47 protein-coding genes and 1 tRNA gene (2 of these 48 only partly in view) are annotated in these 57,403 nt (G+C 72.0%); 32 read left to right on the top strand and 16 right to left on the bottom strand.

Features of this window, described 5'->3' with window-relative positions:
- Both ABZ887_RS11390 and ABZ887_RS11395 read left to right on the top strand, forming a co-directional pair.
- Window positions 1–276: the 3' end of an ArsA-related P-loop ATPase gene (locus ABZ887_RS11390; RefSeq protein WP_361286224.1), read on the top strand. Its footprint begins 702 nt before the window's first position; only the last 276 of its 978 coding nucleotides appear in the window; the start codon falls outside the window, past its left edge; its stop codon occupies window positions 274–276.
- Window positions 273–1,802, top strand: a complete 1,530-nt coding sequence (locus tag ABZ887_RS11395) for an ArsA-related P-loop ATPase (RefSeq protein ID WP_361286227.1) — start codon at window positions 273–275, stop codon at window positions 1,800–1,802. The genes ABZ887_RS11390 and ABZ887_RS11395 overlap by 4 nt, the downstream gene beginning before the upstream one ends.
- 70 nt (window positions 1,803–1,872) lie before the next feature.
- On the opposite strand, the gene wblA is transcribed toward ABZ887_RS11395, so the two are convergent.
- Entirely contained in the window at window positions 1,873–2,211 is a 339-nt protein-coding gene (wblA, locus tag ABZ887_RS11400) for a transcriptional regulator WblA (RefSeq protein WP_132856581.1), read from the bottom strand.
- A 608-nt stretch (window positions 2,212–2,819) separates the two neighbouring features.
- Between wblA and ABZ887_RS11405 the strand changes: the two genes are divergently transcribed.
- Window positions 2,820–5,090, top strand: coding sequence for a transglycosylase domain-containing protein (locus ABZ887_RS11405; protein ID WP_361286230.1), 2,271 nt, complete (start codon window positions 2,820–2,822; stop codon window positions 5,088–5,090).
- 186 nt (window positions 5,091–5,276) lie between these two features.
- On the opposite strand, the gene ABZ887_RS11410 is transcribed toward ABZ887_RS11405, so the two are convergent.
- The gene (locus tag ABZ887_RS11410) at window positions 5,277–5,744 is read right to left on the bottom strand and encodes a GatB/YqeY domain-containing protein (protein ID WP_361286233.1); all 468 of its coding nucleotides are present in this window, start codon (window positions 5,742–5,744) and stop codon (window positions 5,277–5,279) included.
- Between the two features lie 115 nt (window positions 5,745–5,859).
- Here ABZ887_RS11410 and ABZ887_RS11415 point away from each other — a divergent pair, with 115 nt between their 5' ends.
- The 4 genes from ABZ887_RS11415 (at window position 5,860) to ABZ887_RS11430 (ending at window position 8,060) form a co-directional block, all read left to right on the top strand.
- Window positions 5,860–6,786: a metallophosphoesterase gene (locus ABZ887_RS11415; protein WP_361286236.1), complete on the top strand. Its 927-nt coding sequence runs from the start codon at window positions 5,860–5,862 to the stop codon at window positions 6,784–6,786.
- 96 nt (window positions 6,787–6,882) lie between these two features.
- Entirely contained in the window at window positions 6,883–7,647 is a 765-nt protein-coding gene (locus ABZ887_RS11420; protein ID WP_361286241.1) for a Pr6Pr family membrane protein, read from the top strand.
- Window positions 7,648–7,721: 74 nt separating this feature from the next.
- Window positions 7,722–7,795 (top strand) — tRNA-Pro (locus ABZ887_RS11425).
- Window positions 7,796–7,856: 61 nt separating this feature from the next.
- A complete protein-coding gene (locus tag ABZ887_RS11430; protein ID WP_361286244.1) occupies window positions 7,857–8,060 on the top strand; it encodes a hypothetical protein in 204 nt (67 codons plus the stop codon).
- 67 nt (window positions 8,061–8,127) lie between these two features.
- On the opposite strand, the gene ABZ887_RS11435 is transcribed toward ABZ887_RS11430, so the two are convergent.
- Window positions 8,128–9,036, bottom strand: a complete 909-nt coding sequence (locus ABZ887_RS11435) for a helix-turn-helix transcriptional regulator (protein WP_361286247.1) — start codon at window positions 9,034–9,036, stop codon at window positions 8,128–8,130.
- Window positions 9,037–9,155: 119 nt separating this feature from the next.
- Between ABZ887_RS11435 and ABZ887_RS11440 the strand changes: the two genes are divergently transcribed.
- The 7 genes from ABZ887_RS11440 to ABZ887_RS11470 all read left to right on the top strand — a co-directional run bounded on the left by ABZ887_RS11440 (window position 9,156) and on the right by ABZ887_RS11470 (window position 16,780).
- On the top strand, window positions 9,156–9,434 hold the full coding sequence (locus ABZ887_RS11440) for a hypothetical protein (RefSeq protein ID WP_361286250.1): 279 nt from the start codon (window positions 9,156–9,158) through the stop codon (window positions 9,432–9,434).
- A 33-nt stretch (window positions 9,435–9,467) separates the two neighbouring features.
- Complete coding sequence (locus tag ABZ887_RS11445) at window positions 9,468–10,502, top strand: alcohol dehydrogenase catalytic domain-containing protein (RefSeq protein ID WP_361286253.1); 1,035 nt, start codon at window positions 9,468–9,470, stop codon at window positions 10,500–10,502.
- A gap of 50 nt (window positions 10,503–10,552) precedes the next feature.
- Window positions 10,553–11,476 carry an alpha/beta hydrolase gene (locus tag ABZ887_RS11450; RefSeq protein ID WP_361286257.1) on the top strand — a complete coding sequence of 308 codons (924 nt, stop codon included), beginning with the start codon at window positions 10,553–10,555 and terminating at the stop codon, window positions 11,474–11,476.
- Window positions 11,477–12,111: 635 nt separating this feature from the next.
- Window positions 12,112–14,187: an N-6 DNA methylase gene (locus ABZ887_RS11455; RefSeq protein WP_361286710.1), complete on the top strand. Its 2,076-nt coding sequence runs from the start codon at window positions 12,112–12,114 to the stop codon at window positions 14,185–14,187.
- Between the two features lie 103 nt (window positions 14,188–14,290).
- Window positions 14,291–14,884, top strand: coding sequence for a hypothetical protein (locus ABZ887_RS11460; RefSeq protein WP_361286260.1), 594 nt, complete (start codon window positions 14,291–14,293; stop codon window positions 14,882–14,884).
- Window positions 14,881–15,564 (top strand): hypothetical protein, encoded by a 684-nt coding sequence (locus ABZ887_RS11465; RefSeq protein ID WP_361286263.1) that lies wholly within the window; start codon window positions 14,881–14,883, stop codon window positions 15,562–15,564. Before ABZ887_RS11460 ends, ABZ887_RS11465 begins: the two co-directional genes overlap by 4 nt.
- Before the next feature lie 130 nt (window positions 15,565–15,694).
- Entirely contained in the window at window positions 15,695–16,780 is a 1,086-nt protein-coding gene (locus ABZ887_RS11470; protein ID WP_361286266.1) for a helix-turn-helix domain-containing protein, read from the top strand.
- Here ABZ887_RS11470 and ABZ887_RS11475 read toward each other — a convergent pair.
- The 3 genes from ABZ887_RS11475 to ABZ887_RS11485 form a co-directional block, all read right to left on the bottom strand.
- Window positions 16,747–21,579, bottom strand: coding sequence for a DNA repair ATPase (locus ABZ887_RS11475; protein ID WP_361286269.1), 4,833 nt, complete (start codon window positions 21,577–21,579; stop codon window positions 16,747–16,749). The two genes, ABZ887_RS11470 and ABZ887_RS11475, sit on opposite strands and share 34 nt — an antisense overlap.
- A gap of 136 nt (window positions 21,580–21,715) precedes the next feature.
- Window positions 21,716–23,743 carry an SPFH domain-containing protein gene (locus ABZ887_RS11480; RefSeq protein ID WP_361286272.1) on the bottom strand — a complete coding sequence of 676 codons (2,028 nt, stop codon included), beginning with the start codon at window positions 23,741–23,743 and terminating at the stop codon, window positions 21,716–21,718.
- Window positions 23,744–23,842: 99 nt separating this feature from the next.
- The gene (locus ABZ887_RS11485) at window positions 23,843–24,514 is read right to left on the bottom strand and encodes a hypothetical protein (protein ID WP_361286275.1); all 672 of its coding nucleotides are present in this window, start codon (window positions 24,512–24,514) and stop codon (window positions 23,843–23,845) included.
- Window positions 24,515–24,918: 404 nt separating this feature from the next.
- Between ABZ887_RS11485 and ABZ887_RS11490 the strand changes: the two genes are divergently transcribed.
- Together ABZ887_RS11490 and ABZ887_RS11495 are read left to right on the top strand one after the other, a co-directional pair.
- Entirely contained in the window at window positions 24,919–26,235 is a 1,317-nt protein-coding gene (locus ABZ887_RS11490) for a protein kinase (protein WP_361286277.1), read from the top strand.
- A gap of 281 nt (window positions 26,236–26,516) precedes the next feature.
- The gene (locus ABZ887_RS11495) at window positions 26,517–27,872 is read left to right on the top strand and encodes a beta-1,3-glucanase family protein (protein ID WP_361286279.1); all 1,356 of its coding nucleotides are present in this window, start codon (window positions 26,517–26,519) and stop codon (window positions 27,870–27,872) included.
- Window positions 27,873–27,927: 55 nt separating this feature from the next.
- Here the strand turns inward: ABZ887_RS11495 and ABZ887_RS11500 are convergent, their stop codons facing one another.
- Window positions 27,928–28,344 carry a metalloregulator ArsR/SmtB family transcription factor gene (locus ABZ887_RS11500; protein WP_361286282.1) on the bottom strand — a complete coding sequence of 139 codons (417 nt, stop codon included), beginning with the start codon at window positions 28,342–28,344 and terminating at the stop codon, window positions 27,928–27,930.
- A gap of 69 nt (window positions 28,345–28,413) precedes the next feature.
- On the opposite strand from ABZ887_RS11500, the gene ABZ887_RS11505 reads away from it, so the two are divergent.
- Both ABZ887_RS11505 and ABZ887_RS11510 read left to right on the top strand, forming a co-directional pair.
- On the top strand, window positions 28,414–30,384 hold the full coding sequence (locus ABZ887_RS11505) for a heavy metal translocating P-type ATPase (protein WP_361286285.1): 1,971 nt from the start codon (window positions 28,414–28,416) through the stop codon (window positions 30,382–30,384).
- Window positions 30,385–30,539: 155 nt separating this feature from the next.
- Window positions 30,540–31,199 (top strand): zinc ribbon domain-containing protein, encoded by a 660-nt coding sequence (locus ABZ887_RS11510; protein WP_361286288.1) that lies wholly within the window; start codon window positions 30,540–30,542, stop codon window positions 31,197–31,199.
- Here the strand turns inward: ABZ887_RS11510 and ABZ887_RS11515 are convergent.
- A complete protein-coding gene (locus tag ABZ887_RS11515) occupies window positions 31,188–31,877 on the bottom strand; it encodes a GNAT family protein (protein WP_361286291.1) in 690 nt (229 codons plus the stop codon). The genes ABZ887_RS11510 and ABZ887_RS11515 overlap by 12 nt on opposite strands.
- A 196-nt stretch (window positions 31,878–32,073) precedes the next feature.
- On the opposite strand from ABZ887_RS11515, the gene ABZ887_RS11520 reads away from it, so the two are divergent.
- From ABZ887_RS11520 to ABZ887_RS11530, 3 genes are all read left to right on the top strand, one after another.
- Window positions 32,074–33,264: a permease gene (locus ABZ887_RS11520; RefSeq protein ID WP_361286294.1), complete on the top strand. Its 1,191-nt coding sequence runs from the start codon at window positions 32,074–32,076 to the stop codon at window positions 33,262–33,264.
- 308 nt (window positions 33,265–33,572) lie between these two features.
- Entirely contained in the window at window positions 33,573–35,186 is a 1,614-nt protein-coding gene (locus ABZ887_RS11525; protein ID WP_361286713.1) for an adenosine deaminase, read from the top strand.
- A 131-nt stretch (window positions 35,187–35,317) separates the two neighbouring features.
- Window positions 35,318–38,539 (top strand): BTAD domain-containing putative transcriptional regulator, encoded by a 3,222-nt coding sequence (locus tag ABZ887_RS11530; RefSeq protein WP_361286297.1) that lies wholly within the window; start codon window positions 35,318–35,320, stop codon window positions 38,537–38,539.
- Here the strand turns inward: ABZ887_RS11530 and ABZ887_RS11535 are convergent.
- Together ABZ887_RS11535 and ABZ887_RS11540 are read right to left on the bottom strand one after the other, a co-directional pair.
- A complete protein-coding gene (locus tag ABZ887_RS11535) occupies window positions 38,517–39,311 on the bottom strand; it encodes an ABC transporter permease (protein WP_361286300.1) in 795 nt (264 codons plus the stop codon). The genes ABZ887_RS11530 and ABZ887_RS11535 overlap by 23 nt on opposite strands.
- Entirely contained in the window at window positions 39,308–40,303 is a 996-nt protein-coding gene (locus tag ABZ887_RS11540; RefSeq protein ID WP_361286303.1) for an ATP-binding cassette domain-containing protein, read from the bottom strand. Before ABZ887_RS11540 ends, ABZ887_RS11535 begins: the two co-directional genes overlap by 4 nt.
- Window positions 40,304–40,447: 144 nt before the next feature.
- Between ABZ887_RS11540 and ABZ887_RS11545 the strand changes: the two genes are divergently transcribed.
- The 9 genes from ABZ887_RS11545 (at window position 40,448) to ABZ887_RS11585 (ending at window position 46,968) form a co-directional block, all read left to right on the top strand.
- The gene (locus ABZ887_RS11545; protein WP_361286306.1) at window positions 40,448–41,404 is read left to right on the top strand and encodes a sulfite exporter TauE/SafE family protein; all 957 of its coding nucleotides are present in this window, start codon (window positions 40,448–40,450) and stop codon (window positions 41,402–41,404) included.
- Window positions 41,405–41,502: 98 nt separating this feature from the next.
- Window positions 41,503–41,880 carry a peptidoglycan-binding domain-containing protein gene (locus ABZ887_RS11550; protein WP_361286309.1) on the top strand — a complete coding sequence of 126 codons (378 nt, stop codon included), beginning with the start codon at window positions 41,503–41,505 and terminating at the stop codon, window positions 41,878–41,880.
- Between the two features lie 96 nt (window positions 41,881–41,976).
- The gene (locus ABZ887_RS11555; RefSeq protein WP_361286312.1) at window positions 41,977–42,462 is read left to right on the top strand and encodes a TrkA C-terminal domain-containing protein; all 486 of its coding nucleotides are present in this window, start codon (window positions 41,977–41,979) and stop codon (window positions 42,460–42,462) included.
- Between the two features lie 6 nt (window positions 42,463–42,468).
- Window positions 42,469–43,704 carry a cation:proton antiporter gene (locus tag ABZ887_RS11560; RefSeq protein WP_361286315.1) on the top strand — a complete coding sequence of 412 codons (1,236 nt, stop codon included), beginning with the start codon at window positions 42,469–42,471 and terminating at the stop codon, window positions 43,702–43,704.
- Between the two features lie 13 nt (window positions 43,705–43,717).
- Window positions 43,718–43,846, top strand: a complete 129-nt coding sequence (locus ABZ887_RS11565) for a DUF397 domain-containing protein (protein ID WP_361286318.1) — start codon at window positions 43,718–43,720, stop codon at window positions 43,844–43,846.
- 282 nt (window positions 43,847–44,128) lie between these two features.
- Window positions 44,129–45,004: a hypothetical protein gene (locus ABZ887_RS11570; protein WP_361286321.1), complete on the top strand. Its 876-nt coding sequence runs from the start codon at window positions 44,129–44,131 to the stop codon at window positions 45,002–45,004.
- Window positions 45,005–45,089: 85 nt separating this feature from the next.
- Window positions 45,090–45,746 (top strand): DUF433 domain-containing protein, encoded by a 657-nt coding sequence (locus tag ABZ887_RS11575; protein ID WP_361286324.1) that lies wholly within the window; start codon window positions 45,090–45,092, stop codon window positions 45,744–45,746.
- 31 nt (window positions 45,747–45,777) lie between these two features.
- Window positions 45,778–46,122 carry a toxin-antitoxin system, toxin component, PIN family protein gene (locus ABZ887_RS11580; protein ID WP_361286327.1) on the top strand — a complete coding sequence of 115 codons (345 nt, stop codon included), beginning with the start codon at window positions 45,778–45,780 and terminating at the stop codon, window positions 46,120–46,122.
- 84 nt (window positions 46,123–46,206) lie between these two features.
- Window positions 46,207–46,968: a metallophosphoesterase family protein gene (locus ABZ887_RS11585; RefSeq protein ID WP_361286330.1), complete on the top strand. Its 762-nt coding sequence runs from the start codon at window positions 46,207–46,209 to the stop codon at window positions 46,966–46,968.
- Window positions 46,969–47,005: 37 nt separating this feature from the next.
- On the opposite strand, the gene ABZ887_RS11590 is transcribed toward ABZ887_RS11585, so the two are convergent.
- On the bottom strand, window positions 47,006–47,785 hold the full coding sequence (locus ABZ887_RS11590) for a TIGR03943 family protein (protein WP_361286333.1): 780 nt from the start codon (window positions 47,783–47,785) through the stop codon (window positions 47,006–47,008).
- Window positions 47,782–48,825: a permease gene (locus ABZ887_RS11595; protein ID WP_361286336.1), complete on the bottom strand. Its 1,044-nt coding sequence runs from the start codon at window positions 48,823–48,825 to the stop codon at window positions 47,782–47,784. The genes ABZ887_RS11590 and ABZ887_RS11595 overlap by 4 nt, the downstream gene beginning before the upstream one ends.
- A 171-nt stretch (window positions 48,826–48,996) precedes the next feature.
- Here ABZ887_RS11595 and ABZ887_RS11600 point away from each other — a divergent pair, with 171 nt between their 5' ends.
- Window positions 48,997–50,922 carry an NAD-binding protein gene (locus ABZ887_RS11600; protein WP_361286716.1) on the top strand — a complete coding sequence of 642 codons (1,926 nt, stop codon included), beginning with the start codon at window positions 48,997–48,999 and terminating at the stop codon, window positions 50,920–50,922.
- Between the two features lie 271 nt (window positions 50,923–51,193).
- Here the strand turns inward: ABZ887_RS11600 and ABZ887_RS11605 are convergent, their stop codons facing one another.
- Window positions 51,194–53,002, bottom strand: coding sequence for a prolyl oligopeptidase family serine peptidase (locus tag ABZ887_RS11605; protein WP_361286339.1), 1,809 nt, complete (start codon window positions 53,000–53,002; stop codon window positions 51,194–51,196).
- A 230-nt stretch (window positions 53,003–53,232) separates the two neighbouring features.
- On the opposite strand from ABZ887_RS11605, the gene ABZ887_RS11610 reads away from it, so the two are divergent.
- On the top strand, window positions 53,233–54,027 hold the full coding sequence (locus ABZ887_RS11610) for an SURF1 family protein (RefSeq protein WP_361286719.1): 795 nt from the start codon (window positions 53,233–53,235) through the stop codon (window positions 54,025–54,027).
- 55 nt (window positions 54,028–54,082) lie between these two features.
- Here ABZ887_RS11610 and ABZ887_RS11615 read toward each other — a convergent pair whose 3' ends face one another.
- The 3 genes from ABZ887_RS11615 to ABZ887_RS11625 all read right to left on the bottom strand — a co-directional run.
- Window positions 54,083–55,228, bottom strand: coding sequence for a hypothetical protein (locus tag ABZ887_RS11615; RefSeq protein ID WP_361286342.1), 1,146 nt, complete (start codon window positions 55,226–55,228; stop codon window positions 54,083–54,085).
- A gap of 173 nt (window positions 55,229–55,401) precedes the next feature.
- Window positions 55,402–56,079 (bottom strand): SigE family RNA polymerase sigma factor, encoded by a 678-nt coding sequence (locus ABZ887_RS11620; RefSeq protein WP_361286345.1) that lies wholly within the window; start codon window positions 56,077–56,079, stop codon window positions 55,402–55,404.
- Window positions 56,080–56,591: 512 nt separating this feature from the next.
- Window positions 56,592–57,403 carry the 3' portion of an aspartate-semialdehyde dehydrogenase gene (locus ABZ887_RS11625; RefSeq protein WP_361286348.1) on the bottom strand. 268 nt of this gene lie beyond the right edge of the window, so only the last 812 of its 1,080 coding nucleotides appear in the window; the start codon falls outside the window, past its right edge — the gene reads right to left on this strand; it ends in the stop codon at window positions 56,592–56,594.

The following is a 57,403-nucleotide window of genomic DNA, read 5'->3' on the forward strand; positions in this document are numbered from 1 at the left end:
CTCGTACGGACGGTGCCGCGCACCGCCGTGGCGCAGGCGCTGTCGGCGGCCGGGCTCGGCGGGGCGCGGCGCGGCGGGAAGGCCGGGCAGCTGGTGGACCCGTTGCTCGCGCAGGCCGGCGAGTACGCCGAGCGGTACGCGCTGGAGCACGAGCAGCGCGCGGTCCTCGCCGAGCTGGACCTGGAGCGGCACGAACTGCCGCTGCTCGCTGAGGGGATGGACCTGGCGGGCCTGTACGAACTCGCCACCGAGCTGCGGGAACAGGGGATGTCATGACTCCGGATCCGGACCCGGCCCAGGACCCGGCGCAGGACGGCGCGCGCCGGCTGGCCCACGCGCCCGCGCTCGACGTCGACGCGCTGCTCGACGACCCGAACACCCGGATCGTGGTGTGCTGCGGCTCGGGCGGCGTCGGGAAGACCACCACCGCGGCGGCCCTGGGCCTGCGGGCGGCGGAACGCGGCCGCAAGGTGGTGGTGCTGACCATCGACCCGGCAAAGCGGCTGGCGCAGTCCATGGGCATCGACTCGCTGGACAACGTGCCGCGGAAGGTGAAGGGCACCGAGGACCGGGGAGCGGCGACGCGCGGCGGCTCGGCCGCGGGTGACGGCGAGCGCAGGACGGGCGGCGAGCGCAGGGGGGACGGCGAGCGCCGGACGGGCAGCGAGCGCAGGGCGGGTGGCGAACTGCACGCCATGATGCTCGACATGAAGCGCACCTTCGACGAGGTTGTGGAGGCGCACGCGGACGCCGAGCGGGCGGCCGCCATCCTGGCCAACCCGTTCTACCAGTCGCTCTCGGCGGGCTTCGCGGGCACGCAGGAGTACATGGCGATGGAGAAGCTGGGCCAGCTGCGGGCCCGGGACGAGTGGGACCTGATCGTGGTGGACACCCCGCCCTCCCGCTCCGCCCTGGACTTCCTCGATGCGCCGAAGCGTCTTGGTTCCTTCCTGGACGGCCGCCTGATCCGCCTGCTCACGGCGCCGGCAAAGCTCGGCGGCCGGGCCGGCATGGCCTTCCTGAACGTCGGCATGTCGATGATGACCGGCACGCTCGGCAAGCTGCTCGGCGGGCAGTTGCTGAAGGACGTGCAGACGTTCGTGGCCGCGATGGACACGACGTTCGGCGGGTTTCGCACCCGCGCGGACGCGACGTACAAGCTGCTTCAGGCGCCCGGTACGGCGTTCCTGGTGGTGGCGGCTCCGGAGCGGGACGCGCTGCGGGAGGCCGCGTACTTCGTGGAGCGGCTGGCCGCGGAGGACATGCCGCTGGTCGGTCTCGTCCTCAACAGGGTCCACGGCAGCGGCGCCGACCGGTTGTCGGCCGAGCGTGCGCTCGCCGCCGCGGAAAATCTTGAGGCCTCGGAGAATCCTGAGGCCGCGGAAAATGCCGAAGCCGCGGAAAATCTTGAAGAGCCCCGCATTGTCGATCAGGGTGGCGGGAAAGCTGGACTTCGTAACTCTCCCGACACGTACGGCAGTTCCGAATCACCCGCGCCCGTGCCGTCCGCGTCCCGGCCCGACGAATCCCCCTCGTCAGGGCCTGAGGACATGACTGACGAAGCCCCCTCGTCAGAGGCGCCGGACCGCACCGTCGACCAGCTCACTGCAGGCCTGCTGAGGCTGCACGCCGAACGTATGCAGCTGCTCTCCCGTGAGCAGCGCACGCGTGACCGCTTCACCGCGCGCCACCCCGAAGTGGCCGTGGTCGAAGTGGCCGCGCTGCCCGGCGATGTGCACGACCTCGCGGGACTGCGGGACATCGGCGACCGGCTCGCGGCCGGCCGGCCGGAGCTGCCGTAGACCTTTGCGGCGCGGACCGTTGCGGTCTGGGACCGTTGCGGTCTGGCTCGCCGTAGACGGCCTGTGGGGCCTAGCTCACGGCCGCGTAGTTCTCGTACACCTCGTCGCTGTCGAGGGGGACGATCCCGGTCCCCCGCTCGTACTCCGAGCGCGCTGTCTCCAGGAGCCTGCGCCAGGAGGTCACGGTGGGCCGCCTGCGCAGCAGTGCGCGGCGCTCCCGCTCCGTCATGCCTCCCCACACGCCGAACTCGACGCGATTGTCCAGCGCATCGGCCAGGCATTCAGTGCGTACCGGACATCCGGTGCACACCGCCTTGGCCCTGTTCTGCGCTGCTCCTTGAACGAACAGTTCATCCGGATCGGTAGTGCGGCAGGCAGCCTGCGCACTCCAGTCGGTTACCCAGCCCATACCGGCGCCGTCCTCTCCCGAATCGAGGCTCCCCCACGGCGGCAGCGGCATATTCACCGCCGCCAGTTGAGGACGTTACGGAAGGCGGGCACAGCGCAACACCCCCTTCGGGCCCAATCTTGAATGGCCCGAACGGACTATGGGTAAGCGGCAGATCACCCGCGGGAGTGAGCTGGCGACATGCGTGATCATCACGGCAAACCGGGACAGCTGCGGCGCGTCACAACGGACGCCAGGTGACACACGAGGCGGATTCGGACACGCGACCAACACATCACCCGAAAAAAAGTGGGCTGGTTCCGGAACGATTCGGGGTCGCCGGACGTATTGATACGTGGCCGCACTGCTGTGACAGTTGAGAGCAGCTTAGGCCAAGGCCTGTACGCGTGTCCGGCGAATGGCAAGGTAGACCGTTCATGTCGTCGTGCCGTGCGCCGTGCCATGCGTGGTTCCGTGCATGGTTCCGGGCGTGGCGCCATGCGTGGTTCTGTGCGCCGAGTCATGCCTGCCGCACGCGCCTGGTCCCGTATGTCACGATCCGGCACTCGAACATCCCGAGAGCCACCCGCTCCCCCGGAACGCCCAGGACTACGGATTAGGCTGCCCCCATGCCAAAGAAGCGCTCGGGCGGTGGTCTGTCGACCACGCAGCAGGCCGCCAAGTTCCTCGGTGTCAGTGTGCTCGCGGGAGCCGTGATGGCGGGCATCGCGCTGCCCGCGGCCGGGGCCCTGGGCCTCGCGGCCAAAGGTTCGGTACAGGGTTTCGACGAGATCCCGGCCAACCTGAAGAGCCCGCAGCTCAGCCAGCGCACCACGATCCTCGACAGCAAGGGCAACCAGATCGCCCAGGTCTACTCCCGTGACCGCACGGTGGTGGACCTCAAGGACATCTCGCCCTACATGCAGAAGGCGATCGTCGCGATCGAGGACTCGCGCTACTACCAGCACGGGGCCATCGACCTGAAGGGCGTGCTGCGCGCGCTGAACAAGAACGCGCAGAGCGGCGGGGTGTCCCAGGGCGCCTCGACGCTCACCCAGCAGCTGGTGAAGAACTACTTCATCGAGGAGGCCGGCGACGACCCGACCAAGGTCGCCCAGGCCACCCAGCAGACCCTCGGCCGCAAGGTCAAGGAGCTGAAGTACGCGATCCAGCTGGAGGAGAAGCTCGGCAAGAAGAAGATCCTCGAGAACTACCTGAACATCACCTTCTTCGGCGAGCAGGCCTACGGCGTCGAGGCCGCCTCCCAGCGCTACTTCTCCAAGCACGCCAAGGACCTGAACCTGCAGCAGTCGGCCCTGCTGGCCGGCATCGTCCAGTCGCCCAGCCGCTACGACCCGGTCAACGACGAGGCCGAGGCCACCAAGCGCCGCAACGTGGTGCTGGAGCGCATGGCCCAACTGGGCGACATCTCCCAGGCGGAGGCCGACAAGGCCAAGGAGACCCCGCTCGGGCTGCACGTCACCCAGCCGAAGAACGGCTGCATCACCGCCGTCAAGGGCGCCGGGTTCTTCTGCAAGTACGTCGAGAACGTCTTCCTCAACGACCCGACCTTCGGCAAGACCTCCACGGCGCGCGCCAGGCTCTGGAATCAGGGCGGCCTGACCATCCGTACGACGCTGGACCCGCAGGCCCAGGACTCGGTGCAGTCCTCGATCAAGGACCACGTCTACAAGTCCGACTCGGTCGCCGCGGCCGCCACCCTGGTGGAGCCCGGCTCCGGCAAGATCCTGGCGATGGGCCAGTCGAAGCCGTACGGCTACAACAAGAACGAGACCGAGTACAACTTCTCTGTCGACCGGGACTACGGCGGCTCCAACTACGGCTTCCCGACGGGTTCGACGTTCAAGCCGTTCGTGGCCGCGGCCGCCATCGAGGGCGGCAAGTCGGCGACGCAGGAGTACTCGTCGCCGTACAAGATGAACTACCCGAGCCCCGTCCAGCAGTGCAACGGCAAGCAGTGGGTCAACACGGACGGCGAGCAGGTCCAGAACGAGAACGAGTCCGAGGTCGGGCCGTACCAGATGAAGAAGGCGATGGCGAAGTCCATCAACACCTACTTCGTCCAGCTGATCTCCGACATCGGCCTGTGCCCGGTGGTCAAGATGACCGACTCGCTGAACGTCCACCAGGGCGACGGCTCGAAGCTTCCGGAGACCCCGTCCATCGCCCTCGGCGCGATCGGCCTCTCCCCGCTGACCATGGCGAGCGCATACGCCGCCTTCGCCGACCGCGGCATGTACTGCACGCCGGTCGCCATCGAGTCGATCACCCAGAAGGTCGGCAACGAGCAGAAGTCCCTGGCCGTCCCCAAGTCGACCTGCTCGCGTGCGATGAGCGAGAAGACCGCCGACACGATCAACACCCTGCTGCGCGGCGTGATCGACTCCGGTACCGGTCAGCAGGCCGGTCTGGACGACCGGGAGAGCGCCGGCAAGACGGGTACGACGGACTCCCGCAAGAACGCCTGGTTCGTCGGCTACACGCCCAACATGGCCGGCGCGGTCTGGGTCGGCAGCGCCAAGCAGAACATCGAGATGACCAACATCACCATCGGCGGCGTCTACCACTCCGAGGTCTACGGCGCCGACACCCCGGGCCCGATCTGGAAGGACGCCATGACGGGCGCCCTGGAGGGCAAGTCGTCCGAGTCCTTCAACCTCGTCGACATCCCGGACGAGAACGACAAGGGCAACGGGAACGGCAACGGAAACGGAAACAGCAACGGGGGCGACGACACGGGCGGCCTGATCGGCGGTCTCATCGGCGGCACGACGGACGGCGGCACCTCCACCCCGACCCCGACCTACTCCTTCCCCGACGGCTTCATCCAGGGGAACGGAAACGGCGGCAACAACGGGACCGGCGGGAACCGAGGCTGACCTCGGGGTCCTCCGAGCTCCCCCGCCGAGTCCCCCGAGTCCCCCGGATCCTCCGTTACGACGGTGGGGCCGCACCTCTTCTCCAGAGGTGCGGCCCCACCGTCGTACTGCCGGACCTGCCGGACCTGCCGGACCTGCCGGACACCTGCCGGCCCCGCCGGACACCTGCCGGACCTGCCGGGCAGGTCAGCCCTGGAGGCGCTTCTTCACCGCGGCGGCGACGCGGCCGCCCTCGGCCAGGCCGGCCACCTTCGGGTTCACGATCTTCATCACGGCGCCCATGGCCCGCGGCCCCTCGGCGCCCGCCGCCTTCGCCTCCTCGACGGCCTGGGCGACGACCGTGTCCAGCTCCTCGTCGCTGAGCTGCTTCGGCAGGTACTCGGCGAGGACCCCGCCCTCCGCCTTCTCCCGCTCGGCGCTCGCGGCACGGCCGCCGTTCGCGAAGGCCTCCGCCGCCTCCCGGCGCTTCTTCGCCTCCTTGGCGATCACCTTGAGCACCTCGTCGTCGGAGAGCTCGCGCTTCTCCTTGCCCGCGACCTCTTCGTTGGTGATCGCAGCGAGCGTCATCCGGAGCGTGGCCGAGCGGAGCTCGTCGCGTCCCTTGATCGCGGCGTTGAGGTCGTCCTGCAGCTTCGACTTGAGCGTGGTGGTCATGGCACCGATTGTCGCAGGTGCCACCGGCCCGACGCCCGCCGATTTACCCGCTTCACGCATCGCCTCACGTACCGCCCGGTCTCTGAGCGCTCGCTCGGTCTGACACGATGGCTGTATGCGCGCTCGATACGGAGTACCCCTGGGAGTCGCGGCGTTCGGCGCCGCGGGTGTGTTGTACGCGGCCGGTTTCGAGGCCCGTTCCTTCCGCCTGCGCCGGGTGACGGTCCCGGTCCTCCCGCCGGGGATGCGCCCGCTGCGGGTGCTCCAGGTCTCCGACATCCACATGGTCGGCGGCCAGCGCAAGAAGCAGCGGTGGCTGCAGTCGCTGGCGGGTCTGCGCCCGGACTTCGTGATCAACACGGGCGACAACCTGTCCGACCCGGAAGCCATCCCGGAGGTACTGGACGCGCTGGGTCCGCTGATGGAGTTCCCGGGCGCGTACGTCTTCGGCTCCAACGACTACTACGGCCCCAAGCCCCGCAACCCCGCCCGCTACCTGCTGGAGAAGGTGAACGGCAAGCACGGCCTGAACGGCAACCCGCCGGTCGTCGGGGCGATCCACCTCGACTGGGAGGAGCTGCGGGACGGCTTCGACGGGGCGGGCTGGCTGAACCTCACGAACACGAGGGGCACCCTGAAGATCGAGGGCGTCTCGGTGGAGCTGACGGGACTGGACGACCCGCACATCAAGCGCGACCGCTATCCGCAGGTGGCGGGCGGCCCGTCCGGTACGGCGGACTTCTCGATGGGCGTCGTACACGCCCCGTACCTGCGCGTCCTGGACTCCTTCACGGCGGACAACTACCCCCTGGTCCTGGCCGGCCACACCCACGGCGGCCAGATCTGCGTCCCGTTCTACGGCGCCCTGGTCACCAACTGCGACCTGGACGCGGACCGCGTGAAAGGCCTGTCCACGCATACGGCGGAGGGCCGTACGTCCTACCTCCACGTCTCCGCGGGCTGCGGCACCAACCGCTACACCCCGGTCCGCTTCGCCTGCCCACCGGAGGCGACGCTGCTGACGCTGGTGGGGCGGGAGTAGGAAGCACCTGCCCCCCCCTCACCCCATTCACCCCTTTTAATCCATTCGGCGTAGACCAACGCGCCAGAAATGCCCTCTTCTCCCTACTTTGAGGGCATGACGACGACTCCTCCGATACCCAGGGACATACCCGACCTCCCCGCGGTTCCGGGCACGCCCGTACTGCTGCCCGGATACGTTCCCGCGACGGCGGTGGTCGCCCCCGTCCGCCGCCCCGTGACCGCGGTGTTCCGCCTCGTGACGGCCGCACTGGCGGCGGCCGGCGTGGCCCTGGAGCTGCTGCTGGGCAACCCGGACCGGATCATGAGCTACTTCGGAGTCCAGGCGGCGGTGCTCCTGACCCTGGTCAGCCTCGCCTCGGCCCGCCGTGCCTGGCAGGCGGGCCGCCCCCTGCCCTCGTCCCTGACCGGCGCGGCGCTCCTGTACGTGGTGATCTCGTCCCTGGTCTACCACCTGCTCCTGGGCCATACGACGCCCCCGTTCTCGATGACGGGCTCGACACACCTTCCGGTGGCCTGGCACGGCCAGTGGCTGGCCCTGCAGCTCCTCTACACGGCGGCTCCCGCGGCGGCCCTCCTGGACTGGCTGATCCTCACGCCCCCGGCCCGCCTCCACCTCCGCCAGACGCCGGCGTGGATGCTGTACCCCCTGGCCTACCTGACCTTCACCTTCGTCCGGGCGGAGATGCTCCTCCCCGGCACGCCGGGCCGCTACCTCTATCCCTTCCTGGACGCCGAACAGCACAGCTACCGCGCCACCCTCGCCAACGCCCTCCTCCTGGGCCTCTCCGTCTACGCCCTGGCAGTCCTCCTGGTAGCCCTGGACCACACCCGCCCGAACCCGGTCGGACGCCGCCCCTAAACCGGATTTCGTCTCCAGCCACCAGTGGGCTAAAGTAAACGACGTCGCCGCGACAAGCAGCAAAGCAGCGACACCGGGGTGTAGCGCAGCTTGGCAGCGCGCTTCGTTCGGGACGAAGAGGTCGTGGGTTCAAATCCCGCCACCCCGACAGTGAAATACCAGGCAAGGGCCTGACTCTCGGTGAGGGTCAGGCCCTTTCTGCGTCTCCGGTGACCGTTTGGGAGAATTCTGGGAGGGGCAGGGCCCTCACCGACGATGTCTGGGTCCACTACGGCTTCGCCGGCACCGGCATGTGGATCTCGCCTCGTCAGCAGGGTCGGGCCGTGCTTCTGGCCGACAAGCTCTGCTGTACCCGTGACCGTCAGCCCCTCACGGAGATCCGCAACGCCTTCCGCGAGGTGCCCTTCGGCTGACGGCCGCTGCGCAGCCGGCACACGCCCTCGTCGCTGCTTTCCTGACGACGCTCCGGGATGGCCCTGTCTAGGCGCGGGCCTTACCGGCGGCGGGATGTGCGCCGGCGTGGGGTGCGGTCATGTCGAGCAGCATCATGGCGTCGTGGTCGGGGGTGCCGGGTTCGGCGACGTAGATGCCCAGGCGGTGGCCGGGGGTACCTTCGAGTTGCATGCCCTGGAAGGCAAGGGTGATCTCGCCGACCTGGGGGTGGTGGAAGGTCTTCGGCTTCTGGGCGTGTCCGACTCGGGCGACGTCGTAGCGGTCCCAGAGTTTGGCGAAGTCGGGGCTTTTCAGGAGGAGTTCGCCGATGAGGTTGGCCAGGTCGGGGGCGTCCGGGTCGGTGCCCGCCAGGGCGCGAAGGCGGGCGACGCAGCCGCGGATCTGGGTGCTCCAGTCGGCGTAGAGGTCACGTGACTGGGGGTGGAGGAAGAGGTAGCGGGCGAGATTGCGCTGCCGGACCGGCCACTTCTCGATACCGGCGTACAGCGCGAGCGCGCCCGGGTTGGCGGCGAGCAGGTCCAGGGTGCGGCTGGTGACGTAGGCCGGACTCGGCCGCAGGTTGTCCAGCAGTAGCTTGACCTTGGGGCTGACAGTGCGGCTGGGGGCGGCCGGGGGTACCGACGGGTGGTGGGCGGCGCGGACGGCGAGGTCGCGCAGATGGCCCTGTTCGTCGTCGTCCAGCTTCAGGGCACGGCCGAGAGCCTCGACGACGGCCAGGCTGGGACGGGTCTCCCGGCCGCGTTCCAGCCTGGTGTAGTAGTCGATGCTCACCCCGGCCAGCGCGGCGACCTCCTCGCGGCGCAGCCCGGGGGTGCGGCGCACACCGGTCCCGGAGGTGAAGCCGACCTCGGCCGGGGTGATCCGGGTGCGCCGGGCTCGCAGGAACCGCCCCAGTTCCGTACCGCCGCCGTTCTGCTGCTGACGTTCGGGTGCCATGGCACCAGTGTGGCCCGCGCGCAGCGTGCCTGCCGCAGGCGAGGGGGGCCGCGCCACACCCCCCTTCGCGCTCCCCGGAACAGCTCGCCCTGCCGCGTGGCCGCCGCACCGGGCACGGTGTGGACAGGGAGCAGATCACCGACACGCTCCATCGCCCGGAACGCCCGAAGACGACCCCTTCGACGGCCGTCACCATTGAGACGAAGGCATCGCCCCATGGCCGGTCAGGGGAAGACCACCGCCGGGGCCAGACCCTGCACATCGTCGAGGGCATCGCCCTGCTGGGGAGCCGCGACGGCACGGTCATAGAGGCCCACGCCGGCGACACCCCGCAGACCTACCGGGCCGAGCAGGTCACCGACGACACCTGCCGGGCGCCCCGCACCCCCACCCGCTGATCACCCCGAAAGCACCGAAGGACAGGCACCCCCATGCGCGCAGCATTGCTTTACCAGGCCGGCGACGTCCGCGTCGAGGACGTCGCCGACCCCAGGATCCAGCAGCCCACCGACGCGGTCATCCGCATCGTGGCCGGCTGCGTCTGCGGCAGCGACCTGTGGCCCTACAAGTCCCAGCCGCTGACCGACCGGCCCCGCCAGATGGGCCACGAGTTCATCGGTGTGGTCGAGGAGACCGGCACGGAGGCGAAGAGCTTCAAGTCAGGCGACTTGGTGGTGGTCCCGTTCACCTACTCGGACGGCACCTGTGAGAACTGCCGCCGGGGCCTGACAACCTCCTGCGTCCACGGCGGCCCCTGGGGGGTCGGCGGTGTCGACGGCGGTCAGGGCGAGGCCGCCCGGATCCCCTTCGCCGACAGCACCCTGGTCAAGCTCCCGGTCGGCGCGGACTCCGAACTGCTGCCCGACCTGTTGACCCTCTCCGACGTGCTGTGCACCGGCTACCACGCCGCCCGCACCGCCCGGGTGAAGGCCGGCGACAGCGTCACCGTCATCGGCGACGGCGCGGTCGGCCTGTCCGCGGTCATCTCCGCGAAGCTGCTCGGTGCCGAGCGGATCATCCTCATGGGCCGCCACACCCAGCGCACCGACCTCGGGCGCGAGTTCGGCGCCACCGACGTGGTCGCCGGGCGCGGCCAGGACGGCGTCGCCGCCGTGCGCGAGCTGACCGGCGGCACCGGCACCGACCGGGTGCTGGAATGCGTCGGCCTCAGGGACGCCCTCGTGCAGGCCACGGGCGTGGTCCGCGACGGGGGCGTGATCAGCCGTGTCGGCGCCCCGCAGTATCCCGAAGTGCCGTTCGGCTTCCCCGAGTTCCTGCGCAACATCACCCTCACCGGCGGCGTCGCCCCCGCCCGCGCCTACATCGAGGAACTCATGCCGCACATCCTGAACGGCGACATCCGGCCCGGCCGCGTCTTCGACCGCACCGTGGCCCTGGACGACGTCGCCGAGGGCTACCGCCTGATGAACGACCGCGAGGCCCTCAAGGTCCTCATCCGCCCCTGACCAGGGTGCCTCCGCACCGCACCACCACTCCGCACAGCAAGGACACGGCCATGGAACGAGTGACTTTCCAGAACAAGGGCAACACGGTGGTCGGCAACCTGTTCAAGCCCGCCGGCTTCACGCAGGACACCACGTACCCCGCGATCGTGGTGACCCACCCCTTCGGCGCCGTCAAGGAGCAGGTCTCCACCACCTACGCCGAACTGTTGGCCGCGCAGGGCTTCATCGCCCTGGTCTTCGACGCCTCCTACCAGGGCGAGAGCGGCGGTGAGCCGCACTTCTCCGAGTTTCCCTCGGCGCGCGTCGAGGACATCCGCCGCGCGGTGGACTTCCTGAGCGTCCACCCCGACGTGGACGAGGACCGCATCGGCGCCCTGGGCATCTGCGCGGGCGGCGGCTACACGGTCAACGTGTCGCAGACCGAGATGCGGATCAAGGCGGTCGCGGGCGTGAGCACCTTCGACATCGGCTCCGCGCGCCGCGACGGCGTCGGCCACCTCGGCAAGCAGTCGGCGGTGTACCGCACCGATCTGCTCAAGCGGTCGGGCCAGGCCCGCACACGCGAGACGGGCGGCGGGGAGGTCGAGATGTTCTCCCTGATCGCCGACAACCCCAAGTTCGACATGAACGACCTGTCCACCATCCCCGTGATGTACCAGGAGGGGTACAAGTACTACTCCGAGATCGACCCCAACCCCCGGTTCATGGGCACGTTCGCCCTCTCCAGCCTCAGCCGGCAGATGGCGTTCTTCCCGTTCGAGGGGATCGAGCTGATCTCCCCGCGCCCGTTGCTGCTGATCGCCGGCTCCGAGGCCGACACGCTCTACATGAGCCAGGACGCCATCGAGAGGGCGAAGGAGCCCAAGGAGCTCCTCGTCCTCGACGGTGCCAGTCACATCGACCTGTACTGGAATCCCGAGTACGTCCCGCAGGTCGCCGACAAGCTCACCGAGTTCTTCGCCAAGAACCTCTGAGCGGCCGAGCGGATGCCGACCCGGCCACAACCAGGCGCGGCCCCGCCACCCGGACAGTGAAGCACCAGGAAGACCATCCCCGGACATCCGGGGATGGTCTTCCTGTTTGGTCTGCGTGACATCGGCGGCATCGAGCGGGTACCGAGCCCGACCACGACCCCAGCGCGCACGGAATCCCATGAGATGAGATCTGCGTCACATCTCACTACGCTCCCCGTCGCCGGCCGCCGAGCGCCACACCCTCTCCACGCGTCGATGAACAGCGATCTTCCTTCCCGAGTTATGCGCAGCATCACTGCGCATCCATGCCCGTGCGGTTGGGCGGGCAACCTGAGGACATACGACCACCGCTGGTTGCCGCTAAATTCTTCTTCATCGAACCTCTGGATGACAGACCCGTCCCACGAGGTCGCCAAACAGAGACTCTGCGCACTGGCACTGCGCAGTCATTACTCAGGATCGAAGACAGGGGGCGCGGCAGAGTGAAGTCGTTCTTCGAACTGCTTGGGAAAGCGATGCAGAGCACGGGCATGACGCTGCGCCTGTGTCTGCTGATGCTTGTTGCCGCAACGGCGTATGCGATCAGCCAACTCAAGTAAGCCGGTCTGGAGCGAGGAGACCCATACGTGGAGACCATGGAGACGCACAGCCAAGCTGCGAACGTCGTTGACCGGCTCTGGCGAGCGTACGCGCCCTACCAGCGGGGCCGGAACACGTTCGGTGACCTTACGTCCATGCTCGCAATCCTGTTGCTTGCAGGATTCGTCGAGTCTGCGGGCGACCCCGAGGACGACTTCGTCAGGCGGTGGACCCGTGCGGTCGCGGAGGCCCGTATCGGTCTCTCGCCACTGGTGGACCTGCGCGCCGCGTTGGCCGGTGCCGGAAGGCACAGGGGCTTTCCGGTACTCGACCTCCGCAACCTTGAAGTCGGACTTCTCAACGATGACGAAGAGTCGGGCGACGTACCGTGGGCGGCCGCCTTCCTCACCGCGCTGAACCAGCGCCCGTCTTTGGCCGAGGCCGGATTGGCGGAGGCCTGTGAGCTGCTCATGGAACGCCACGTGCAGGAGAGCACCTTTTCTGCTGGGGAGTTCTACACACCGCGCGCGGTCGCGCGCCTGCTCATCGAGTCTGCGTCTCCTCAGCCCGGAGATCGGATTCTTGACCCGGCCTGCGGGTCCGGCGGTCTTCTCGCGGCCGCGGCACAGTGGATCGCCGAGTCCGGCCGCGTGGATGGAGCAACTTTCGAGGCGTATGCCACGGACCGCAGCAATCCGCGGCTGGCGATGATGAACCTGGCCATCCATGGAGTGGATCAGCCAGTCGTAGGCGCCTCCGACCCGGTGTCGCTGCTCCAGAGCCGAGGCAACGGCCTTGCCGACCGGGTGGTGAGCAATCCGCCGTTCAACCAGCGCATCGAGGACATCGGCAACGCCGACTGGCCCTTCGGCCGGCCGCCCGAGGCCAATGCGAACTTCGCCTGGCTCCAGCTCGCGTGGAGTCGGCTGAGCGAGAACGGGACCGCTGCGATGATCATGCCGCAGGGTGCCGCTTGGTCCAACGGCCGCCAGGCGGAGATCCGCAGGAGGATGATCGCCGGCGGCGCACTTCTCGCCGTCATCGCGTTGCCGCCCAATCTCTTCTATGACACCTCCATTCCCGTGCACATCTGGATACTCGCCCGCGACAAGGCCCGCCAGTTGCCGCCCGGCAATGCGAATGACGTCCTCTTCATCGACGCCAGTCCGCTCGGCACACAAGTGCCGAGGCGGCCACGCTTCTTGACCGCGGAGGACGTAGCACGCATCAGCAGTCGGTTCCACTCGTGGCAGCGGTCTCCTCGTGCGACACCCGACGAACCGGGATTCTCCCGTTCGGTCGTGCACGAGGAGATCCTTGAGAACGACGGCAGTCTCGACCCCCGGCTGTACGTCGAAGCCGAGCAGGAACGACCGTCGACAGCGCTGGAGCTGAGTCCCGTGCTCGACGAGCTGGATCGGCACGACGAGGCGACGTCCGGTTCGAGAACCGGCCTGCGGAAGAGCTTCAGCACATGCGAACGCCTGACCCGCAACGGGATCCGGCCGCCGCACGTATCTCTCCGGACCATCGTGGCCGGCACCGCGGAGGGAATGTTCGAGAACTCGACGCCAGGTGTGCTGCTCGCCGGCCCTTCCGGAAGCCTCATCCGCGCCGACGACTATGTCGAGGACGGTGGCGTTCCCGTGGTCATGCCCAAGGACCTGACAGGCAGCGGTTTCAGTGTGGCGAGCATCAGATACATCACCGAGCAGCAAGCCGAAGGCCTGGAACGCTTCTGCCTCCATCGCGGCGACGTCGTACTCGCACGCCGTGGAGAGCTGGGGCGATGTGCTGTCGTCCGCGAGGAGCAACAGGGTTGGATCTGTGGAACGGGCTGCTTCGTGCTTCGGCCTCCAGCCGACCTCGACGCGGACTACTTCGCGGCGTACCTCCGCAGTCCTGAGGCGCGCAAGTGGCTCGAAGCCCACTCCACGGGGAGTATGACCATGAAGACCATTTCTCTCGACGTATTGGGCGATCTGCCGGTCGCATTGCCTGATCTCGGGATACAGCAGGCGATTGCCGGCGCGATGGCGCGACTGGAGGAGTACGAGCGACTGTTGCGAGAGCAGCTCGCGCTCACGCAGAAGATCCACAGTGCTGCACTGAACGGGATCCTGGCGAGCTAGGGCTTGATCACGTATCCAGGCAGAGCCCGGGCGTCCACCCCGAGTACCCTGCGCAGCGATAAGCGTTGGCTCGCGCCCCGCCTCGTGCCTCAGGATTCTCGGCGTGACAGATACGGGACCCGTCGAAGAAGAGGTGCCGGACGGGCTGCTGGGCTGGTGTCTCGTGGCCAATGTGGCGCGGGAGACCGCGCACGGTGAGGGCGGGCTCGAGATCCAGCACGGCACGAAGCACTTCCGTGCGGGCACCCTGCTGTGGCTTCCGCCCGTCCGCTGGGACCCGGGCCACTGGCGTTGGCCTGCGGTGGGCCGGCACCGGGGCAACGGCCGCCGGTACGTCCACATGGTCGTACGCGCTCACGACCTGGAGAACTTCCGGGTCAAGGGTGTCTACAGCGAAGCCCTGGTGCGCAGCCTCAACGGATACATCCATGACCCGGCCGCCCCGCGGACCCTGCAGAACCCGTGGACCCGCGAGCGGGCCCAGAGCTGGGCGGACGGCTGGAACCACCACCGGGAGCCGCTCTTCATCGAAGGCCACCCCTACGCCCACCCGCGGATGTCCGTTCCCAACCCTCCGCCGGCAGAGATCCAGATCGACGGTGAGACCCTCCACCTCGCCCACTACGGCACCAGGGGAGCCCGCTACAGCCGCATGTCTCCTCCCGCGGAGAGGGCTCCCGAGGATCGGCTGCCATGACCGTTCTGGTCACTGTGTGGGGAGCGTCTCCCGGAGTGGGCAAGTCGACGCTGTGCGGCGGGCTGTCCCAGGGGCTCGCTGACACGGGGCTGCGGGTGGATCACTTCCGTGAGGAGGAGGTCCTGACCCGGCCGCAGTTCGCCGCGGTGGCCGCGGAGTTCACGGCGACGGGGACGGTCGGGCCGGGGACACTGATCGCGGCGACGGCGGATTTCGTCGATGCGGCCGTGGCGAGCGGCGACGACGTGGTGATCGCGGACGCGCTGATGCCGTTCGTGCCGACGCTGCTCGCCATGGGGCACGGCGAAGAGGCCGTCGACGCCTTCGTCGACGACCTCACGGAGATCCTCGCACCGGTCCGGCCGGTCATGGTCTTTCTCGACGGGAACGCCGAGTCCGCGTTGTCCCGAGCCGCGGCGAGGGAAGGCGCGCAGTGGCTGGACCGGTACATCGGGAAACTCGCCGACTATGAGGTGAGTCCTCCGGTGGCCGACCTGGCTTCGGCGGTGAGGTACCTGCTGCGGGAGCGTGCGGTGACACTTGGCGCGATCCGCCGGCGGGAGAAGGACTGGGGTCTCGTCGTGGTCGAACGAGCTGACGAGCTGCCCCGGAGTGAGGTGTTGCGGGAAGTGCTGCGGGGTCTGAGGCCGTGGCTCGGGGAGGTCGTCACACGCGGATAGGCCGGCGCCGCCCGTGCCGACACGGAGAACCGGGTGCCGCACGTGAGAACGCCACCTCAGGTGTTGTGTTTCTGCCGTGCGGCGTACTCTGGCAGGTCGCTGTCGCAGGGTGCGGGGGAGGAAGCGGGAGTTGGCTACGGGCAGAGCGGCGGACTCGGGTGGGGGCGATGTATCCGAGGACGGTTCGTGGGCGCGGGTGCTGGAGGACGTGGCCAGGAGTGGACGGCGGCTGCGGCGTGCGGAGTTGGAGTCGTTGCGCGAGTACGGCGACCGGGCTGCCGAGGAGGGGCGGGGGCTCGCCGAGCTGGTCGACGAGCGGCTGGCCGTGACCGGCACGGTGTGGGAGGGGCTGCCGGTGGACGCGGCGTCGATGGCGGTGCTGCGGGCGGCGGTGGCCGCGCTCGCCGCGGGGCACGGCCGGGCCTACCGGGAGCGGCTTCGCCGGGAGGAGGCCGGGCGGCGGGAGTTCGTGGCGGACCTGCTGAGCAGCCGCAGTGATCTGGGGCGGCTGGCCGAGCATGCCGAGCGGTTCGGGCTGAATCTGGCGTGTGCGCATGTCGTGGCGGTCGCCGAGGGGGACGGCTACGACCTGGAGGATCCCCAGGTGCGGGCGCTGGAGCGGCAGTTGCTCGGCCGGTTCGGGGAGGAAGAGGTCCTGTTGGCGGTGAAGCACGGGCGGCTGGTGTGCATCGTGCCCGCCGGGCCGGGTGAGGCCCCGGCGGTCAGGGCGTTCGCGGAGCTGACGCAGGGGCGGCGGGTCGTGGTGGGCCGGCCGCACAGCGGGCCCGGCGGTGTCGTGCACTCCTACGAGGAGGCGCGGAACGCGTTGGAGCAGGCCGCCCAGCTTGGGCTGGACGGGAAGTTGCTGAACGCGGCCGATCTGCTGGTCCTGCCGGTCCTGCTGCGGGACCGCGAGGCCCTGGAGGAGCTGGTGCGCGGGGTACTGGGTCCGTTGCGGACGGCCCGTGGCGGGGCTCAGCTGCTGCTGGAGACCCTGACCGCCTACGCGGAGTCGCGCTACGTCTCGGCGGAGGCGGCCCGGCGGCTGGGACTGAGTGTGCGCGCCCTGTCGTACCGCCTCGCGCACATCGTACGGCTCACGGGGCTGGACCCGGACGACGCGCTGCAGCGCTACACGCTGGAGACGGCGGTGTTCGGTGCGCGGCTGCTGGGGTGGCCGGGTCAGTCGGCGGACCGGCGGACCGGGGGCGGGTAGGCGGCGCACAGCTCGTGCCAGCGGGCCGTCTGTTCGGGGGTGGAACGGCCGCGGAGCCGGGCGAGTTTGAGGAGGTTGGCCTCGGCCGCGCTGCCCAGGGTCCGGGCCTCGGCCAGGTAGTGGTCGTCGAGCAGGGCCTCGACCTCGGTGTCGCTCTGGACGGGGTCGATCCGGGCGGCGAGCTGGGCCATGGTGCGGTAGGAGCCCTGCAGCAGGAACGGCGGTTCCAGGCGGTCGGTGTCCTCCTGGGCGGCGGAGGCGATATAGGCGCTGTTGACGGCCAGGACGGTCCGCTGGGCTCGGCGCAGGTGCGTGAGGGTGGCCAGTACGCGGTCCAGGTCCGGTACCGGGTGGGCGAGTTGGTCGGCCTGTGCCGCCGGGTCGCCGTCGGCGAGGGCGGTCAGCAGGGCGAGGTCGGCCGGGTCGGATCCGGCGAGGGGGGCCAGCACCGGGTTGGCGGCGAGGGCGTTCTCCAGGAAGGACAGGGCGAACAGGTCCTGGTGGCCGGTGAGGACCTCGCCGAGGTTCCAGACGTCGGCGCGGTTGGCGAGCATGTCGGGGATCTGGAAGCGGTGCCCGTTCGCGGTGTGGGGGTTGCCGGCGAGGCAGACGGCGAACCGGCGCCCGCGCAGGTCGAAGCTGCGGGCCACGCCGTCGCTGACGGCCTCGACGCGGCGCTGCGCGTCGCACAGCGGGATGAACTTCTGCAGCAGTTCGGCCGAGACGTGCTGGATGTCGTCGAGGTGGAGGAGGACGTTGCTGCCCGCCTCCAGCGCGAAGACGATCTTCTCGACCTCGCGGCGGGCCGCCGCGTCGGGGGCGCGGTCCGGGTCGAGCGAGGTGGTGCCGGCGCCGAGCGCCGGGCCGTCGACGCGGACCATGAGCAGGCCGAGGCGATCGGCGACGTACTCCAGCAGGGTGGTCTTGCCGTAACCGGGCGGGGAGAGGAGCAGGAGCAGGCCGCTGCGGTCGGTCGGGGCGGTGGGGGCGGTGGCGGCGGTCGCGGCGGTGGGGCCTGTGGTGGTGAGCGTGCCGAGCTGCTTGGCGAGGTTGTCGCCGATGAGCGGGAGGTACACCCGGTCGATGAGCTGGTTGCGGACGAAGCCGGCGAGCGGACGGGGGCGGTGGTCGTCCAGGCGCAGCCGGGTCCGCTCGGCGGCCAGGACGGCCGCGCGCCGACGCTGGAAGGACCGGAATGCCGGGGCGCGTTCCTCCCGGAACACCCGGGCCCGGTGCGGGAGTTCGTCGATGCGTACGGTCAGCCGGCCCTCGTGGATGCGGGGGTGGGCGCCGAGGAGGCCGTCGACGGTCTCGCCGACGGGCGCGGTGATCTCGTAGCGCGGCAGGTCGGGTGCGCACAGGTGTGCCACGGCCTCCGGTACGCCCTCGCTGTCGGTGCCTTCCGTGTGGGTGGCCGCGTACGAGTCCAGCCAGGCGGCGGCTAGTTGGTGTCGTGCGGGCAGGTCGGTGGCGAGCGCGTCCAGGTCCGCGGCGAGGGCGGGGGCGGCGGCGGTGTGGCCGAAGCCGTCCAGGAGGGTGCGCGCGGCGACGCCGGTGGCGAATCCCTCGTGCGGGTCGGCGAGTTCCTCCTGGAGGTAGTCGCCCGCCCGGGGCGCCGGGGGCAGACCGGTGACGGCGGTGAACTCGGCTACCGCGTACGTCAGTTCGGCCGCCAGGTCGGAGGAGGCGGTTGCCGCGGCGTCGGAGCCGAAGTGGGCGCGGGCCTGCGCCAGGGAGCGGGCGCGGCGCTGCCAGGCGGCCCGGTGGGGGCCGGTCGTGCCGTGGGCCCAGAACAGCTGGGCGGTGGCGCGTACTTCGGCGGGGTGCCGCAACAGACCGGCACCGGCTCGCAGTCGCAGCAGCGCGCCGAGGATGGCGGCGGCGTCGTGGTCGTGGACGCCGCGTTCGTACCCCTCGTCGTAGCCCCGCTCGGCCGCGCGGCGGACCTGGTCGAGCAGCCATTCACCCGGACCACCCGGACCACCGGTGGCCGTGGGCAGCAGCGAGGCGGCCAGGTACTCGGCGCGGTAGAGCGTCGGTGACTCGCTGACCAGGGGCTGTGTCCAGAACTCGCGGCCGGTCAGCAGCTCGGGGAGGTCGGCGGGTCGGCGGTAGCCGGTTCCGGTGACGACGAAGGCCAGTCCGTCGTCACCGTCCGGCTGGAGGGTGAGTTCCACCGGCTCGCGACGGACGGCGAAGCGGTGGCGGCCGAGGCGGACGGTGGCGCCGCCGTCCTCGGACAGGTCGGCGCGGTCGCGCAGCTCGCGCAGGGCGGTGCGGACGGCGCCGAGCAGGCCGTCCTCCAGTTCCTGGGCGCGTACCCGGTCGTCGAGGTCGCGCAGTTCCCCGGCGGCGGCGCGGATGCGCAGCGCCATCGGGTCGGCGGCCTGCGCGGCATGGATGTCGGCCGCCGAGCCGAGCCCGGCGAGCCTGCGGCGCAGCGCCTCCAGGGCCCGCCGGGCGGAGGCGGCGGCCCGGTCGGCGCGGGCGACGGCCTCGTCCAGCAGGGTCTGGCGGCGGGCGGCGAACGCCTGCCGGATCTCCTCCCGGCGCAGCGCCAGGTCGGCGGCGAGGTCCTCCGCCTCGGCGAAGCGGGCCTCCAGCGCGTCCACCCGCAGCAGCAGGCGGGCGAGCTGGTCGTCACAGGCGGCGGGGCTGTCGGCGGCGGACAGGGCGGCGGTCGTCGCCTGGGCGAGCAGCGCCGACTCGGCGGCGTGCGCGGCGCGGTGCTCGGCGTCGAGCAGGGCACGGCGGCGGGTCGTCAGGATCGCCCGGGCACGGTTGACGGCTGCCAGGACCTCGCCGATGGCCAGCAGTACGGCCGTTCCCGCGCCCGGGTCGGCGTCGGCCGCGCCGGTGACCAGGTCGGTGACGGTGGCCAGGGCGTCCGCCTGCTCGGTGAGGCGGTCGGCCAGCCGCGCGGCCTCGCCGGCGGTGGCGATCGAGGCGGCCTCCTCGGCGGCGAGCCGGGCGGCGGCGAGGGGGGCGGCGAAGGCGTCGGGTCCGGCGAAGAAGGCGAAGGCGCGCTCGGTCGCCGCCGCCAGCTCGGCGGCCAGGTCCGCCTCGACCCGGTCCAGGGCGGCCAGGTCGAGCTGGGGCAGTTCGCGCAGGGTGCGGGTACGGCCCTGGGCGCGGCGCAGTTCGGTGAGGAGGACGGTCCAGGCGTCCGCGTCGGCGGGCGGTTCGCCGTGGGAGCGGCGGACGAGGGCCGCGGCCTCCGTACGCGCCTGGTCCAGCGCCTGCGCGGCGCGGGCGGCGAGTTGACGGACCCTGGCCTGCTCGGCCACCAACTGCTCGGCGGTGGCCCGTAGTTCGGTGAGCGGTTCGAGCAGGCCGGTGTCGGCCAGCCAGTAGTGGCGGTCCGCCGCCTTGGCGCAGGCGTCGAGGATCAGCTCCGGGGAGGCCGTCGCCTGGTTCTCCTGTTGGTTCTCCTGTTGGTTCCTCTGTGCGGCGGCGGTCGCGCCGCGGACCACGTCGAGGCAGTCGGCGATGCCCGCGACCAGGTCGGCGTTGCCGATCCGCGCCAGTGGGCCGTCGCCGACCGGCTGGGCGGCGGCGTGGTCGGCGGACTGGAAAGGGGTGTTCCACAGCTGGAGTTCGTGCGTGCGCACCGGCTCGTGGTCCGCTCTGAGCAGGACGAGGGTGCCGTCCGGCAGCAGGGCGTACGCCGCGCCGTGCAGGGCGCTCGCCGCCTCGCGCCGGACCGTGTTCCACGGCAGCAGCAGGACCTGGGCACGGCCCGGCCGGCGCAGGACGTAGAGCAGGTCCTCGCCGTTGGGCGAGGGGAGCACCGCGTCGAAGCGCAGCTCGTCCGCGGCGGAGTCGGCGCCCGCTTCGGCGGCTGCGCCTCCCGGCCCGCCGCCGATGCGGAAGGCCCGGTGGCTGCCGTCCGCCAGCTCGTAGCCGCCGGGGAAGATCAGCCCCTGCTCGGCGGGGAGCAGTCTGGCGCCGCGGCCGAGGGAGTCCTGGCGGCGGACCGAACCGGTACGGGTGTTGACGACCAGGTAGCGGTCCGCGGGTTCGTTGTAGGGGCGGATCCGCAGGAGCAGCAGGGGGCCGGTCGCCGCGTACGCGACGGTGGCGTCGGCGAGGCTCTGCAGCGGCTCGTCGACCGGCTCCCGGAACAGCTGCCGGTCGCCGGGGTGGGCCCGGACCGTGAGGCTGCCGCCGGTGGTGGCGACCGAGACCGCGCCCTCGCCGCCTTCGATCAGGATCCTGCCGTCCGCGTGGTGCTCGCGTCCGGTCGTCGTCCACGGCAGCTCGGAGCCGGGCGGCTGCGGAAGGTCGCGTTCACCGTGGTTGCCCAGGTACTCGACCCGGCCGACCCGGTCCGTCCCCAACTGCCAGCTCAGGACGCGCAGATCGCCCTCGTTCTCGCCGGTGCGGAACACCGCGAGCAGCCGCCCCGACGCCGTGCGCCGCAGGTCGGTGAGGCGGGCGTCCCGGTAGTAGCGCAGCAGCTCGGCGAGGTCGCGGTGGAACCGCTCGTCGTCGAGGAGGCCGGGGACCTTCTCGGACCCCAGGGGCGAGCCGTCCACGGCGTGCAGCGACAGCAGGCCCGCGTCGAGGTCGGGTGCGGAGGTGCCGAGCAGGAGGACGTCGGGGCGTACGGTGACCACGCCGCATGCGGTGCCCTCGCCTGCGGTGCGGGGGCGGGCCGAGCCCGCCAGTTCCAGGGGGCGGGAGCCGAAGGCGTCCTGCCGGCGGGAGTTCAGCGCGGTGGCCCTGCGGGCCAGTTCCGCCGCGCGGTCGGCGAGCCTTGCCCGCAGGATCTGGTAGGTGCCGTCCTCGACGCCCATGGTTGCTGTCCGCTCCTCCTGGCCGCGTTGCGCCCGTCGTTCGTCTGCGGCGCCGCTGTGGCTGGTCGCGCCCGCGCGGCGGTAGCCGCACATCGATACAGCCCCGCGCCCCTTTCGGGGCGCCCCCGTCGTCGCGCTACTTGGTGGTGCCGTTGGCGAGTTGGACCGGGTCGGTCGGGGCGGTGGTGCCGTCCGGCTGGCCGCTCAGGAGCTTCAGCAGCAGGGCCAGGTTCCACGGGCCCCCGGCGGCCAGTGAGCGGAGCACCTCCGTCGCGTCGTCGCTGAAGCTCTTCTCGCTGTTCAGCCAGTCCGCTCCGAGGGTCTGTATGGTCTCCGAGCCCTGGACCGCGCCGTCGATGGACTTGCCGAAGGACACCGCGCCGACCAGCCGTTCCAGGAACACGCTGTCGCCGCCGACGATGTCGATGTCCGCGCTCTCCAGTCCGGCGGCCAGCACCGCCGCCTGGGCCTCGGCCACCTTGCTCTGGACCTCCAGCGCGGCCATCCGGACCTCCTTGTCCGCGGCCAGGCGGAGCCGGAACTCCTCATGGGTCCGGGACACCTCGTCCAGCGCGGCCATCGCCGCCGCCTTCTCCTTGAGACCGGCGGCCTCGCCGAGCAGCCGCTCCCGGATGCCCGCCGCCTCCGCGTTCGCCTTGCTCTCCGCGACGGCGGCCTCGGCGAGCCCGACCTTCTGGACGGCGTCCGCCTTCTCCTTGAGGCCCGCGGCCTCGCCCTCCAGCCGGGCCCGCACGCCGGCCGCCTCGGCCATGGCCTGCCGCTCGGCCACCTCGGCCTGGGCCAGGCCGGCCGCCCCGGCCAGGGCGCGTTCGCCCTCCGCCCGGCGCATGTTGGCGGCGGCCTCCAGTTCCGCGCGCTTCTGCCCGGCCTCGGCCAGCACCAGCTGCTCCTTGGCCCGCAGGTGCGCGGCCTGCTCGGCGGCCTCGGCCGCCTTGATGTCCTTGACCAGCTGCTCCTGCGCCTCCGCCTCGGCGGCGATGATCACGGTCTGCCGGGTACGCTCGGCCTCCTGGACGACCCGGACCCGCTTGATCTCCTCCTCCTGCTCCGCGACCGTACGGTCCACCGCGACCCGCTCGCGCACCACGTCGGCCACGCTCCGGCGCTCCACCTCGACCTGCTTCTCCTTCTCCGCCCGGGCGAGCTCCACCTCCCGCTCCCGGTTGACGACCTCCAGCAGCCGGTCCTTCTCGATGCGCTCGCTCTCCACCGCGAGGACCCGCTCCCGGTTCTTCTCGGCGACCGCGATCTCCCGGACCTGGTTCTCCCGCTGGACGCCGAGCAGTTCCTCGGTCCGCAGCAGCGCGCTGTGCGCCTTGAGCCGCTCCTCCTCCTGGACCTGCGCGGTGGCCGCCTCCTCCTGGGCGCGCAGGGTCTCGATCCCCTTGCGCTGCCGGATCTCCGCCTCCGCGCGCCGCCGTTCCAGTTCGAGGACGGCCTCGCGGGCGTCCACGTTCTGGCGGGTGATCTCCATCTCCTCGTTGCGCTGGAAGTCGTTGGTGCGGATGTGCTCCAGCGCCGTCAGTTCGGTGATCTTCCGGATGCCCTGGGCGTCCAGGATGTTGGACGCGTCGAGCTGTCCCAGCGGGGTCTGTTCGAGGTGGTCGATCGCGGCGTCTTCGAGGTGGTAGCCGTTCAGGTCGGTGCCGATGGCCGCGACGATGCGGTCCCTGAACTCCTCGCGCTTGGTGTAGAGGTCGGCGAAGTCGAGCTGCTTGCCGACGGTCCGCAGCGCCTCGGCGAACTTCGCGCTGAACAGGTTCTGGAGGGTTTCCTGATGGCTGGCCCGCTCCGTGCCGATCGCCTGGGCGACCTTGACGACGTCCTCCACCGTCTTGTTGACCCGGACGAAGAACGTGATCTGGATGTCGGCGCGGATGTTGTCCCTGCAGATCATGCCCTCCCGGCCGGTGCGGATGATCTCGATGGTCTTCACCGAGATGTCCATGACCTCCGCCCGGTGCAGCATCGGCAGCACCAGGGCGCCGGTGAAGGTGACGTCGACGCTCTTGGGCCGGGAGACGATCAGGGCCTCGCCCTGGACGACCTTGCGGAACAGCCGGCCGAAGAGCAGCAGCGTGCCCAGGCCGATGAGCAGCAGGACGGCGACGAGTACGCCGATTCCGATGGTGACGACAGACATGGCTGTTCCCTTGGACGACCTTGCCGTGGATGGATGAGTGAGCGACGGGCGTGCGGAACGCCCGGACGAACGACGGGGACGACGGGGGGTGTTGTCGCGTCAGCCGGTGGTCGGCACGGCGGGCATGACCCAGAAGTACTCGCCCGCGTCGTCGTAGTCGTAGATGAGTGCCGACGCCCCGGTGCGGAGCGCGCCGCCCGGCCCGGCCGCGTCGTCGAGGCTCTGCCGGACCTGTACGACGGCGGAGGAGCCGTCGGCCGCACGGACCTCGGCCTGTCCGAAGTCGGGGCCGACCCGGCCGGTGCGGATCACACAGCCGAGGCCGACGAAGTCCCGGCGCGACGGTGGCGGGGCGGGCGCCGGCATCAGCCGCCCCAGCGGCCACGCCAGCAGCCGCGCTCCCGCCCACCCGCCGGCCAGGGCGACCGGCAGCAGGACTCCCCCGTGCCCGCTGCCGAGTGCGACCCGGCCGCTCAGCGCGCTGAACCAGGCGAAGGCGACCACCAGCGACACCGCCACGGTGATCGGCACCCCGCCCAGGCCCAGCACCTTCTGCAGTCGCCCGTGGCCGTGGCGCCCCCCGCCGGGCCCGTGCCCGTGGCGCCCCCCGCCATGGCCATGGCCGTGCCCGTGGCCGTGATGTCCTCCGCGCGCCCCGTGGAGATGGGCGCCCCCCAGGAGCACCAGCAGCCAGTAGACCGCGACCACGACGAGCGCGAAGGTGAAGACCACGGTCGGAAACGCCGTGACCGCCCCCAGGAAGTCCCCCACTGCACTCGCCCCGCCTCTGCAGATCCCCCGACGGCCACGCTTCGTGTGCCGCAGCCGCAAGGGTGACACCGCGACAACGACCGCGCAGCGCATGATCCCGGAAATCTTGACGGCTCCTTCACGTCCCGGTTCAGCTCACACCCCTCGGCGCCGGAACGGGTACGGAACAAGGTGGCCGTCGCGGTCTCCGGCAGGGCCACGGTGCTGATCGCGGTGGAACGCGCCGCCCGCGCCCCGAAGAAGCTCAACAGCTGATCAAAGGGGAGCAACTCCCGTTCGTGGTCGGTCGTGGTCGGGCCGCCAGTAGAGTGGGGAGGCTGCGGCAACCCACCAACATCCGTCCTCTCACAGGGACATGGCCGACAGCGGTCGAGTCGTCTCACTGTGTGAGGAAGAAGTAAAAGGTGCTGATAGCGGGCCGGTACCGGCTGAAGACCGCCATCGGGCGCGGCGCGATGGGCGAGGTCTGGCGGGCGTACGACGAGATGCTCGGCAGACCGGTCGCGGTCAAGCTCCTGCTCGCCCAGCACACCGACCCCACCGCCGCCGCCCGCTTCCGCCTGGAGGCCCAGACCGCGGGCCGGCTCCAGCACCCGAACGTGGTCGGCGTCGTCGACTTCGGCGAGCAGGAGGGCCGGCTGTTCCTGGTGATGGAGCTGGTCGAGGGCGACAGTCTGCACCGCGTGCTCGCCCAGGCGGGATCCCTGCCGGCCGAGGAGGTCGCCCGCATCGCCGCCCAGGCGGCCGCCGGACTCGCCGTCGCACACGAACAGGGCATCGTGCACCGGGACATCAAACCCGGCAACCTCCTCCTCGACGCCGTCGGATCCGTGAAGATCGGAGACTTCGGCATAGCCCGCTTCATGGACGACCCGGGTGGCGCGCTCACCGCGACCGGCCAGATCGTCGGGACCAGCCTGTACATCGCCCCCGAACGTGCCCTGGGGCAGCCCGCCGGACCGCCGTCCGACGTCTACTCGCTCGGCTGCGTGCTCTACCAACTCCTCACCGGACGGGTGCCGTTCAACGCCGAGAGCGCCATCGCGGTGCTCCACCACCACCTCGACACGCCCCCCGTACCGCCGCGGGAGCTGGGCGTCGGGCTGCCGCCCGCCTTCGAGAACTACCTGCTCGGCCTCCTCGCCAAGCGGCCCGAGGACCGTCCCACAGCGCGTCAGACGGCCGAGTGGTTCGCCGCGGGCTCCTGGAGAGGACGCCCCGAGCCCCTCCCGGCGGCCGCACCGCGCACCGCATCGCGCCCCGCACCGCGCCCCGCGCCGGAGCCGGGTGCGACCGCCTCCGGGGCACCGGCGGGGGCGTGGCCCGAAACGGGCCTGCCGCCGGGCTCCGTCACCACCTACGCCTTCCCGTCCACCGCCGCCGGCGCCGCTCCGGCCCACCGCGGGCGGCGCCGTCAGCGGACGGGAGGCCGCACCGTCTCCGCACGCCGTTCAAGGACGGTGAGCGCCGTCGCCGCCGTGGTGATCTTCCTCGGTGCGCTGCTGGTCGGCATCGCGTGGTTCTCCCCCGACCACAGCTCGGCGGACACACCGGCGACCGATCCGTCCAGCGCCACGAACCAGGCCCCGGGCACGCCCTCGTCCCCGAACCCTCCGGCGACCGGTGGCAAGAAGCCCGGAACCGGCGACGACAGCGGCCCGGGCAGCCAGCCGGCCCCGAAGAAGGGCAAGGACAAGGGCGGCGAGGACGACAAGGGCTGATCGGCCCGGTGGCGCGGAAAGGTCCGTACCGGTTGGTCCAAGGGTTGTAGAAACGCGGCGGCCCGGAGCCCTCCGAGCAGTCGGAAACCGAATCCGGTGGGCGCGTCGTGCGCCGCGGCAGGGCCGGGAACTGCGTCGTGTCGGCTGCGGGGGCTCAACCAGACCGATTTCGGCTTCAGTTGTTGACGGCGGGCAGGGGCGGGTCTACAACCCGAGGGAGCGCTCTCATGTCTGCTGTTGCTCCATCCCCACGCACGCCGAACCGGCTTGAGGAGACCCGCATGCAGAGTCCCGTCGGCGCACCCACCCACAGACCTCCGGCCCGCGCGGTAGGCCCACGCGCGGCGCTCGGGCTGGTCGTCGTCCTGATCGCCGCCTTCTTCGCCGTCCTCGCACCGGCGCCCGCGCACGCCGCCGACCAGTTGCTGTCCCAGGGCAGGCCGGCCACCGCCTCCTCGACCGAGAACGCGTCCTTCCCCGCGAGCGCCGCGGTCGACGGCAACACCGGCACCCGCTGGTCCTCGGCCTTCGCCGACCCGCAGTGGCTGCAGGTGGACCTCGGCTCCGTCCAGCAGCTCAGCAGCGTCACCCTGAACTGGGAGGCCGCCTACGCGAAGGCCTTCCAGATCCAGACCTCCACCGACGCCACCACCTGGACCACCGTCTACTCGACGACCACCGCCACCGGCGGCACCCAGAGCCCCGCCGTCACCGGCAGCGGGCGCTACGTCCGCCTCTACGGCACCGCGCGGGGCACCCCGTACGGCTACTCCCTGTGGGAGTTCCAGGTCTACGGCCCCGGGTCCACCACCCCGCCCGACGACTTCTGGGGCAGCACCGCCGACATCCCCGCGGCGAACAACGCCGTCGAGGTGAAGATCCTCAACCGCACCAACGGCAAGTACCCCGACAGCCAGGTGTACTGGAGCTTCAACGGCCAGACGCACTCCATCGCCGAGCAGCCCTACCTCGACATGCCGGCCAACTCCGCGGGCCGCATGTACTTCTACCTGGGCTCGCCCACCAGTGCGTACTACGACTTCATCGAGTTCACGGTCGGCAACAACGTCTTCAACGGGAACACCACCCGGGTCGACGCCTTCGGCCTGAAACTGGCCATGCGCCTGCACAGCAAGGACGGTTACGACGTCGAGGTCGGCGAGAACCGGCAGACCTTCGCCGAGGACCGCGCCACCACGTTCCAGCGGTTCGTCGACGCGGTGCCGTCCCAGTTCGACGTGCTGGCCCAGACCCAGGCCCCGTACCGGATCATCGCGCCCGGCAGCGACCCGAGCTTCCGCGCGGGCGGCGCCAACGCGAACTACTTCACCTCGTACGCCCAGTCGGTGGGCGTGACCGCGGCCACCTCCGACATCTTCGGCTGCGCGGCCTCCCTCGCGGCGAACCCGAACATGTGCGCCGCGCTCAACCGCCACGTCGCCACCCTGCCGGCCTCCCAGCAGTCCGACCCGGCCCAGTTCTACACGGCGGCACCCGCGAACTACTACGCCAGGTTCTGGCACGACAACGCCATCAACCACCTCGCCTACGGGTTCCCGTACGACGACGTGGCGGGCCAGTCCTCGTTCGTCTCCCACGCCGACCCGCAGTGGCTCCTGGTCGCCGTCGGCTGGTGAGCGACCCGGCGGAACGGGGCCGGGCCGGGGTCCGGTCCCGTCCGTCTCCCGCCCGTCAGGCCGTGGGGGCGCCGACCGTTCCGGGCTCCGGCTCGGGCTCCGCGTCCGCGTCCGTGGCAGGGGTGTCGTTCAGGCCGAGCCCGAGGTGTTCGACGTGGTACAGGGCCTGGTCCAGGAGTTCGGCGACGTGGTTGTCGTAGAGGGAGTAGACCACCGAGCGACCTCTGCGGGTGCCCACGACCAGGTCCAGGTTGCGCAGCAGGCGCAGCTGGTGGGAGCAGGCGGACTGCTCCATGCCGACCTCCGCCGCCAGTTCGGTCGCGGGCAGCGGGCCCTCGCGCAGGCGGGCCAGGATGAGCAGCCGGGACGGGGTCGCCAGGGCCTGGAGCGTGGTGGCGACCTTGGCCGCGTCGGCCGCGGTGAGGCGAGCGCGCGGAACGTTGCCGGCCGGTTGTGCGGCTCCATGACCCATGCGCCCATCGTACAGACGCCACCCATGAACAAATGAATTGCTCTTCATGTGTTCCTGTATGGTGGCGGGATGTCTTCCACTCGCACCCGGATCCTGGCGCTGTCCGAGGCCCGTTGGGCGGCGGCCGCGCTGCTGCTGTTCCTGGCCGCGCTGCCGCTGTACCTGGCCTCGGCACCGGCCTGGTCGTGGGGCCCGCTGTTCACGGCCGTCTACGTCACCGGCGGCTGGGAGCCCGGCTGGGCCGGGCTGCGGGCCCTGCGGGCGCGCACCCTGGACGTGGACCTGCTGATGGTGGTCGCCACGCTCGGTGCGGCGGCGATCGGGCAGGTGCTGGACGGCGCCCTGCTGATCGTCATCTTCGCGACCTCCGGAGCGCTGGAGGCGCTCGCCACCGCCCGCACCGCCGACTCCGTGCGCGGCCTGCTCGACCTCGCCCCCGCCACCGCCACCCGGCTCGCGGACGACGGCACGGAGGAGACCGTGGCCACCGGGGAACTGCGCGTGGGCGACACCCTCCTGGTCCGGCCCGGCGAGCGGATCGGCGCGGACGGCCGGGTCCTGGACGGCGCGAGCGACGTCGACCAGGCCACCGTCACCGGCGAGCCGCTGCCGGTGGCCAAGGCGGCCGGGGACGAGGTGTTCGCCGGCACCCTCAACGGCACCGGCGCCCTGCGGATGAAGGTCGAACGCGACCCGTCCGACTCGGTCATCACCCGGATCGTCGCCATGGTCGAGGAGGCCGCCGGGACCAAGGCGCCCACCCAGCTCTTCATCGAGAAGGTCGAACAGCGCTACTCGATCGCGATGGTCGCCGCCACCGTGGCCCTGTTCGCGCTGCCCCTGCTGTTCGGCGCCGGGCTGCAGTCCACCCTGCTGCGGGCCATGACCTTCATGATCGTGGCCTCGCCGTGCGCCGTGGTCCTGGCGACGATGCCGCCGCTGCTGTCGGCGATCGCCAACGCCGGCCGGCACGGCGTGCTGGTCAAGTCGGCCGTCGTCATGGAACGCCTCGGCCAGGTGGACGCCGTCGCCCTGGACAAGACCGGCACCCTGACCGAGGGCACCCCGCGCGTCACCGACGTCCGTCCGCTGCCCGGGTCCCGGCTCGACGAGCAGGAACTGCTGCGGCTCGCGGCGGCGGCCGAGCACCCGAGCGAACACCCGCTGGCCCGCGCCGTCGTGGACGCGGCCCGCAGCCGTGGCCTGGACATCCCGGCCGCGGCGGAGTTCGCCTCGGCGCCCGGTACCGGTGTGACCGCCGTGGTGTGCGGCCGCCGGATCGGGGTCGGCAGCCCGGCCCGACTGCTGGACGACGGCAGCGCGCATCCGGCCGGCGCAGCCGCTGCGGCCACCGCGCTCGCCACCGCGGACACCGCCTCGGACGTCGCCGCGGTCGTCGCCGCGGACGTCGCCGGGCTGGAGGGGCAGGGCCGCACCGCCGTGCTGGTCATGGCCGACGGCACACCGGTCGGTGTGCTCGGCATCGCCGACCGGCTGCGCGCGGAGGCGGCGGCCGCGGTCGCCGCGCTGGGCGAACTCACCGGCAGCGCCCCGGTACTGGTCACCGGTGACAACCCGCGCGCGGCGGCCCGGCTGGCCGACGAGGCCGGCATCACGGACGTCCGCGCCGGTCTCCTGCCCGAGGACAAGGTCACCGCGGTGCGGGAACTGGCGCGGGCCGGGCGGAAGGTGCTCGTCGTCGGCGACGGCGTCAACGACGCCCCCGCGCTCGCCGCCGCCCACACCGGCATCGCCATGGGCCGCGCCGGTTCCGACCTGGCCCTGGAGACCGCCGACGCCGTCGTCGTACGCGACGAACTGGCGACGATCCCGGCCGTGGTCGCGCTCTCCCGCCGGGCCCGGCGCCTGGTCGTGCAGAACCTCGTCGTCGCCGGGGTGTTCGTCGCCGGCCTGGTCGTCTGGGACCTGGCCGGCGACCTGCCCCTGCCCCTGGGCGTCGCCGGGCACGAGGGCTCCACCGTGCTCGTCGGCCTCAACGGCCTGCGCCTGCTCGCGGACCGGGCCTGGGGTACGCCGTGAGGTACGCCCTGAGATACGCCCCGACGTACGCCCTGAGGTCATGTCGAGGTCATGATGAGGTCATGTCCTGAACTCGGCGCCTTTGGCCAGAACCAGTACCGTTTCCCCTGCGTCGTACGGCATGTGTCCGATGGCCTGACCTGTGGGGGGACCACATGAGCGCCGAGATCTACTTCAGCAACAACTACCGGGATCTGTGCGAGCGCAACGGGACCGGTGCCGGCTTCCAGTTCGAGTTCTCCTGCTCACGCTGTTACGACACCTGGCGCTCACCGTTCGAGCCCTACACCGGAGAGCGGGCCGCCACCTGGGTCCGCAAGGGGGCCGACGTGGCCTGGGGGCTGCTCGGCCGTACCGGGACGGGGCTGTCGTCGGCGGCCGAGGGGCTGGCGGGGGCCGGTTACGGGCGCTCCCGCGACGAGGCGTTCCAGCGGGCGATCGACAACGCTCAGGGGCACTTCAACCGCTGCGCGCGCTGCACCGACTACGTGTGCGGCCGCTGCTGGAACGCGGCCCAGGGGCTGTGTCTGCGGTGCGCTCCGGACACGGCGGCCGAGGCCATGGCGGCCCAGCAGCGCGGCCTCAACGACATGGCCTCGCAACGGGCGTACGCCGCGGGACAGCAGGCCGGGCAGGGCTACGACCCCAGCACGCCCCGCCAGTTGGTCTGCCCGCAGTGCCGCACCGAGACGCACGGCGCCGCCTTCTGCTCCGGCTGCGGCTACCACCTGGCCCAGTCCGAGCGGTGTTCCTCCTGTTCCGCGGCGGTGCCGGACGGGGCCGCCTTCTGCCCGGGGTGCGGCTCACGCAGGTAGCGGGGCGGCTCCCGGGCAGCGGGCGGGCGGGGCCGTCGTCATGTACCGGACCCAGCGGGCCTCGATCTCGCGGCCGTCGGGGAGGGTGTGGCGCGGCGGTCCGACGGCCGCGACGAAGCCGGCGCCCGCCAGGGCCCGGCCGCTCGCGGCGTTCGCCGGCTCGTAGCCCGCCCGCAGCGTCCGCAGCCCCAGGTGGGCATGGCCGAGGACCGCGGCGGCCCGGAACAGTTCGGTGCCGAGCCCCAGGCCACGGGCGTGGGGCGCCAGCCATCCGCCGACCTCCCCGGTGCCCGGGAACAGCCCCGTGGCACCGGCGTATCTGCCGTCGTCCAGGCGTACGCCGACCAGCATCTCCTCCCCGCCGGGGCGGGGCTGGTAGGGCCGGGCCAGCAGGCGCCCGGCCGTCGCGGACGCCCGTAGCGCGTCGGTGTCACCGGGGCACAGCCGGAGCAGGTCCTTGCGGACGCTGGCGCCGACGAGGTCGCCTACGCCCCAGCCGAGCCATCGCTGGGCCTCCGGGTCCGAGGCGGCGGCCACCGCGGCGAGGAGGTCCAGCATCGTCTCCGGGGTGTAGAGGAGGAGCCGCTCCGTGCGCAGGGTGTGCCGCCGGTGCCCACACGGACCGGGCAGCGGGAGCCTGGGGGCCGACCGCGCACGGCGGAACCGAGACCAGAGCATGTGACTCTCCCCCCGAAGACCCCGAAGACCTCCGAAGCCCCTGGCGGCCGTGGCAGCCGGGACGGCAGCCGGAGTGTACTGCCGTCGGCGCGCGAACAGGAGGGGCGCGCCACCCGGATGCCGTGGCACCACTGGCCTCATACCCTCCAGGGGTATATAACCTGATGGTCGCGACCGGCTGCGAAGGGCGGACACCATGCATGCGATCGGGCACGCGCTCGCCATCGCCGGATCGATGACCTGGGAGATCACCTGGGCGCTGATCCTCGGCTTCACGCTCTCCGCGGTCGTGCAGGCCGTGGTGCGCCGGGAGACGGTCGTACGGCTGCTCGGGGACGACCGGCCCCGTACGCTCGCGCTGTCCGCGGGGTTCGGCGCCGCCTCCTCGTCCTGTTCCTACGCCGCCGTCGCCCTCGCCCGCTCCCTCTTCCGCAAGGGCGCGGACTTCACCGCCGCCATGGCCTTCGAGATCGCCTCCACCAACCTCGTGATCGAACTGGGCGTGATCCTGGCCCTGCTGATGGGGTGGCAGTTCACCGCGGCGGAGTTCGTCGGCGGCCCGATCATGATCGTCGTCCTCGCCGTGCTGTTCCGGGTCCTGCTGCGGGAGCGGCTGTTGCGGCAGGCGCGGGAGCAGGCGGACCGGGGGCTCGCGGGCTCCATGGAGGGGCATGCGGCGATGGACATGTCCGTGGGCGGCGAGGGCGGTTTCGCGCGCCGGCTGCTCTCCCGGGACGGGTTCACGTCCGTCTCCCACATCTTCGTCATGGAGTGGGCGGCGATCCTGCGCGACCTGGTGGCGGGCCTGCTGATCGCCGGGGCGATCGCCGCCTGGGTGCCGGACGACTTCTGGCGCAGCTTCTTCCTGTCCGGCCATCCGCTCGCGGCCAAGCTGACCGGACCGCTGATCGGGCCGCTGGTGGCCATCGCCTCGTTCGTCTGCTCGATCGGCAACGTGCCGCTGGCCGTGGTGCTCTGGAAGGGCGGCATCAGCTTCGGCGGCGTCATCGCCTTCATCTACGCCGACCTGCTGATCCTGCCGATCCTCAACATCTACCGGAAGTACTACGGCGCCCGGATGGCCGCCTTCCTGCTGGGCACCTTCTTCGTCTCGATGGCGGTGGCCGGCTACGTCGTGGAGCTCGTCTTCGGGGGGCTGGGGCTGGTCCCCGACCAGGCCGACGCGAAGATCCCCGACGACGGGATCAGCTGGAACTACACCACGTACCTCAACATCGCCTTCCTGCTGCTGGCCGCCGCGCTGGTCGTACGGTTCCTGCGCACCGGCGGCCCGGCGATGCTGCGGATGATGGGGGGTTCGCCGGACGGACCCGGCGGGGAGCATCAGGCAGGGCACGAGCATCCGCACGGCGAGCACCATCCGTGACGGGATCCCGCTGGACCGCCCGCTGACCGCCGAGGACCGGGGCCGCAGCCGGCGCAACCTCTACCGTCGCGTGCACGGCACCCTCGACGGGGCGGCGGAGCGGATGCCGGCCACGGGACGGGACAGCCACACCGCACGCACCGCTGCGCCCGCTCGGGTGGCTCCGCGGTGCGTGCCGCGTGGCTGTCCCGGCCCGGCCGGGCCGACTTGATGATCATCGGTCCGTGACGACCTACGACAGCACTCGCACTGCCGGCCACCCACGCCGCACGGCGCCCGCCGTCGCAGCCGCCGCCCAGTACCCGGCCATGGCCCGCCTCTTCGCCCGCCCTCTCGTCCGCGCCCTCGTCCGCACCCTCGCCGCGGCCCTGACCCTGCTCTGCTGCTCCCTGCTGACCTGCCTGTCGGCCGCACCACCCGCGGCCGCACAAGCGGGGGCCCGGGCGGCGGCACGCCCGCCGACGGATGCCGAAGCCCGCACCGACGCCTACCTGACGTCGCTGCGCAGGGCCCAGGACCCCCGGGCCCTGCGCAGGTTCTTCCGGAAGCTGCCCAAGGGCGGCGACCTGCACAACCACCTCTTCGGTGCGGTCAGGACCGAGCACCTGATCGCGCTCGCCGCCGCGGACGGGCTGTGCGTCGACACGGCGACGCTGACCGCCGTCGTACCTCCCTGCGGCCCCGGCACCCGGCCGGCCGCCGACGCCCGTGGCGACCGTGACTTCCGCGAGGCGATCCTGCGGGCCTGGTCCATGTACGGCTTCCCGCCGGACCAGAGCGGCCACGACCACTTCTTCGCCACGTTCGACAAGTTCGGGCTGGTGCCCTCGCTCCATCCGGGCAAGGTGCTCGCCGAGGTCGCCGACTCGGTCGCGGCGCAGCACCAGTTCTATCTGGAGACCATGGTCAACCCGGCCTCCGACCGCGCCGAGCAGCTCGCCGACGAGGTCGGCTGGGACCCCGACCTCGCCGCCCTGCACGCGAGGCTCGTCGAGGGCGGCCGGCTCGACGAGGTGGTCGCCGACGCGCGCCGGGCGACGGACGACGCCGACGCCGGGTTCCGGGCCGCCGCCCGCTGCGGCACCGACCGCCCCCGCCCCGGCTGCCGGCTCACCGTCCGCTTCGTCTACCAGGCCTTCCGCGGCGAGTCCCGGGAACGCGTCTTCACCGAACTGGCCCTCGGCATGCGGCTCGCCGAACGCGATCCCCGTTTCCTCGCCGTCAACCTCGTCCAGCCCGAGGACGGGCCCGTCGCGCTCGCCGACTACACCCTGCAGATGCGCATGGTGAGGTACCTGCACACGGTCTACCCGAGGGCCCGTGTCACCCTGCACGCGGGCGAGTTGCGGCCCGGACTGGTGCCGCCGGAGGACCTGCGGTTCCACATCCGGGAAGCCGTGGACATCGCCGGCGCCGAGCGCGTCGGCCACGGCGTGGACCTCCGCCACGAGGACGACTGGCAGCGGACGGCCCGCACGATGGCCGCCCGGCGGATCGCCGTCGAGATGCCCTTCACCAGCAACGCCCAGATCCTCGGCGTGCGCGGCGCCGCGCACCCCTTCGACACCTACCGGTCCTACGGGGTGCCGGTCGTCCTGGCCACCGACGATCCCGGCGTCTCCCGCACCGACATCAGCCACGAGTACCAGTACGCCGCGGAGACCTACGGGCTGACGTACCCGGAGCTCAAGGACCTGGCCCGGGCCTCCCTGGAGTACGCCTTCCTGCCCGGCGGCAGCCTCTGGCAGGGCAACCCGACGCGCGACGGCTACCGTCCGGTCGCCGCCTGCGCCGGGCAGCTTCCCGGGAGTGGCCGGGCGCCGGGCGTGGAATGCCGGCGCCTGCTGGACGCGAGCACGAAGGCCGCGGTGCAGTGGCGCGAGGAGGCGGCCTCTGTGGCCTTCGAGCGGACCACGCGGTAGTTGTTCGACTGCCGCGCCGTCGTGGCTGGTCGCGCCCACGCGGCGGAGCCGCATACTGATACAGCCCCGCGCCCCTGACGGGGCGCTGCCGAACCGCAGCGGACTTCGCCCGAGCCGCCTACTCTGCACGGGTGACCACCGACACCCCCGAACTGACCCTGCTCCCCCGAGTCGCCTGTCGTGGACGGGAGGTCACCGCGCCCCGGCTGCGCGGGTTGCTGGCGCTGCTCGCGGCGGAGCTGCGCACCGGCTGCAGCACCGGGCGGCTGGTGGAGGGGCTGTGGCCGGACGAGCTGCCGGAACGGCCGGGCAAGGCGGTGCAGATCCTGGTGTCCCGGCTCAGGTCGCAGTTGGGTGCCGAGCTGATCCTGAGCACGCCGACGGGGTACCGGCTGGGGCTGGAGGAGATGGCGGTCGACAGTTCCGCGCTCCTTGTGCACGAGGCGGCCGCCGCCGAGCGGGCCCGGGCCGGGGACCACGAGGGATCCCTGGCGCGGGCCGAGGCGGGGCTGGCGCTGTGGGACGGGAGCGTGGGCGCCGGGGCGGACGAGGAACTGCACGACCCGGTGGCGGCGTTGCGGGCCGAGCGGGTGCGGGCGCACCGGGCGCTGGCGCGCTCCCACGCCCTCGCGCTCGCCCGGCTGGGCCGTCGGGCCGAGGCCACCGCGCCGCTGACCGAGCTGAACCGGGAGCTGCCGCGGGACGAGGAGGTGCTGGCGGAGTTGCTGCGCTGCGAGGCCGCCGGCGCGGGGCGGGCGGCGGCGCTGACCCGGTACGACGGCTACCGGCGCCGGTTGCGGGACGAGCTGGGCAGCGATCCGGGGCCGCAACTCCGGGCCGTGCACCAGGAGTTGCTGAGCGCGGACGCGGCGCCGGTCCGGCACGGGGTGCCGCACGAGCCGAACCCGCTGCTGGGCCGGGACGCCGACGTCGCCGCCGTGGCCGGGCTGCTGCGCGGCGCCCGGGTGGTCACCCTCGTCGGCCCGGGCGGGCTCGGCAAGACCCGGCTCTCGCACGCGGTGAGCCGGGCGGCCGAACAGCCCGTCGTCCACTTCGTCACCCTGGCCGGTGTCACCGACGACGACGTGGCGGACGAGGTCGCCGCGGCCGTGGGCGGCGGGGAGGGCCGCCAGCTCCCGGGCGGCGGCACGGACACGGTGAGCGGGATCGTCGCCGCGCTGGGACCGGGTCCCGCGCTGCTGGTCCTCGACAACTGCGAGCACGTGATCGCCGGCGCGTCCGCTCTCGTACAGGCACTGGTGTCACGGTCGAGGGAACTGCGGGTGCTCGCCACCAGCCGGGCCCCGCTCGGCCTGACCTCGGAGTCCGTGTACGCGCTGCCGGAGCTGTCCCTGGCGACCTCCGTGGAGCTCTTCGGGCAGCGGGCGCGGGCCGCCCGGCCCGGCGTGGAGCTGCCCGCCGACCGGGTCGCCGAGATCTGCCGTCATCTGGACGGGCTGCCGCTGGCCGTGGAGCTGGCCGCGGCCCGGGTGCGGGTGCTCTCCGTGGCCGACATCGCGCACCGGCTGCGGGACCGTTTCGCGCTGCTGCGCGGCGGCGCCCGGGACGCCCCCGAGCGGCATCGCACGCTGCGAGCCGTGGTCGAGTGGAGCTGGAACCTGCTGGAGCCCGAGGGGCGGGCAGCGCTCCGGGCGCTGTCGGTGTTCCCCGGCGGCTTCGACGCGACCGCGGCGGAGTACGTGGTCGCCGAAGGCGAAGGCGACGAGGTAGGCGGGGGCGACGGCTCCGGCCTGGACGCGATGGAGCTGCTGGAGCAGCTGGCCGGTCAGTCGCTGATCAAGGTGGGCGAGGGGCCCGCCGGGGTGCGCTTCCACATGCTGGAGACGCTGCGGGAGTTCGGCGCCGCAAGGCTGGCGGAGGCGGGTGAGGACGAGGCCGTGACGGGCCGGTTCCTCGCCTGGGCCCGGGACTTCGGCCGAGCCCACCACGCCGGGATGTACAGCACCGACGCGCTGTCCTCCTTCGACCGCGTCCGCGCCGAGCAGGACAACCTCGTCCTCGCGCTGCGGCACGCCCTGGCCCGCGCCGACGGGCCGGCCACCGCCGCCGTCACCGCCGTACTCGCCTCCCTGTGGTCCGTCGGCAACAGCTACAGCCGGTTCGTCACCCTCGCCGCCGAGACCGGCGGGCCGCTGTCCCACTTCCGCCCGGGACCGGAGCGCCCCGAGGACGTGGAGGCGGCCCGGAGCGCGGCGGCGGTCTGCGCGGCCGGTCTCTTCATGGGCTACGGCCCGCACGCCGTGCGCCAGCTCGTCACGCTGCGCCGGCTGCCGACCGTCCCGGCGGACACCGTGCCGCGGGCGCTGGCCGCCGTGCTGTGCGCGGTCCCGGACATGCGCCCGCCGCGGTACGAGCGGCTGGAGGAGCTGTGCGACGCCGCCGAGCCGCTGCTGGCGGGCATCGCGGCGGGCGTCGCCAGCTACCTGTGGGAGTCCGCGTACGAGACGGAGCGCGCGCTCCGGTACGCGCGCCGGATGGTCACGGCGGTGGAGCCGCTCGGCAACCCGATCATGCTGCTGCTCAGCCATGGGCGGATGGGCGAGCTGTGCCTCAAGACGGAGCGCGGCGCGGAGGCGTACGACCATCTCCGGGCCGCGGACGCGCTCGGTGACGCCGGTACCTGGTCCGACGCGATCGGCGTCCGCTACGCGCTGGTCTCCGCCTGTCTGCAGCGCGGGGAGATCGAGGAGGCGGAGTACTGGCTGGGCCGCGCCGCCCCGGACCGGCAGCCGGACTCCCCGCAGGCCTTCACTCCCGAACTGCTCCAGGCCCGGGCGGAGATCGCGCTGGCCCGGGGGCTGACCGAGGTCGGCCTCGGCCTCTGGCGGCAGGCGGCGCTCGGGATCCGGGAGGCCAGTGCGCAGGCCGCGGACGACCCCTTCCTGGACTCGTGGTCCCTCCAGGTGCAGGCGGCCGCGCTCGCCGCGCACGCCCAGCACGGCCGGCTGGAGCCGGTCGCCGAGCTGGCCGGGCAGCTGCGGGAACGGCTGCTCCAGATGCTGTCCGGCGACGCTTCCGGCGCCGGGGACCTGCTGGAACTGCCGGTGTACGGCTCGGTGCTGCTGGCCCTCGGCCACGCCGGGCTGGCCGCCGGCGACCCGGCAACCGATGGCGACACGGCGGCGGTACGGCTGCTGGCGCTGGCGGAGCAGCTGCCGGTGATGCGGGACCTGCCCACCCTCTCCTCGGCCCGGTCCCGGCAGGCGGCCGAGAACGCGGACAGGGCCGCGTACGCCGACGCGAGGTCGGGGTACGCGGCCCTGGGGCCGGATCAGCTGCGGGCGGCGGCCCGGCAGGCGCTGCACGGGCTCACTGCCGGGGCTCACGGCTGAACCGCGCCTTGGACCACAGGTAGCCGAGGACGGTCAGGCCCAGGCCCCAGGCGAGGGCGAGCACCGCGTTCTGGGTGCCGATCCCGCTGCCCAGCAGCAGACCGCGCAGGGTCTCGATGAAGGGCGAGAAGGGCTGGTACTCGGCGAACCAGCGGAACCAGCCCGGCATGGCGTCCACCGGCACGAACGCGCTGGACAGGAAGGGCAGCATCACCAGCGGGGTGCCGATGTTGCTGGCGCCCTCGGCGTTGGGGCTGATCAGGCCGATGCCGACGGCGAGCCAGGTCAGCGCCAGGCTGACCAGGGCCATCAGGCCGGCCGCCGCGAGCCACTCCACCGGCGAGGCGTCGGGCCGGAACCCGATGGCGAGGCCGATGCCCAGGACCAGGACCAGCGCCATCATCGTCTGGATCACGCTGCCGACCACGTGGCCGATCAGCACCGAGGCGCGGGAGATCGCCATGGTGCGGAAGCGGGCCATGATGCCCTCGGTCATGTCGGTGGCCACCGCCACCGCGGTGCCCAGCGAGGTCATGGCCGCGGTGAGGAAGAGGATGCCGGGGACGAGGTAGGCGACGTACGCGGACCGGTCGGCGTGGCCGCCGGTGAGGCCGGCGCTCATCACGTTGCCGAAGACGTAGACGAAGAGCAGCAGCAGGATGACCGGGGTGAGCAGGAGGTTCAGGGTGAGGGAGGGGTAGCGGCGGGCGTGCAGGAGGTTGCGCCGCAGCATGGTGAGGTTGTCGCGGAGGGCGTAGGAAGCGGTGCTCATCGGACGGTCTCCTTGGCGCTCTTGGCGGTCTTCTCGGTCGAGGCGGCGGGGTTGCCGGTCAGGGCGAAGAACACGTCGTCCAGGTCGGGGGTGTGCACGGAGAGCTCGTCGGCCTCGATGCCGGCGGCGTCGAGCCAGTCGAGGATGGCGCGCAGCTCGCGCTGGCTGCCGCCGCTGGGGATCTGCAGGGTGAGGGCCTCGTCGTCGCGGGTGGTCTCGCGGAGCTCGGTCGCCGCCCGCTCGTACGCCACCGGGTCGGAGAACCGCAGCCGGACGTGGCCGCCCGGGACGAGCCGCTTGAGCTCCTCGGCGCTGCCCTCGGCGACGATCCGGCCGCCGTTGAGCACCGCGATGCGGTCGGCGAGCTGGTCGGCCTCCTCCAGGTACTGGGTGGTGAGGAAGACGGTGGTGCCGCCGGAGACCAGTTCGCGGATGATCTGCCACATGGTGTGGCGGGAGCGCGGGTCGAGGCCGGTGGTCGGCTCGTCGAGGAAGATGATCCGCGGGCTGCCGACCAGGGTCATGGCGATGTCGAGGCGGCGCTTCATGCCGCCGGAGTAGGTGGAGGCGGGCTTCTTCGCCGCCTCGGTGAGGTCGAACCGCTCCAGCAGTTCGGCGGTGACCTGCCGTCCCCGCTGCTTGGAGAGGTGGTGCAGGTCGGCCATCAGGAGCATGTTCTCCTCGCCGGTGATCAGTCCGTCCACGGCGGAGAACTGGCCGGTGACCCCGATGGCGGCCCGTACCCGCTGGGCCTCGGCGGCGAGGTCGTGCCCGGCGATCCGGGCCTCGCCGCCGTCGGCGGAGATCAGGGTGGACAGGATGTTGACCACCGTGGTCTTGCCGGCGCCGTTCGGCCCGAGGAGGGAGAAGATCGTGCCGGCGGGCACCCGGATGTCGATGCCGTCGAGGACGGTCTTGTCCCCGTAGGCCTTGCGCAGCCCGGTGGCCGCGATCGCGGGTTCGCGTCCTTGCTCGTGTTCGTTCGTCGTCATGCCGCAGAGCGTGCGGCAGCCGCGGTTCAACCCGGCTTCAGCCCGGTTTCAGCCGGGCTCAAGCCGGGCGGGACGGCCTCGGAGCGCTGAAACCGGCGGCCTTCCATACATTTCCCATAGGAAAGGTGGCTAAGGTCCCCCACCATGGATTCCACCGTTCCGATCGTCATCGCGGGAGCCCTGGTCGGCTTCGCCGTAGGGCTCACCGGCATGGGCGGCGGAGCGCTCATGACGCCGATCATGGTGATGGTGTTCGGGGTGAATCCCACCTCGGCCATCGGCAGCGACCTGGCCGCGTCCGTGTTCATGAAGCCGTTCGGCGCGGTGGTCCACCAGCGGGCCGGGACCGTGCGCTGGGACATCGTGCGCTGGCTGCTGCCGACCGCCGTCCCGGCCGCCTTCGGCGGGGTGTTCCTGCTCCGCGCGCTCGGCGACGGCGACGACCTGCAGCAGCGCGTCAAGTACGTCGTCGGTACGGCGCTGATGCTCGCGGTCGTGGGCATGCTCGCCCGCATGTGGCTCGACCGCCGCCGCACCGCCGCGGACGGGGCGGACGGAGAGGACGCCCGGGTCCCCGTACGGCCCGTGGCCACGCTGCTCATCGGGCTGGTGGGCGGGGTGATCGTCGGGATGACCTCGGTCGGCTCGGGCTCCCTGATCATCGTGATGCTGATGCTGGCCCACCCGCGGCTCAAGGCCAACCACCTCGTCGGTACGGACCTGGTGCAGGCGATCCCCATGGTGGCCGCGGCCGCCCTGGGCCACCTGCTCGTCGGCGACGCCGACCTGGGGCTCGCGGCGACGCTCCTGATCGGCGCGATCCCCGGGGTGCTGCTCGGCTCCCTCGTCTCCAGCCGGGTCGCCGGATCCACGGTGCGCTGGGCCCTGGTCGTGCTGCTCACCGGGTCCGGTCTTGCGATGCTGAAGGCGTCGTCCACGGTCGTCGTGCTCGGCTGCCTGGCCATGGCGCTGCTCGCCGCGCTCACCGCCGTACGCGACCGGCGCTCGGCACGGGCCGGTGCCGCGGGGACGGCGGAGCCGGCGGAAGCGGCGGAAGCGGCGGAAGCGGCGGAGATGGCGGGCGTCCCGGGACCCAGGTGACCTGGGGCCCCAGGTGACCGGGGGGCTCCCGACTCGCGGGCGTCACCGCTCCCGCGCGACCATGGGCAGAAGTCGAGTCGCCCCCCGAAGGAGCGGGCATGAGACGAAACCGACTGCTCCGACTGCTCACCTCGGCCGCGGTACTGGGCGCGGCCGTCGCCCTGGGCCCGGCGGTGCCCCATACCGCCTCGGCCGCCTCCGGCCAGAGCTGCGCCTACGTGGCGTCGGGCTACCGGCCGACGCTCGCGTACGGCGCCACCGGAGCGGCGGTCAGACAGGCGCAGTGCCTCAGCAACGCGTGGGGCGGGGAGCCGCCCAAAGTCGCCGCCGACGGGTTCTACGGCACGGTCCTGCAGAAGAAGATCGAGTGGATCCAGACCTGCCACGGCCTGCCGGCCAGCGGAGTCGTCGAGGGCCGCACCTGGCACGTGCTGTACCACCCGGCGCTGGACTGCTACGTCCCGTACCCGTCCTAGGACCTGCCTCTCCCCCCTCCCCCTCTCCCGTTAGGGTGTTGTTAAAGAAAGCGCAAAGAACCTGCGCGACGACACGACGAGACAGGGGAGACAGCCTTGGGGGCTCCACGCCTGAGCAGGACGCCGTTGCCGGGAATCGGGGTCCGTTACGACCTCACCACGCGGGAGCAGGACCGGGTGTCCGTGGTCGCGCACCGGGACGGCTCACGGATCCTGAGCGCCTACCACCGGGACGACCCCGACGCGTGCGCCCTGTCGCTGCGGCTGTCCTCGGGCGAGACGGCGGCGCTCATCGACGCGCTGATGCCGACCCACCACAGCCCGAACCTGCTGTCCACCACCGACCTGGGGCTGGTGGCCGAGCGGATCGAACTCTCCGCCACGTCGTACTGGAACGGCCGGCTCCTTGCCGAGACCCGGATGCGGACCGACACCGGCGTCTCCATCGTCGCCGTACTGCGCCGCGCGGAGGCGGTGCCCTCCCCCACGCCCGGTTTCCGGCTCGCCGGCGGGGACACGCTCATCGTGATCGGCACCCGTGAGGGCGTCGACGCGGCCGCCGCGATACTCGGGCGGGAGTGAGTCCGCGTGCACGACTCCTCCGTCTTCCTGATCGAGTTCGGTGCGATCATCCTCGGCCTCGGCCTGCTCGGCCGGCTGGCCGGACGTCTCCGCTTCTCGCCCATCCCCCTCTACCTGCTGGCCGGGCTCGCCTTCGGCAAGGGCGGGTTCTACCCGCTCGGCACCAGTGAGGAGTTCGTCGCGATCGGCGCCGAGATCGGCGTCGTACTCCTTCTCCTCATGCTCGGCCTGGAGTACACGGCCAGCGATCTCGTCTCCAACCTGAAGACGCAGTACCCGGCGGGCCTGGTCGACGCCGCGCTGAACGCGCTGCCCGGCGCGGCGATGGCCCTGCTGCTGGGCTGGGGCCCGGTGGCGGCCGTGGTGCTGGCCGGCGTCACCTGGATCTCCTCGTCCGGGGTGATCGCGAAGGTGCTCGGGGACCTGGGGCGGCTCGGCAACCGGGAGACCCCGGTGATACTGAGCATCCTGGTCCTCGAAGACCTCTCCATGGCCGTCTACCTGCCGATCATCACCGCGCTGCTGGCCGGCGCCGGCCTCGCGGCGGGCAGCCTCACGCTGGCCGTCGCCCTCGGCGCCGCCGGGCTGGTCCTGCTGATCGCCGTCCGCTACGGCAGGCACATCTCGCGGTTCGTCTCCAGCGACGACTCGGAGAAGCTGCTCCTGGTGGTGCTGGGGCTGACCCTGCTGGTCGCCGGCATCGCACAGAAGCTCCAGGTCTCCGCTGCGGTGGGCGCGTTCCTCGTCGGCATAGCCCTCTCCGGCGAGGTGGCCGAGGGCGCCCACCACCTCCTCTCGCCCCTCCGCGACCTGTTCGCCGCCGTCTTCTTCGTCTTCTTCGGCCTGCACACCGACCCGTCGAGCATCCCGCCGGTCCTGCTGCCCGCGCTCGCCCTCGCCGCCGTCACCACCCTGACGAAGATCGCCACCGGCTACTGGGCCGCGAAACGCGCCGGGATCTCCGCCAAGGGCCGCTGGCGGGCCGGCGGCACACTGGTCGCCCGCGGCGAGTTCTCCATCGTCATCGCGGGCCTCGCCGTCACCGCCGGCATCGAACCCTCCCTGGGCCCCCTGGCCACGGCCTACGTCCTGATCCTCGTCGTCCTCGGCCCCCTCACCGCCCGCTACACCGAGCCGATGGCCCGCCGCCTCACCGGCCGCACGAGAACCACCCACAAGCCCCTCCCCGTACCGGCCCCGGCCACCCCGGTCGACGACCAGGACACGGTCGGCCGGACGTGACCGGGACGAGGCGGTGCTGAGGCGTCCGGCCGCCGTCCCCGTCCCTGACGGCAAGGTTCCGCACGGTCCGGCGCTGTGCTTCGAAGCGGCCTCCTGGGCCGCCTTCACAGGCGGGTTGAAGGCCGGGGGCCACCGCCACTGAGTCCGCCGGGCTCCGGTCGCTGTCCAGGCCCGGGGCCCACCGGACCCCTGTCCGCGAGGGCCCGGCAGGCCACTGACCTCCCCAAAGAACCGGGGGAAAGAACCACCCGCCCACCCGCCCTCCCCGGCCGCACGGCCCGCGTCACCCGTCCGAGTGATCGGCTTGCAGGCGCGGGATGCGGACGGTTACGTTCGCCGCGACAACCTCACACAGACGACGGCCCCCGGCCGGGACTGGCATCCCGATCGAGGGCCTGACCGATCAGGAAGAGCGAACTTCCCGATGGCTGACCCGCAGTCTAACGCGCCCCTGCGCGCCGACGCCGGAGCTCCGACCTCCGGCGTGATCCATGTCCGCACCCGGCTCACCGCCGACTTCACCGTGATCTCCAACGCCCTGGCGCAACGCCGCGGCAGCGCGGTCACGGTCGGTGTCGCGGCGTACATCCACTCCCTCCCCGACGGCGCCCCCGTGAGCATCACCGCCCTCTGCGAGCACTTCACCGAGGGCGAGATCCTGATGTCCCGAGCCCTCAGGGAACTGGAAGAGGCCGGATACCTGGAGCGCCGCCGCGAGCGCCTTCCCTCCGGACAGATCCGTACCCGGACATACTTCTACGACGTCCCCGGCGGCGGTACGGACACGGACCCGGACGGGCCTCCCGAGCCGCCGAAGCCGCGCAGGCCCCGAACGCAGGTCACCGCCCCTGCGGAGGAGACAGCTACCACGCCCGCACCCGCACCGGCCGAGGAGGGGACGCCGATCCCGCTCGCCGAGGCCGACGCCGACCCGCGAGCCGTCGCCGTACTCACCGCCCTGCGCCGGGTCGACCCCCGCCTCATCCTGTCCGCGCAGGAAGCCGCCCGCCTCGCCCCGGCCGTCGCCCGGTGGCTCGCGGCGGGCCTCCTGCCCACGCACATCACGGACCACCTCACCGCACGGCTCCCGGACCACTTCCTGACCCGCCCGGCCGGCATCCTCGCCTACCGGCTCAAGGAAACTCCCCTTCCGGTGCCGGTCAGAAGCACGGAACTCTCCGTACGTCCGGCGGTCGCGCCGATGCGGAACTGCGACGGCTGCGACCGGGGATTCCGCTCGGCGGAACCCGGCCGTTGCGGGCCCTGCCGGGCCAGGGACCAACTCCGCGCGGCCGGCTGAGCCCATGACGGAGTGTGCGGTCCACCCGCAGGTGGGAGGCTTGATGTGCAACGATGCGAAACCCGGCATCAGGAGGAGGTGGGGCATGGTCGACAGATTCACGGACGGACTTCTGACGGTCACGGAAACGGCCTCCTTCCTTGAGATCCCGCAGTCGACTCTCGCCACGTGGCTGAAGGGTCAGGCCGCCGGAGCGCCGCTGGTCCACCAGGTGGAGCCGGTGCGGAGGGGGCAGCCCTCCGTTCCGTTCATCGCAGTGGCCGAGGCCCACGTCCTTCGTTCTCTGCGTTCGCTGGGTCTCCGCATGAGCGAGATCAGAGAGGCGGCCGCCGCGGTACGGGACGCCTTCGACACCCCGTACGGTCTTGTGTCCAAGCGGATCGCCACGGACGGCGTGGACATCTTCGTCGAGCACGGGTGGGGGGATCTCCGAAGAGCCCGGGACGGCCAGGTTCCCATCAGGGAGGTGGTCTCCGACTACCTCCGTTACCTCACCTGGGAGCCCGGTGAGGACTTCCCCTCCAGCCTGCGGCTGCGACAGTACCCGGAGTCCGTCCCCGTCGTGATCGATCCGAGGTTCGGCCACGGTCTCCCCGTGGTGGCCGCCAACCACGTCACGGTGAAGGCGATCACCGACCTCTGGGAGGCCGGGGAAACGGTCGAAGACATCGCCTACGACTACGACATGACGCCTGAGCAGGTGGATGCCCTCTGCCAGGCCGTGGTGCACCTTGCCGCCTGAGTTCTTCCTCGACCGGAATCTCGGACGTCGTGTGGCGGAGGGGCTGAGGGCATGCGGCTGGACGGTGCACCGCATCGGGGATGCCTTCCCTGACGACGGCCAGGACATCCCGGACGAGGAGTGGATCACGTACGGCCTGGACCGCTCCTGGGTACCGCTCTCGAAGGACGGGCGGATCAAGACCCGGGACCTGGAGATCCGCCCCGTCCTGGAGCGCGAGGCGGTGCTGTTCTACCTGGACAACCAGCAGCTTCGCAGCGCGGAGATGGTCGAACGGCTCGTCGCACGCGTCGATGCGATCCACCGGGCCCTTGAGAAGGGCGGCCCGGCGGCGTACGCCGTGCGCCACGACCGTATCGAGCGCACCTGGCCGTGAGGGCCTCGACCCGTTGGTCAGGCTGAGCTACGCGCCGGGCGAAAGACCGCACCACGCCGCCGGCTTCACCTCATGGTGGTGACCATGCTGAACCGAGTAGCCGTCCTGTCCGACATTCACGGCGTGCTGCCGGCCCTGGAGGCCGTACTCGCCGAACCAGACGTCAGCACCGCCGATCGCATCGTCCTCACCGGCGACATCACCGCCGGCCCGCAACCGACCCAGGTGCTCGACCTGTTGACCAGCCTCGGCGACCGCGTCATCTGGGTCAGCGGCAACGCCGACCGCGAACTCCTCGAATTCCGCGGGGGGCAGCGCGACAACATCCCCGATCCCATTGCCCCCTGGGCGGCCTCGCAGCTCCGTGAGGACCATCTCGACCTTCTCGGCTCGTTGCCACGATCACTCTCCCTGCCCGTGAACGGCCTGGGAATGGTGCTGTTCTGCCATGCCACCCCTCGCGACGACGAAGAGGTCGTCCTTGTCGACTCCCGCCTCGACCGCTGGAGGGAAGTCTTCGACGGGCTCGATTCCGACATCCGCACCGTGGTCTGCGGCCATACCCACATGCCGTTCGTCCGTCTCGCCCACGGCCGACTCGTGATCAACCCAGGCAGCATCGGCATGCCCTACGGACGAACCGGAGCACACTGGGCCCTCCTCGGCCCGGGAGTCGAACTTCGCACCACGGACTTCGACATCCAGAGCGCCGTCACCCGGCTCAGCCAGGACTCGTCCTACCCCGACATCACCGAATGGGCCGACTACTTCCTGCACGCACGCGCGACCGACGCCGACGCCCTCGCGGTCTTCGCCCCGCGGGACGGACGCGACCACAGCCCGTGACACGCGCCCCCCGGCCATGCCTCCGTGGCCGGGGAGGTCAGTTGTTCCAGGTCTCGTCGTACGGGTCGGCCGGGGTCGGGATCGGCTTGGCGTCGGTGACCTGGAGGAACGGGATGGGGCCGTTGTTCACCGGGTCTCGGGTCTGCTTGGTGGTGTAGGTGCCGGTCACCTGGAGCCAGGCGTCCGGCTGCAGGACCGGGGGGATCTTGCCGGTCAGGCCCACCTTCACCGGCTGGGCGTCCGCCGCACAGCAGTTGAGGGCCATGCGGACGAGATACGGGGTGCCGGCCGAGTCGACGGCCACGAAGCCCTCGATCCGGACCTGGTGGCCGGCCAGCGAACGGCCGTGGTCGTAGGCCGCCCGGCCCGCGTAGTCGACGAGGTTGAGCGGTATCGGGTCGGACTTGGGCAACTTCAGGTAGCCGTACGGCTGTTGCAGGGCCGTACCGGTGCGCAGCGCGCTGTAGGAGCCGAGCGCGGGCGGGGCGACGAGGATCAGGGCGAGGAGGGGGAGGACCAGCAGCCAGGAGATGCGGGGTTCGGGGTGGGCGTGTGCCTCCGGATGCGTATCCGGGTGCGTATCCGGGTGCGCCTCGGTCTCGGGGTGTGGCTCGGGCGTGGCCCCCTTCCGGGTCCGGGCGCGCTTCCACTCGTACCAGGCCGTCGCCAGCGCCGCGACGATCAGGACGGCGCCCGCGGCCAGCACCAGCGGCTGCAGGCCCGCCTTGACGTAGCGCAGGTAGAGGTTGGTCCCGCCCGCGTGCAGCAGGGCCCCTCCGACCAGGAACATCACCGCCGCCTGTGCCTGCCGGTTCACAGCAGCACCGCCCCGGTCAGGACCGCGCCCGCGATCGCCGCCACGAAGGTGGCCGGGGCGAAACGCAGGGCGAAGCCGCGGCCGAAGGTGCCCGCCTGCATCGCGAAGAGCTTGAGGTCGATCATCGGGCCCACGATCAGGAACGCCAGCTTCGCGGTGAGCGAGAACTGGGTGAGGGAAGCCGCCACGAACGCGTCCGCCTCCGAGCAGATGGACAGGAGTACGGCCAGGACCGACAGGGCGAGGATCGCGACCACCGGGTTGGCGGCCGCCGTACGCAGCCACTCCGCCGGGGCCACCGCCTTCAGCGTCGCCGCGGCCATCGCGCCGAGGACCAGGAAGCCGCCCGCCTGCATGGTGTCGTGCCGGACCGAGGACCAGAACGCCTCCCCCTTGGTCTCGCCCTCGTGGTGCGCGTGCGCCGGCAGCCGCAGCCAGTCGGTACGGCCGAGCCGCTGCCACAGCCAGCCCATCGCGCACGCCACCAGCAGGCTGCCGGCGAACCGGCCCACGACCATCTCGGGGTTGCGCGGGAACGCCACCGCCGTCGCCGTCAGCACGATCGGGTTGATCGCGGGGGCGGAGAGGAGGAAGGCGATGGCCGCGGCGGGGGTGACGCCCCGGCGGACCAGGGCGCCGGCCACCGGGACCGACGCGCACTCGCAGCCCGGCAGGACCACCCCGGCCAGGCCCGCGACCGGCACCGCCAGGGCGGGGTGGTCGGGCAGCGCGCGGGCGAAGAAGGTGGGCGGGACGAAGACCGCGATCGCCGCGGAGAGGAGCACGCCGAGGACGAGGAACGGGAGCGCCTGGACGACCACCGCCACGAACACCGTCATCCAGCTCTGCATCACCGGCTTGGACAGCGCGCCGCGCACCGGGCCCTGGAAGACCACGACCAGGAGGAGGAGCAGGGTCAGTGCCAGGGGCGAGTTGAGGTGCCAGCCCTCCTTGTCGGGCGGGGTGCCGGCGCCGTCGGCGCCCGGGGTCCCGTCCTCGGGCGCGGCCCCGGGCGGGGCGGCTTTCTCGGTGATGGCCACGGGTCGGATACCTCCGGCACTTCGGTCAGATCGGGGATTATGCTCCCTCCCCCTCCCTACGGGCGGTCAGGGGTGGCTGTTCACTTCGTTGCTGGAACCATGCGTCCCGTTGAGGCAGTCTTTTCCCTTGTGGCGAGCGTTCCGTATCAAGGTGGTGGCGGTCCGGCCCAGATGGTGGTGTGCGGGGACGACGGACTCGCGCACCGGCTGGCCGCCGAGTTGCGCACGGTCTACGGCGAACAGGTCACCCTTGTCGTGCCGCCGAACGTGCGCGTCGTCCGGCCGCCGGTCGTCGGACGCGCCCGGGCCGCCTCGGCCGCGCTGTTCGACCGGGTGGTCAGCGCGACCGTGGGACGGACGGGCGGGAACGGCGGCGGAAACGGCGGCGGTGGCGGAGCCGGGGGCACCGGTACCGGTACCGGTGGCGTCGCCGGTGTCGTCGAAGGGCCGCGCGGGGAACGGGTGCTGGAGGCCGTCGAGGCCAACGAGGCGGTGCTCGCCGAGGCGGGTGTGGAGCGGGCCGCCGCGCTCGCGCTCGTGTACGACGACGAGACCAACATCCGGGCCGCCCTCACCGCCCGCCGGCTGAATCCACGGCTGCGGCTCGTCCTGCGGCTCTACAACCGGCGGTTGGGGCAGCACATCGAGGAACTCCTCGACCAGGCGGCCGCGTTGGCGATCGGGGACGCGGACGGCAGCGGGGGCGGCGCGGTGGGGGACGCCTCCACGATCGTGCTGTCCGACGCCGACACCGCCGCGCCGGCGCTCGCCGCCACCGCGCTCGCCGGGCGCGGCAAGGTCATCCACACGGAGGGCCTGGTGCTGCGGGCGGTGGACCTGCCGCCGGGTGCCGACGCGGGGCGGGACGCCGCCGAACGGGGGCTGTTCCCGCTGGCGTTGCTCTCGCCGAACAGCACCGGGCCCGAGCCGGCCGAGGGCGGCCGGGCCCGGGGGCCGCTGATGCTGCCGGACGGGGAGCAGGTGCGGGCGGCCGCGGGTGAGCGTGGCGTGATGGTGCTGGAGCACGTGTCGTCGTCCGCGGGGGCGGCGGAGCCCGCCGGGCGCGGGGTCGGGGTCGTACCGCCGCTGGCCTCGCTGTTCTCGCGGCGGCTCAGGTGGTCGCTGGCCGGAAGCGTGGCGTGCGTGGTCGCGCTGGCGATCGCGTTGTCGGTGGTGACGGGCCTCCATCCGGTACGGGCCTTCTACTACACGCTCCTCGACCTGTTCGCCATCGACGACCCCGCGATCGGGGCGCCGCTCGGCAGACAGATCCTGCAACTCCTGACGGGGCTGGTCGGGTTGCTGCTGCTGCCGGTGCTGCTGGCGGCGGTCCTGGAGGCGCTCGGGACCTTCCGGACGGCTTCCGCGCTGCGCAAGCCGCCCCGGGGGCTGGGCGGGCATGTGGTGCTCCTCGGGCTGGGGAAGATCGGTACACGCGTGCTGACGCGGTTGCGGGAGCTGCACGTGCCCGTGGTGTGCGTGGAGTCGGATCCCGAGGCGCGCGGGCTGGCGGTGGCGCGGCGGCTGCGGGTGCCGGTGGTGCTCGGGGACGTGACCCAGGAAGGGGTCCTGGAGGCCGCGAAGATCCATCGGGCGCAGGCGCTGCTCGCGGTGACCAGCGCCGACACGACGAATCTGGAGGCCGTGCTGTACGCGCGGTCCGTGCGGCCCGATCTGACGGCGGTGCTGCGGCTGTACGACGACGACTTCGCGACCGCCGTGTACCGGACGCTGCGGGCGGCGCATCCGGATGCCGTCACCCGGAGCCGGAGCGTCTCGTACCTGGCGGCGCCGTCCTTCGCGGGGGCGATGCTGGGGCGGCAGATCCTCGGGGCGATTCCGGTGGAGCGGAAGGTGTTGCTGGTGGCGGCGGTGCAGGTGAGCGGGCATCCGCAGTTGGAGGGGCGGACCGTGGAGGGGGCGTTTCGGGCGGGGGCGTGGCGGGTGCTGGCGCTCGAGGGGCGGCCGGGGGTTGCGGCCGGGGAGTATGTGTTGCGGGGTGGGGATCGGGTGGTGGTGGTCGCCACCCGCAGGGGCCTGGCCGAGCTGTCCGGACGCCGGGTACCACCCACCCACCCACCCGACTCGCTCGGTTGAGAGGTGGGGGTGGGCGGGTTGCGGTGGCGTGGATCCCTGCGGCTGCGCGGGGGCTGATCGCGCAGTTCCCCGCGCCCCTTTCGGGGCGCACCGCGCCGTGGTTCAGTGCCGCGCCATCGCGGTTGCTCGCGCCCACGCGGCGGAGCCGCATATCGGAACAGCCCCGCGCCCCTTTCGGGGCGCCAGAATCACGTCTCCTCAGCAGTGACCGGCGCGGGTGAAGGCCTCGCTTCTTGAGGAACCGAGTCGGGTGGGTGGGTGGGAAAGCGGGTCAGTCTGTCGGGGCTGTCGCCGTAGGCGTGAGGTGGCGTTCCGCGAACTCCATTTCCAGGCGGAGTTGCTTGATGCGTTCGTCCACCACCAGGGAGCCGTGCCCCGCGTCGTAGCGGTAGACCTCGTGCAGGGCCGAGCGGGCCGCCAGGCGGTTGACGTAGTTGTCGATCTGGCGGATCGGGCAGCGGGGGTCGTTGAGGCCGGCCGAGATGTAGACCGGGGCCTTGACGTCGTCCACGTAGGTGAGGGGGGAAGAGGCGGCGAAGCGGTCGGGGACCTCTTCCGGGGTGCCGCCCAGCAGCGTGCGGTCCATCGCCTTCAGGGACTCCATCTCGTCGTGGTACGCCGTGACGTAGTCGGCGACCGGGACGACCGCGATGCCCACCGCCCAGGAGGCGGGCTGGGTGCCCAGGCCGAGGAGGGTGAGGTAGCCGCCCCAGGAGCCGCCGGTGAGGACGAGGCGGTCGGGGTCGGCGAGGCCGGAGGCGACCGCCCAGTCCCGGACCGCCGCCACGTCCTCCAGCTCGATCAGGCCCACCCGGTGCTTCAGCGCGTCCGTCCAGGCTCGGCCGTAGCCCGTGGAGCCGCGGTAGTTGATGCGGACCACCGCGTACCCGTGGTCCACCCAGGCCGCCGGGCCCGCCGCGAAGCCGTCGCTGTCGTGCCAGGTCGGGCCGCCGTGCAGGTCGAAGACGGTGGGGAGGGGGCCGGTCGCTCCGGCCGGCTTCTGGATCAGGGCGTGGATGAGGCCGCCGGGGCCCTCCACCCACGCGTCCGAGACCGGGACGGACGGCGGGCACTTCATCCCGGGCGGGTCGAGGACCACCTCGCCGGTCGTCGAGCGGACCACCGGCGGCTCGGCGGCCGACGACCACAGGTACTCGACGGTGCCGTCGGGGCGGGCCGTGGCCCCGGAGACGGAACCGGCCGGGGTCGGGATACGCGCCAGCTCGCGCGTCGCCAGGTCGTAGCGGAACAGGTCGCTGCGGGCCTTGTGGCTGTGGACGACGAGCAGCGAGCCGCCGTCCGGGTACCACTCCGCGCTCACGTCGCCCGGCAGGTCGAGGGTCAGGTCCGTCTGCTCGCCGGAGACGACGTCCCAGACCAGGGGCTCCCAGCGGCCGCGCCGCTGGTGGCCGATGAGCAGCCGCGGGTCGCCGTCGACCGGGGCGAAGCCCAGCACCTCCAGGCCGAGTTCCTCCGTGCCGCCGTCGGTGTCGTCGAGCTCGGCGACCGTCGTGCCGTCCGGGCGGACCACGCGCAGCGCCGAGTGCATCGCGTCGCCGTGCTCGGTGTGCTCGATCGCGATCAGCGAGCCGTCGTGGGAGAGGTCGCCGACCCCCGCCGACTCGGCGTGCCGGTAGATCTCCAGTGGCTGCTCATCGACTCTGACCAGGAAGATCGTCGTACCCTCGTCGTCCGTCGAGCGGCCCACGACCGCCGTACGGCCGTCCCGGCCCAGCGCCAGGCCCGAGGGGTAGGACGGCTCCAGGCCGGGCGTCGCCTCCTCGTCCGCGCCGCCGCCGAAGGGCTGGCGGCGCCAGACGCCGAACTCGTCGCCGTCCTTGTCGTCGAACCACCAGATCCACGCGCCGTCCGGGGAGAGCAGCCCGTCCGTCGTGCCGTTCGGCCGGTTCGTCGCCTGGCGCTGCTCCCCGCTCGCGCGGTCCCAGGCGTACAGCTCGTACGTCCCCGTCGCGTTCGACACGAACAGGGAACGGTCGGGGGCGTCCTCCGCCCAGTCCGGCAGGGAGACCCGAGGGGCGCGGAAGCGCTTCTCCCAGTCCGGCATGTCGCTCTCACTCATGGCCGCAGTCATGGCCCCATAGTGCCCGTCCGCACCCACAATGCGTCGAGGGGCGTCCGCAGCCTGTGGATAACTTTGCGAACCCCCAGGTGGCCGTCCGGGCCGGCACCCGCCCGGCACCCACCCGGCAGGCAGGCCCGCAGGCCAACCCGCAGGCCAGCGGGAAAACCCGCCGGGCCGCGCCCACCCCGCCCGTAAACCGCCATGAACCGCCCCGTACCGTGGACGGCGTGTACCGCTTCCTGCTGACACCCCGCTGGTGGGGCATCAACGTCTTCGTGCTGCTCGCCATCCCGTTCTGCATCTTCATGGGGTCGTGGCAGCTGAGCCGCTTCGATGCGCGGGTCGAGGCGCATCGCAGCGCCGACAAGCAGGTCGAGGCGGCGAAGACGGAGGCGGCCCGGCCGCTCGCCGAGCTGCTGCCCGTCGACCAGTCGACCTCCGGCCAGCGGGCCACCGTCACCGGCCGGTACGGCAAGCAGCTGCTGGTGCCCGACCGTCAGGTCGACGGGAAGAACGGCTTCTACGTCCTGACCCTGCTGCGCACCGACTCCGGCAAGGCGCTGCCCGTCGTACGCGGCTGGCTGCCCGGCAGGGCCGACGCCGCCGAGGTGCCCGCCGCGCCCACCGGCGAGGTCACCGTCACCGGCGCGCTGCAGGCCTCCGAGACGCCCGGGGACAACGGCGTCAGCAACCAGGGCGGGCTGCCGTCGGGACAGACGGCGGCGATCAGCGCGGCCTCACTGGTGAACCTGGTGTCGTACCCCGTGTACGACGCGTGGATCACGCTGGACAAGGCCGACCCGGGGATGACGGCCGTGCCGGCGACCGCGCCGGACAACTCGGGGCTGGACCTGAAGGCGTTCCAGAACCTCGGCTACACCGGTGAGTGGTTCGTGTTCGCGGGGTTCGTGGTGTTCATGTGGTTCCGGCTGCTGCGCCGCGAGGTGGAGTTCGCCCGGGACGCGGCGCTCGGCCTGGGCCCGGACGAGGAAGCGGAAACCCAGCAGCCGACCGCCGTCTGACGGACACCGCCGGTCCCGCCGGTCCCGCCGGTCACACGGCAGGTCACACGGCCGGTCACACCGCCGGCAGGACCCCGGTCCAGTAGACCGTCCCTGCGCAGGCGTTCGACACCGTCGCCGAGCCGGTCGGGGATCCGGCCTGCGGGGTGTACGAGACCGCGATGCTCCCGTCGGCCGTGCCGTCCTCGGTGAACAGCTGGGTGGTGGTGCCGTCCGACCCGGACGTGGTCGTACCCGCGCTGCTGCTGGCGCCCTCGGAAGGGCTCGGGGAGGCCGTGCTGCCGCCGTCGGTGCCGCCGGTGTCGGTGGAGCCGCCGGTGCTGGAACCGGTGGTCGGGCAGGTCTCCGAGGGGACGAAGCCGAACTTCTCCTGGTAGGCCGCGCCGGGCGCCAGGACCAGGCCGGTGAGTTCGGTGGTCGGGTCGGGCAGCCCGGCCGCCGCGTCGCCGGAGGCGTGCCGGACGACCTGGATCTTTGTGGAGTCGGCCGCGCCCTGCGCGAGGAAGGCCACGCTGCCGGGGCCGCCGACGGTACAGCTCGTCGTCGAGACGTTGACGACGCTGAAGGTGCCGTAGACGACGCCCGTCGAGTCCGGGGCGTCGACCGTGGACGTCGGGGTGCCGAGCTGCGCGGAGGTGCAGACCGGGGCACTGCTGGCGGCGCTGGCGGTGGGGACGACCTTGGTGCCGCCGCCCGCGCCGGTGGTCTCGTTCTTGCCGCTGCCCTTGGTGCCGCCGGGGTTCTGGCCGGTGGCCTGGCCGCTGGTGCCGCCCGCGGTGCTGGCGCCGCCGTCCGGGTTCTTGCCGCCGGCGGAGCCGCCCTGTGCCTGGGAGGCCTGGCCGGCGATGGAGGTGTTGGGGTCGGCGCCGCCGGAGTTGGAGACGTGGATGAGGGCGGGGACCGCGGTGCCGATGAACAGGGCCGCGGCCGCCATGCCGACGGCGGCCTGGCGCTTGCGGGCCCGGCGGGCGGGGACCGCGCGGCGCAGGTGGTCGAGGGAGCCGTCGCGCGGCGCGAGGTCGTCGACCGCGGAGTGCAGCAGCCGGCGCAGGGCCAGCTCGTCCGCGTCGAACCCGTCCAGGGCGTCGGGGCCGTCGGCACCTGCCCCGAAGCCGGGGCCGAGCCCGCTCCGGAGCCCTTCGGGGCCCGGTCCCAGGCCCTCGGGGCCCTCGGGGCCCTTTTCGTCGGGGCCGTGGTTCACAGTTCCGTTCCCAGCGTGCGATTGCGTGTGCTCTTGCTCGTGCTGTCGTGGCGCCGGCTCCCCCGAACCGGGCTTCGAAGCGGGCCCTGAACCGGGCTCGTGATCGCCTGTCGGCTCGTGCCAGGCGTAGGGCTCGTGGCGATCATGCGAGTCGCCTCCCTGGGGGCTGTCCGTCATGCCGCCGACTCCATCGCCACCCGCAGGGCCGCGATACCGCGCGAACCGTACGCCTTCACCGAGCCCAGCGAGATGCCGAGCGTCTCGGCGACCTGGGCCTCGGTCATGTCGGCGAAGTAGCGCAGGACGAGGACCTCGCGCTGGCGGCGCTGCAGGCCCTTCATCGCCTTGATCAGGTCGCGCCGCTCCAGCTGGTCGTAGGCGCCTTCCTCGGCGCTGGCCGCGTCCGGCATCGGCTTGGAGAGGAGCTTCAGGCCGAGGATGCGGCGGCGCAGCGCGGAGCGGGAGAGGTTGACGACCGTCTGGCGCAGGTAGGCCAGGGTCTTCTCCGGGTCCCGGACGCGTTTGCGGGCGGAGTGGACGCGGATGAACGCCTCCTGGACGACGTCCTCGCAGGAGGCGGTGTCGTCGAGGAGGAGCGCGGCGAGGCCGAGGAGCGAGCGGTAGTGCGCCCGGTACGTCTCGGTGAGGTGGTCGACGGTGGTGCCGGCCGCGGCCGTCGTCTCGTCGGCGCCGTCGCGCTGATTGGGTATGCGGGTAGGCCGCGCTGCGGGCATGGGGGCGATCACCGGCATGCCGCCGGGCGCGCCGGGCATGCGGGGGCGCAGCCCGGCGCGGGGCGGCCGCAGGACCGTCGCGCCGCGGGGCGCACTGAGTTCGAGAACCTCTGCCACGCCAGTTGGACACGCCTACCCCCGTTGGGGTTGTACGTGCCGGGCATCACTTTTACGTCGGGCATGTCGGACGAGCGCACACCGAGCCCGCCGGTGGCGCGCACGCCGGATGCGCCGGATCGGCCGGCCGACGCGGGCGGGGCCGTTCTATGCGCGTCCGGCAGCACACTCGACGGTGCCTCAATTGCCGTCATGCGTCCCGCTCTTCCCTTGTATCCCATTATGAACGGGCGTCCCCACGCCCCGATCACGGCGTCCCCACGCCAGGATCATGCGTCCCCACGCCCCGAAGGCCCGGATTGCGTAAGCGCCCGGCAAGCAGGGCGTCCGCAAAGACGCTCCCCGCCGTCCGCATGGTTGCGGAGGACGGGGAGGAAAATCTTCGAACGCGGACGGGCTCGGGTTCAAGAGGTTTGGACCATGCTCCGGGACACATTTCTTACGCGAACCCTACCCGTGGGCCCGCTCCCACCCGGGCCGCCTACAGGGCGTTTGCCGTGGTCACCGGCTGTTCACACAAAATCCTCACCACCTGAACGGCCAGTCAGTTCCGCCGCCACCAGCTCGGCGATCTGAGCGGTGTTCAGCGCGGCCCCTTTGCGAAGGTTGTCCCCGCATACGAAGAGTTCCAGCGCGGTCGGGTCGTCGAGCGCCCGCCGTACCCGCCCGACCCAGGTCGGATCCGTGCCCACCACGTCCGCGGGCGTCGGGAACTCACCGGCGGCCGGGTTGTCGAAGAGGACGACACCCGGGGCGGTGTCCAGGATCTCCCGGGCCCCGTCGACCGTGACCGGGCCCTGGAACCTGGCGTGCACCGTCAGGGAGTGGGTGGTGACCACCGGCACCCGTACGCACGTCACCGCGACCGGCAGCTTCGGCAGTCCGAGGATCTTGCGGGACTCGTCCCGCACCTTCATCTCCTCCGACGACCAGCCGTCCTCCCGCAGCGACCCGGCCCACGGGACGACGTTGAGCGCGACCGGCTCCGGGAACGGCCCGGTGAGGTCCCCGACGGCCCGCCGCACGTCACCGGGCTTGGTGCCCAGCTCCGTACCGGCGACCATCGACAGCTGGGCCCGCAGCGTCTCCACGCCGGCCCGCCCGGCGCCGCTCACCGCCTGGTACGACGACACCACCAGCTCGCGCAGCCCGAACTCGGCGTGCAGCGCGCCCAGGGCGACGATCATCGACAGGGTGGTGCAGTTGGGGTTGGCGATGATCCCGCGCGGCCGGTTGCGGGCGCAGTGCGGATTGACCTCGGGGACGACGAGCGGCACTTCGGGGTCCATCCGGAAAGCCCCGGAGTTGTCCACGACGACCACGC

This window comes from Streptomyces sp. NPDC047061, from assembly GCF_040643955.1.
Taxonomy (GTDB): Bacteria; Actinomycetota; Actinomycetes; order Streptomycetales; family Streptomycetaceae; genus Streptomyces.

Excerpts from the sequence above, each read along its gene's own strand:
- ABZ887_RS11420 (WP_361286241.1), top strand. The coding sequence starts at position 6,883 with ATGACGACGACTCCTCCGATACCCAGGGACATACCCGACCTCCCCGCG.
- ABZ887_RS11410 (WP_361286233.1), bottom strand. The coding sequence starts at position 5,744 with ATGACCACCACGCTCAAGTCGAAGCTGCAGGACGACCTCAACGCCGCG.
- ABZ887_RS11550 (WP_361286309.1), top strand. The coding sequence starts at position 41,503 with ATGAGACGAAACCGACTGCTCCGACTGCTCACCTCGGCCGCGGTACTG.
- ABZ887_RS11545 (WP_361286306.1), top strand. The coding sequence starts at position 40,448 with ATGGATTCCACCGTTCCGATCGTCATCGCGGGAGCCCTGGTCGGCTTC.
- ABZ887_RS11600 (WP_361286716.1), top strand. The coding sequence starts at position 48,997 with ATGGTGGTGTGCGGGGACGACGGACTCGCGCACCGGCTGGCCGCCGAG.
- ABZ887_RS11505 (WP_361286285.1), top strand. The coding sequence starts at position 28,414 with ATGTCTTCCACTCGCACCCGGATCCTGGCGCTGTCCGAGGCCCGTTGG.
- ABZ887_RS11510 (WP_361286288.1), top strand. The coding sequence starts at position 30,540 with ATGAGCGCCGAGATCTACTTCAGCAACAACTACCGGGATCTGTGCGAG.
- ABZ887_RS11575 (WP_361286324.1), top strand. The coding sequence starts at position 45,090 with ATGGTCGACAGATTCACGGACGGACTTCTGACGGTCACGGAAACGGCC.
- ABZ887_RS11535 (WP_361286300.1), bottom strand. The coding sequence starts at position 39,311 with ATGAGCACCGCTTCCTACGCCCTCCGCGACAACCTCACCATGCTGCGG.
- ABZ887_RS11465 (WP_361286263.1), top strand. The coding sequence starts at position 14,881 with ATGACCGTTCTGGTCACTGTGTGGGGAGCGTCTCCCGGAGTGGGCAAG.
- ABZ887_RS11495 (WP_361286279.1), top strand. The coding sequence starts at position 26,517 with ATGCAGAGTCCCGTCGGCGCACCCACCCACAGACCTCCGGCCCGCGCG.
- ABZ887_RS11585 (WP_361286330.1), top strand. The coding sequence starts at position 46,207 with ATGCTGAACCGAGTAGCCGTCCTGTCCGACATTCACGGCGTGCTGCCG.
- ABZ887_RS11500 (WP_361286282.1), bottom strand. The coding sequence starts at position 28,344 with ATGGGTCATGGAGCCGCACAACCGGCCGGCAACGTTCCGCGCGCTCGC.
- ABZ887_RS11415 (WP_361286236.1), top strand. The coding sequence starts at position 5,860 with ATGCGCGCTCGATACGGAGTACCCCTGGGAGTCGCGGCGTTCGGCGCC.
- ABZ887_RS11605 (WP_361286339.1), bottom strand. The coding sequence starts at position 53,002 with ATGAGTGAGAGCGACATGCCGGACTGGGAGAAGCGCTTCCGCGCCCCT.
- ABZ887_RS11445 (WP_361286253.1), top strand. The coding sequence starts at position 9,468 with ATGCGCGCAGCATTGCTTTACCAGGCCGGCGACGTCCGCGTCGAGGAC.
- ABZ887_RS11570 (WP_361286321.1), top strand. The coding sequence starts at position 44,129 with ATGGCTGACCCGCAGTCTAACGCGCCCCTGCGCGCCGACGCCGGAGCT.
- ABZ887_RS11520 (WP_361286294.1), top strand. The coding sequence starts at position 32,074 with ATGCATGCGATCGGGCACGCGCTCGCCATCGCCGGATCGATGACCTGG.
- ABZ887_RS11540 (WP_361286303.1), bottom strand. The coding sequence starts at position 40,303 with ATGACGACGAACGAACACGAGCAAGGACGCGAACCCGCGATCGCGGCC.
- wblA (WP_132856581.1), bottom strand. The coding sequence starts at position 2,211 with ATGGGCTGGGTAACCGACTGGAGTGCGCAGGCTGCCTGCCGCACTACC.
- ABZ887_RS11525 (WP_361286713.1), top strand. The coding sequence starts at position 33,573 with ATGGCCCGCCTCTTCGCCCGCCCTCTCGTCCGCGCCCTCGTCCGCACC.
- ABZ887_RS11405 (WP_361286230.1), top strand. The coding sequence starts at position 2,820 with ATGCCAAAGAAGCGCTCGGGCGGTGGTCTGTCGACCACGCAGCAGGCC.
- ABZ887_RS11435 (WP_361286247.1), bottom strand. The coding sequence starts at position 9,036 with ATGGCACCCGAACGTCAGCAGCAGAACGGCGGCGGTACGGAACTGGGG.
- ABZ887_RS11455 (WP_361286710.1), top strand. The coding sequence starts at position 12,112 with ATGGAGACGCACAGCCAAGCTGCGAACGTCGTTGACCGGCTCTGGCGA.
- ABZ887_RS11480 (WP_361286272.1), bottom strand. The coding sequence starts at position 23,743 with ATGTCTGTCGTCACCATCGGAATCGGCGTACTCGTCGCCGTCCTGCTG.
- ABZ887_RS11395 (WP_361286227.1), top strand. The coding sequence starts at position 273 with ATGACTCCGGATCCGGACCCGGCCCAGGACCCGGCGCAGGACGGCGCG.
- ABZ887_RS11515 (WP_361286291.1), bottom strand. The coding sequence starts at position 31,877 with ATGCTCTGGTCTCGGTTCCGCCGTGCGCGGTCGGCCCCCAGGCTCCCG.
- ABZ887_RS11475 (WP_361286269.1), bottom strand. The coding sequence starts at position 21,579 with ATGGGCGTCGAGGACGGCACCTACCAGATCCTGCGGGCAAGGCTCGCC.
- ABZ887_RS11450 (WP_361286257.1), top strand. The coding sequence starts at position 10,553 with ATGGAACGAGTGACTTTCCAGAACAAGGGCAACACGGTGGTCGGCAAC.